Consider the following 55,185-nt stretch of genomic DNA (forward strand, 5'->3'; position numbering starts at 1 on the left):
GAGCGCACCACCTTCGGCCGCAAGATCGTCGACCACCAGGGCCTCGGCTTCCTGCTCGCCGACATGGCCGCCGCCGTGGACTCCGCCCGCGCCACCTACCTGGACGCGGCCCGCCGCCGCGACCTCGGCCGCCCGTTCAGCCGGCAGGCCAGCGTGGCCAAGCTGATCGCCACCGACGCCGCGATGAAGGTCACCACCGACGCGGTGCAGGTGCTCGGCGGCTACGGCTACACCCGGGACTTCCCGGTCGAGCGGTACATGCGCGAGGCGAAGATCATGCAGATCTTCGAGGGCACCAACCAGATCCAGCGCCTGGTGATCAGCCGCCAGTTCGCCCGCTGATCCCGCGCCCCTGACGGTTCGTCATTTCCCGTTCGGGGTCGTTGTGCAACGGCGCCGAACGCCACCCCGAACGCCACTCGGAAAGGGCTTTCCAGCATGCAGCTCACCGGTACCGCCGCCCTGGTCACGGGTGCCGCCTCCGGCCTCGGCGCGGCCACCGCCGCCCACCTGGCGGGCCTCGGCGCCCACGTCTACGGTCTGGACCTGCCCAAGGCAGTCGAGTCCGCCACCCCGCCCGAGGGCGTCACCCTGCTCGGCGCGGACGTCACCGAGGAACAGCCCGTACGCGACGCGCTGGCCCGGATCGCCTTCGACGGCCACCCGCTGCGCCTGACCGTCAACTGCGCGGGCATCGCCCCGTCCGCCCGGATCGTCGGCCGCCGCGGCCCGCACGACCTGGACCTGTTCCGCACCGTGCTGAACGTCAACCTGATCGGCACCTTCAACGTGATGCGGCTCGCCGCCGAGGCGATGTCCGCCCAGGAGCCCGACGAGGCAGGCCAGCGCGGACTGGTCGTCAACACCGCGTCCATCGCGGCCTTCGAGGGCCAGGTCGGCCAGATCGCCTACGCCGCCTCCAAGGCCGGCGTTGCCGGGATGACCATCACCGCCGCCCGCGACCTCGCCCAGTTCGGCATCCGCGTCGTCACCATCGCCCCCGGCATCGTCGACACCCCGATGATGGCGAGCTTCTCCGACGAGATCCGCGCCGGCCTCGCCGCCACCGTCACCTTCCCGCAGCGCCTCGCCCACCCCGAGGAGTACGCCCGCCTGGTGGCCATGGTCGCCGACCACGACTACCTCAACGGCGAGACCATCCGGATGGACGGCGCCCTGCGGATGTCCGCCCGCTGAGCACGCCTTCCCGCTGTGAGGCAGGGCCGCCCCCGGTGGGCGGCCCTGTTTCGTGGCGCTGTTTCGTGGCGCTGTTTCGTGGCGCTGTTTCGTGGCGCTGTTTCATGGCGCTGTTTCATGGCCCGCCTCCGCGTCCCTGTCCCGCCGTCCTGTTTCGCAGCCGATCGGACGAAACGGGTGAATTCCACCGGATGTCGTTGTCCTCGGTCGACGACGGGTGCAGGCTGTGCGCTGGGTACGAACTTCCGTCCGTGAAAGGGTGCGCAGCCGTGAACGATCCGCTTCAGGTCACGCCGTTGACGATCAGGCCGGCGAGTGCGTTCAGCTACGACCTCGGGACCCACGGGATGTTCACGGTGAACTTCAGCGTCCCGGGCGTGACGCCGAGCAGCGTGGTGATGGCGTCGATGACGGAGATCAACTCGAACGGCCAGCCCTTCGTCGGCGACGCGACCACGACCGTGCACAACGTCGCCCCCGGCAACGGCAACGTCCGGCTGCGGGGCGAGGTCGGCTGGAGCTCCGACCTCTCGGTGCGGGTGTACTTGCTCGTCAACTGACCACGTCGGCAGGCCCTCTGGCCGGTCCCGGCCTCGCCGACCGATCTCGACGCCGGGCCGATGCGTCACCAGTCCGCGACCTGGTAGTCCTTCAGGAAGACGCCGCTGAGCGGCTCGCCCGCCTCGCCCCGGACGATCGGGTCGTAGATCCGGGCCGCGCCGTCCACGATGTCGAGGGGGGTCCGGAAGCCGGCGCCCGCCATCCGGGACTTCTTGGGCGCCGGGTTCTCGTCAGTGATCCACCCGGTGTCGACCGCGCACATGTGGATGCCGCGCTGGGCGAGTTCGGCGGCGCTGGTGCGGGTGAGCATGTTCAGGGCGGCCTTGGCCATGTTGGTGTGCGGGTGTCCGGGCATCTTGTTGCGGACCGCGAACCGCCCTTCCACCGCCGTCACGTTGACGATGTACCGCGACGGGTGCGGGGACGCCTCCAGCAGCGGCAGCAGCCGGTCGCAGAGCAGGGCGGGGGCGAGCGCGTTGACCAGTTGGGTCTCCAGCACCTCCGCCGGATCGAGTCCGCCGAGCGTCGCCGACCAGGAGTTCTGCGGGGCACGGTCGGGCAGCAGACCCGCCTCGTCCACCGGGGCGAGGGACGGCAGCGCCGGAGCCGTCAACGCCGCCTCCCGCGTTGCCGGTTCAGCGGTACGTGCGGCGGTGGGCGCGACGATGGGTACCGCGTCGAGTTCGACGGCCGGCCAGGCGGTGGCGAGGACCGGCACCGGGCGGAAGCCGGGAGCGTGACCGACCTGCACCGGGACGGGGCCGTGCTCACCGGCGGCGAGCAGCGCGTACGCCTCCGGCGGGCGGCGGACGGTCTGCGCCGCGTTGTTCACCAGGATGTCCAACGACCGCCCCTCGGCCCGCAGTTGCTCGCACAGGCCGAGAACCTGTCGCGGGTCGCGCAGGTCGATGCCGACGATCCGCAGCCGGTTCAGCCAGCCGGCGCTGCCCTCGGCGGCGGCGAACCGGCGCAGCGTGTCGTGCGGGAAACGGCTGGTGACGGTCAGGTCTGCGCCGTCGCGGAGCATCATCAGCGCCAGCTGGAAGCCGATCTTGACGCGCGCACCGGTGAGCAGCACCCGCCGACCGGTCAGGTCCGTGCTGAGGACGCGTCGGGTGGTGTGGTCGGCGGCGCAGTCCGGACACAACCGGTGGTAGAACCCGTCGAGTTGGCGGTAGTTGCGCTTGCAGACGTAGCAGCGCCGGTTCCGCCGGAGCTCGCCGATCGGGGTGTGGCCGGTCGCACTGGCAAGTGGGGCGTCCTCACGGCGGCCGTCGCCGCCGGTAGCGGTGGCAGCGCTCAGTTCGGCATCGGCGAGGACGGCCTCGGCGCGACGCTCGCGCCGGCGGTGCTGGCGGCTGTCACGCACGAAGGACTCGGCGACGCGCTCGGCACGCAGCCGCAGCGGGTGGTCGACGGGCAGGGCACGCAGCCGTCCGACGGCGCGGTCGAGCGCGGCGAGTTCGGCCTCGACGGCGGCCCGGGTCTCATCCAGGCCCTGAGGCTCGCCCGGGCCGCGGGTCTCTTCCAGGCCGCGGGTCTCTTCCGGAGCCGGGGGCTCGTCCGGGCCGTGGGTGTCGGTCGGCTCGGGCGTGCTCATCGGGCTTCCTTCGGGGTGACGGCGCGTCAATGGGGTGGAGCCCGACCGGATTCGAACCGGCGTGTTCCGCCTGTGGAGGGCGGCGCGCCTGCCTCTGCGCTACGGGCCCGTGACCGGAGGCCTCACGGGGGCCGGATTCGAACCGGCGTTTACGCGCTGTTGACGCGCCGCGCCTGCCTCTGCGCTACGCCCGGGAGGTGAGAGGGATGCTACCGGTACGCACGGGGAGCTCGGCAAGCGCTTTCCGTGGGCCTGTCCCGACCAACAGGAAACCGCTTTCCGCATCCCCCCGCCCCGGCCGATGGTCGTTGGCCGACGAGGAGGCGCGGAGAGCGGTTACCGTTCGTCAGAGCCCCCGGGGGCCGGATTCGAACCGGCGTGATCCGCGATGCATTCACGGCGCGTCTGCCTCTGCGCTCACGCCCGGGAGGTGGAAGAGATGCTAGCGGCTCGGCTCATATCGTCGACTGGGTAATCGACATGCGGTCTGGCATCCGTCTTCTCGAACGTCGGTCAACGTCTCGGTGAAGGCTGAAGCCTCTGGCCCCGCACATGGTTCTCTGACTAAAGTCAGAGAATGGACAGGGTGCAGATCGACCAGGTGCGGCAGTTCAACCGCACCGTCACCGAACGTGTGGGCGTGCTCCACGACCACTACCTGGGCCGCGACCGGCCCATCGGTGAAGCCCGGCTGCTCTGGGAGATCGGCGAGGAGGGCCAGGACGTGCGCCAACTGCGCGAGCACCTCGCGCTCGACTCCGGGTACGTCAGCCGGCTGCTGCGCTCCCTGGAAGCCGACGGCCTGGTGACGGTGGAGCCGCAGCCCCGGGACAGGAGGGTGCGCACCGTCCGGCTCACCGATGCGGGCCGCGCTGAGCGCGCGGTGCTCGATGGCCGCAGCGACGAGCTGGCCAGCTCTCTCCTGGAGCCGCTCAACACGACCCAGCGCGCCCGGCTGACCGCCGCCATGGCCGAGGTCGAACGGTTGCTGACCGCTGCGACGGTCACGCTGGACGCGGTTGACCCGGACCACCCTGACGCCCAGCACTGCCTGCGGTCCTACTTCGCCGAGATTCAGGCACGCTTCGAGACCGGCTTCGACCCCGCGCGGAGCCTGCTGCCCGACGCGGGCGAACTCCGGCCACCGCGCGGCCTGTTCCTGGTTGCCCGGCTGCACGGAGAGCCCGTCGGCTGCGCCGGCCTGAAGCTGCCCCCCGGCGCCCCGGCCGAGATCAAACGCATGTGGGTCGCGCCCCGCACCCGGGGCCTCGGTCTCGGCCGCCGGTTCCTGACCGAGCTGGAGACTCAAGCCGCTCAGCAGGGCTGCGAGGTACTCCGCCTGGACACCAACAAGGCGCTCACCGCGGCGATCGGTCTCTACCACTCCAGCGGCTTCCAGGAGGTCGCTGCCTTCAACGACGAGCCGTACGCCCACCACTGGTTCGAGAAGCGGATCAGCACACCACCGTCCGAATGAGGGCCCAGGTGGACTGGCGGCTTGTCAGGCGGCTCTGGCCGGGTAGTCGGTCCATGACCGGATCGCCGAGTCGGGCGCGAAGTTCGTCTTTGGTTCCGCGCGGGTGTTGTGCCAACGGACGTGGGCGGCGATGGCGGCGTTCTGCTCATCGTGGCTGCGACGGTCGGTGCCGTTGAGTGCGAAGTAGCGCAGGGCCGCGAACTCGGACTCGATCCAGTTCAGCCAGGAGCCGTAGGTCGGCAGGAAGACCAGCTCGACGTCGTTGTCGGCCGCCCAGGTGCGGACCTTGGCGTGCTTGTGCGGGGAGAAGTTGTCCAGCACCACATACAACTTCTGCCCGGGCCGGCGTGCGCGCAGGGCCTTGAGGAGGCCGAGGAACTCGCGCCACCGCTGGCGCGGGTGAATGCGGTAGTACAGCTTGTCCGGTGGCCAGATCGAGCGCGGCGAGCATCTGCCGCACGCCGCCGTAGCGGTTGTAGGTGGCCCGCAGCCTGCGCGGACGCCTTACCCGCCCCCACGCCTTGCCCTTGCGGGGCATCGAGTTCAGCGGCCTGAACTCATCGACGCATATCACCCGCCCGTCGGCGGGCGGGGTGTCGTACAGCGCCAGGACACGGTGCATCTTGACGATGAACTCCGGGTCGGTGGACGCCTTCCAGGTGGTGGTGGTCTTCCAGGAGACCTTGCCGGCGCGCAGGATCCGGCGCACGGTCTCCCGGCTGATGGCCGCGGTCACCTACTGCTTGACGAGGTGGTCGGCGAGCTTGCTCAGGCTCCAGGTGGAGAACGCGGTGATCTTCCAGTCGGCGGGGGACGTCCGGGCGATCAGGCAGATATGCTCGCGCACCTCGTCACTGATCGTCTTGGGGCGTCCCCCGCTCCATTTTGGGTCAATCGCGTCCAGCCCCTGCTCGTTGAAGGCGTGGATGACATCGCGGACGTAGTCCTCGCCGACCCGCATCAGCACGGTGATGTCCTTGACCGTCTGACCCCTGGGCGGACATCAGCACCACGATCGCCCGACGAAGTTTCACCGGGTCCTTCGCCCTCCGGCTGATTCTCTGCAGCTTCCGGCCCTCCTCCATGCTCACCGGCCGGACGAACACACTCGGTCGACGCCCCACGACCACCTCCAAAATCAGATCTTGGGGACAGTCTGCTGGCCGATGGGCAACAGGTCGACTACCTGGTCAAGCCTGCGTGACGAGCCACTAGCGGCACGCACCGGGAGGTTGGCAAGCGCTTTCCGCGCCCGTTCCCCCGACCGAACGGGAAACCGCTTTCCACACCTCCCTCCCGATGGTTCGGCAGGGCACGCGGAAAGCGATTTCCGTCTCCAGCGGTTCCGTCCCACGGTTCCGTCCCGCGGTTCCGGCAGCCGAAGCGCTGACGCGGCCCGTCAGCCCTGGCGGAGCTCCGGGAAGTCGCTGTCCAGGTACTCGTTCGGGTTGCGGTCGCCGACGCGCTCCGCCTCGTGGGTGCGCAGTTCGACGCGGCGGATCTTGCCGGAGATGGTCTTCGGCAGGTCGGCGAACTCGAGGCGGCGGATCCGCTTGTAGGCGCTGAGCTTCTCGCGGGTGAACCCGAGGATGTCGCGGGCGAGTTCGGGGCTGGGGGTGCGGCCGTCGACCAGCACCACGTACGCCTTGGGGACGGCCAGGCGCAGCGGGTCGGGCGAGGGGACGACGGCGGCTTCGGCAACGGCGGGGTGCTCGATCAGGACGCTCTCCAGCTCGAACGGGGAGATCCGGTAGTCGCTGGCCTTGAAGACGTCGTCGGCGCGGCCGACGTAGGTGATCCAGCCGTCGGCATCCCGCGCGGCGACGTCGCCGGTGCGGTAGTGGCCGTCGCGCATGGCGTCGGCAGTGCGTTCGGGGTCGCCACGGTAGCCGCGCATCAGGCCGAGCGGACGGTGGGCCAGGTCGAGACTCAACTCGCCTTCCTCGGCGGGCTTTCCGTCGGGGTCGAGGAGGGTGACGCGGTAGCCGGGGAGCGGCCGTCCCATCGAGCCGGGCTTGACGGGCTGGCCGGGGGTGTTGCCGATCTGGCAGGTGGTCTCGGTCTGGCCGAAGCCGTCGCGGAGGGTCAATCCCCAGGCGGCGCGGACCTGTTCGATCACCTCGGGGTTCAACGGTTCGCCGGCGCCGACGAGTTCGCGCAGTTCGGTGCGGTGCGCGCCCAGGTCGGCCTGGATCAGCATCCGCCAGACGGTGGGCGGGGCGCACAGCGTGGTGACCCGGCAGCGGGCGATCACGTCCAGCAGCTGCTGGGCGTCGAACCGGCCGTAGTTGAAGACCAGGACGGTGGCCTCGGCGTTCCACGGCGCGAACAGGTTGCTCCAGGCGTGCTTGGCCCAGCCCGGCGAGGAGATGTTGAGGTGGACGTCGCCGGGGCGCAGTCCGATCCAGTACATGGTCGACAGGTGGCCGACCGGGTACGAGGCGTGGGTGTGCTCGACCAGCTTCGGCTTGGAGGTGGTGCCGGAGGTGAAGTACAGCAGCAGCGGGTCGTCGGCGAGGGTGATTCCCTCCGGGGTGAAATCCTCGGCTGCGGTGTCGACCCGGGCGTAGTCGTGCCAGCCCTCGGGGGTCTCGCCGGTGCCGCCGACGGCGATCCGCAGCGGGGCGCCGGGGAGGCCTGCGAAGCGGTCGGCGACCTCGGCGGCGGCGATCACCGCGCTCACCTCGCCGCGTTCCAGGCGGTCGGCGAGGTCCTCGGCGGACAGCAGCAGGGTGGCGGGGATCAGCACCACGCCGAGCTTGATCGCGCCGAGCATCACCTCCCACAGCTCGCTGACGTTGCCGAGCATCACCAGCACCCGGTCGCCGCGCCCGAGTCCGAGTTCGCGCAGGTGGTTGGCGACCTGGTCGGAGCGGCGGGCGAGCTGGTCGAAGGTGTGCACGCGCTCGCTGCCGTCGGCCTCGACGACCCACAGCGCGGGCTTGTCGTTGCCGCGGGCCATCGGGTCGAAGTGGTCCAGGGCCCAGTTGAACTCGCCCAACTCCGGCCATTGGAAGGTGCGGTACGCGGTGTCGTAGTCGGTGGCGTGCTGCCACAGCACCTCGCGGGCGGCGTGGAAGTTGGCCGCCGACGTGGCGCGGTCGAGCCGCGCCCCGGTCCCGGAGTCCGCGCCGGAGGCGGCGCCGTCGCCCGGCCGGGACGGCGGCTGCTCGTTGTTGTGGACGTTCTCGGCTGAGCCCATGGCCTGACCCCTCTGTGTTCAGTTACCGTCGCACCCAATATTTCCGCCGGCCCCGGGTCTGCGGTCCCCCCACCTGGAGAGGAGAGTTCGCTCGGATGGCGGATGGCTCCACTGGTCGTACCGTACGGGTCCTGGTGGTCGACGACCATCCAGTGGTCTGCGACGGCGTGTCCGCGCTGATTCGGCGGGCCGAGGACGTGTCCGTGGTCGGCTCGGCCCGGACGGCGCGCGAGGGCGTGGCACTGGCCGCGTCGCTGCGCCCGGACGTCGTGCTGCTGGATCTGCGGCTGCCGGACCTGCCGGGTTCCCGGACGGTGCCGCTGCTGCGGGCGGCCGCGCCGGATGCCCGGGTGGTGCTGTTCACCGCGTTCGAGGACCGGGACGCGCTGTCCGCGGCGCTGGCGGCGGGTGCGCACGGCTGCCTGCTGAAGGACGTCACGGACACCGATCTGGTCGCCCAGCTGCGGCTGGCCGCGGCGGGCGGGCGGGTGCTCGACCCGCGGCTGAACGGTTCGGCCCCGGCCCAGTTGCAGGCGCGGTTGTTCGGGTTGTCGCTCAGCCGGCGCGAGTACGAGGTGATCCGCTCGGCGGCGACCGGCCGCACCAACCCGGAGATCGCGGAGGAGCTCGGGCTGACCCGGAACACCGTCAAGACGTATCTGCAGACGGCGATGCAGAAGCTCGGGGCGCGCAACCGGGTGGAGGCGATCCGCCGGGCGCAGCAGGAGCAGTTGCTCTGACAGGGCGGGCGCGGACAGGCCGGCCGGTCAGGCCGGTCAGGCCGGGTGGTGCTGCGGACGGGTGGACGGCAGCGGGAACGGGTCTCCGGGGAGCGGAAGTTCGCCCCGCAGGGTGGTGCCGTCCTCGTCGCTGTGCAGGTGGAGGCTGCCGCCCAGGCGTTCGTACCGGGCGCGCAGGCCGGGCAGGCCGGCACCGGTGGCCGCGGTGTCGACCTGGTGGTCGGCGGCCACGTCCACGGAAAGCGATTTCCCACCAGTCCCCGGGAGCGGGTTCCCGGCGCGAACCGAAAGCGGGTTCCCGTCGCATGCGGAAAGCGATTTCCCGTCGTACCCGGAAAGCGGTTTCCCGTTGGGTTCGGGGCCCGGCCCGTCGTCGATGACGGCGAGGCCGAGGCGGTGCCGGTCGTGGGTGAGGGTGACCGCGACCGAGCCTGCCCGGGCGTGTTTCTCGACGTTGAGCAGCCCCTCGGCAACGGTGCGGCGCAGCAGGGCGGCGCGTTCGGGGTCCAGGCGCGGGACGGGTCCGATGGGGATGAAGGCGGCGGGAGTCCCGGTGCGTTGTTCGAAGCTGCGGAGCGTCTCGGCGAGGTCGGCGGCGAGGCGGTCGCCGCCGCACTCGCCGTCGTCGGCGGTGGGCCGGTCGCGGTGCAGGCGGGCGACGGCGGCACGCAAGGTCGCGGCGGCGTCGCCGAGTTCACGTTCGAGGCGGCGCAGGCGGTCGGCGATCTCGGGGTGGTGGGCGGTGTCGGCGCGCAGATCGCGGACGGAGCTGCCGAGGCCGAACAGCATGGCGCCGACGCCGTCGTGGAGTTCGGCGGCGATCCGGCGGCGTTCGCCGGTGACGGCGGTGTCGGCGAGGGTGGCGGCGCCGTCGGCGACGTCCACGGCGAGGGTGGCGAGGTGCGCGAGTCGGGTCAGGCCGTCGATGGCGCTGTCGCCGATCTGTCCGCTGCCGCGGATGGCGCCGTAGAGGACGCCGCGGGCGGGGCCGGTGCCGATCGGGAGGCCGACCATTCCGGTGACGGCTTCGCTGCCGACCTGCTGGTCGAAGTCATGGGTGATGCGGCTGGAGCGGTAGTAGTCGCTGACCGCGACGGAGCTGCCGACGGCCGCCACTCGGCCGCCGAGGCCGAGGCCGAGCGGGATCCGCAGGTCGTGCAGGGTGCTGTGGAGCGTGCCCGACCAGGCGCGCAGCACCAGATCGCGGCCTTCCACCAGCCCGCCGAGGCCGAGCTCGAACCCGTGCTCGGCCCGAGCCCGTTCCGCGATGGCCCGGAGCATGCGCCGGGTGTCCAGCATCCCTATCCGGTGGATCCGTGCACGCTCGATCCGGTCCAGCTCGGCGAGCGCGGCCAGCACCTCGGCCTCCCGTTCGCTCCCGCCACCGCCGTTCATGCGCGGCAGCGTACCGGGTCCACACATCGACGCCGATCCTCCGATCGCACGGTCCGATCACCGTCGTGCCCGGGGCTGCGTCCCGCGGGTCGCCACCACACCATCGATCGAACACCTGATCCGTACCGGTGCCGGTGCGGCGTGGCGGTTTGAGGCCCCTGCGTCGCGGAGCGATGCTGAGGGCATGGCCTGGGGGTTGCTGCTCCGAAGGGGAATGTGCGGACATGGCGACACGGGTACCGGGCCGTGCGGCCACTGCGACGGTGGACGGCGCCGGCTCGATCACGGGATGGTCGGCGGCGGCCGAGCGCATGTCGGGGTTCTCGGCGGACCGGGTGCTGGGCCGTTCCGCGTTCGCCCTGCTCGCCGGCGACCCGCCGATCGCCGTGCTGCGCGCGGTGGTTCGGCGTGAGCCGTTCACCGGGATGGTCCGGCTGATCCGCTCGGAGCGCGATCCGGTGGCGGTGGAGTTGGCGATCGTCCCGGTGCGGACGGCGGGCGGCGAGCCGACCTGGGTGGTGTCCGCGCAGCCGTTGCAGCCGCTGGGGGTCGATCCGCCGCCGATCACCGAGGTGCCCGAGCGGGAGACCCGTCCGGAGGATCTGGCCAGGCGCCGACTGGCGATGCTCGGCGCGGCCGGCCTGCGGATCGGATCGACCCTTGAAGTCCGGCGCACCGCACAGGAGTTGGCGGATGTCGGGACGGAGGACTTCGCGGACTTCGTCGGCGTTGACCTGCTGGAGCCGGTGTTCGGCGGCAGTCCGCCGTCCAACGCGGGCCTGGTGTTCTACCGGGTGGCGCAGCAGTCGGTACTACCCGGCTCTCCGGAGTCGGCGGTGGCGGTGGGGGCGCGTGACGTGATCCTCCCGGAGTCGCCGATGGCGCAGGTGCTGTCCTCGGGGCGACCGGTGCGGACGGACATGCGGGACCCGATCGTGCGCAGTTGGATCGAACAGGAGCCGCAGCGGCACGAGTCGACGGCGGAGTTCGGGATCCATTCGTTGCTGCTGGTGCCGTTGACGGCACGCGGGGTGACGCTGGGCGTGGCGATCTTCCTGCGGCACCGTTCGCCGGAGCCGTTCGACGACGACGATCTGGTGCTGGCCACGGAGCTGACGGCGCGGGCGGCGCTGTCTGTGGACAATGCCCGCCAGTACACCCAGCAGCGGGACACCGCGTTGGCCCTGCAGCGTTCGCTGCTGCCGGCCCGGACGCCCCGGCAGGCGGCGGTGGAGGTGGCGTTCCGCTACCTGCCGGTGAGCGGTCGGGACGGGGTGGGCGGCGACTGGTTCGACGTGATCGCGCTGTCGGGCGCCCGGGTGGCGCTGGTGGTGGGCGACGTGGTGGGGCACGGGGTGCCCGCGGCGGCGGCGATGGGACGGCTGCGGATGGCGGTGCGGACGCTGGCCGACATCGACATTCCGCCGGACGAACTCCTCACCCACCTGGACGACTTGGTGCTGCGGGTGGATCTGGAAGAGCTGCCGGACAGCACCATGACCTGGGCGGGCGGCAGCGTGGGCGCGACCTGCCTGTACGCGGTGTACGACCCGGTGACGCGAACGTGCACGATGGCCCGGGCGGGCCACCCGGGTCCGGCGCTGGTCGGCCCGGACGGCGCGGTGACGTTCCCCGAGCTGCCGCCGGGCCCGCCGCTGGGCCTTGGCGGACTGCCGTTCGAGGCGGAGGAGTTCGCGATCCCGGAGGGCAGCGTGCTGGCGCTGTACACGGACGGCCTGCTGCGGGCCTCGGAGTTGCGCGGCGACCCGACACTCGGCCTGGACGGACTGGCCTCGGCACTCGCCGAGCCCGCGAACTCCTTGGAGGAGCTGTGCGACCGGGTGCTGTCCGCATCGCTGGGCCCGGACGCGCCAAGCGACGACGTGGCGCTGCTGCTGGCCCGCACCCGGGCGCTGCACGAACAGGACGTGGCAGACTGGGAGTTGCGGCGCGACCCGGCTGAGGTGGCCCGGGCCCGCAAGCTGGCCGCGGCGGCGCTCGCCGAGTGGGGGCTCGAAGAGGCGGCGTTCGTCACCGAGTTGGTGGTCAGTGAGCTGGTCACCAACGCGGTCCGTTACGGACAGCCGCCGATCGGCCTGCGGTTGATCCGGGACCGCGGCACGCTGATCTGCGAGGTGTCGGACGGCAGCAGCACGGCCCCGCATCTGCGCCGGGCGCGCACCTTCGACGAAGGCGGCCGGGGTCTGCTGCTGGTGGCGCAGCTCTGCCGGAACTGGGGCACCCGGCACACGCCGCGCGGCAAGACCATCTGGGCGGAACAGCAGCTCTGAGTCCCCGGCAGGATCCCCCCGGATTCAGCCTGTCAGCGCGGCCCGGACGGCCTCGCGCAGCCGTCCGTCGTGCCGGTCGAGCAGCCCGGCGGCGGTGGCGGCGTCCACGTCGGCGAGCAGCAGCAGGATGGCGTCCTTCACCTTTCCGCCGGTGGCGTCGAGCGCGGTGGCGACGTCGGCGGGTTCGGCGTCGGTGGCGAGGGCGACGATGCGGCGGCTGCGGTCGCGGAGTTTCTCGTTGGTCGCGCGGAGGTCGACCATCAGGTTTCCGTAGGTCTTGCCGAGTCGGATCATGGTGATCGTCGAGATCATGTTGAGCACCAGCTTCTGGGCGGTGCCGGCCTTCAACCGGGTGGAGCCGGTGAGCAGTTCGGGGCCGGTGACGATCTCGATGCCGTGCTCGGCGGCGGCGGCGAGCGCGGAGCCGCGGTTGCCGGACACCCCGATGGTGAGGGCGCCCAGGGCGCGGGCGTGCTCGACGGCGGCGACGGCGTAGGGGGTGCGGCCGGACGCGGAGATGCCGACCACGGTGTCGTCGGCGGTGAGGTGGAGGGCGTCGAGGTCGGCGCCGGCGGCGGAGCGGTCGTCCTCGGCGTTCTCGACGGCGGCGGTGAAGGCGGCGGAGCCGCCGGCGATCAGTGCGACGACCTGGCCGGGCGCGGTGTTGAAGGTGGGCGGGCACTCGGCGGCGTCGAGGACGCCGAGTCGGCCGGCGGTTCCGGCGCCGGCGTGGATCAACCGGCCGCCGCGGCCCATCCGTTCGGCGATCGCGTCGACGGCGGCGGCGATCGCGGGCAGTGCGGCGGCGACGGCGTCCGGGACGGTGCGGTCCTCGGCGTTCATGAGCCGGGCGATCTCCAGGGTCGGCAGCAGGTCGATGCCCGCGTGCTCGGGCCGCCGGGTCTCGGTGGCCAGTCCGGCGAGCGCGGCCAGGTCCGCGGCCGGCTCGGCGGCACCGGGCCGGTTCGGGGCCTCGGTGGACGAGAGGGGCAGGTCACTGGGGTGCGGGGTGCCGTTCACAGCGCCCGAGCCTAACCGTGCGCCCGCTGCCGAACAATCGCTCTCCGTCCCCCGGTTGCCACATCCCGTCGAAGCTTTGCCGGTCCGTCCGGTGGCACGGCGCACCGGGTCTGGCACACTCCCGGCATGGACATTCGGGGGGATGGATCCACTGGCGCCTCGACGCCCGTCGGACTGTCGCGGCTCGCGTGGCAGCCGGTGCTGGCCGTCGCAGCGGGTGTCGCGGCGCTCCAGGCGGTGCTGCTCGGGCAGTACGGCTTCCACCGTGACGAGCTCTACTTCCTGGCCGCCGGGCGCCACTTGGCCTGGGGCTATGTCGATCAGCCGCCGCTGACACCGCTGTTGGCCCGGTGGTCGACGGCGCTGTTCGGCGAGAGCCCGGCGGGGCTGCGGGTGGTCGCGGTGCTGCTGGGCGCCGCGACGATCGTCCTGACCGCCCTGGCCGCAAGGGAGTTGGGGGCGCGGCGGGGCGGTCAGGTGTTGGCGGCGGCGGGTGCGGCGGTGTCGGCGATGGTGCTGGCGCTGGGTCACATGCTGTCCACGGCGAGCTTCGACCTGTTCGCGTGGACGGGTATCGGGGTGCTGGTGCTGCGGCTGCTGCGCACCGGTGACCGCCGCTGGTGGGTGGCGATCGGCGCGGCGGTGGGTGTCGCACTGCTGAACAAGGATCTGGTGCTGCTGCTGGCGGCGGCGCTGCTGCCGGCCGTCTGGTTCACGGGCAACCGGCAGGTGCTGCGCGGGCGTTGGCTGCCGGCGGGTGCACTGTTGGCGGTGCTGGTTGCCGCGCCGAACCTGTACTGGCAGGCCCGGCACGGTTGGCCGCAGCTGACGGTGGCGTCGGGCATCAGCGGCCAGGACGGCCTGGCCGACCGGCTGACCTTCGTGCCGATGCAACTGCTGTACCTGTCACCGGTCCTGGTGCCGGTGTGGCTCGGCGGCCTGCGCCGGCTGCGGCAGGAGCCGGAGCTGCGCTGGGCGCGGCCGTTGGCGTACGGCTACCTGGGGCTGTGCGCGCTGGTGCTGCTGCTCGGCGGCAAGCCGTACTACGCGTTGCCGCCGCTGCTGCTGGTCATGGCGGCCGGGTGCCAGCCGGTGGTGGACCGGATGTGGCCGGCGGCCCGCAGCCGGGCGCGGCTGGTCGGAGTGCTGGTACTGGCGGTGGCACTGAACGCGGTGATCACGCTGCCGGTGCTGCCCGCGCGTCAACTCCCGCTCGTGGCCTGGGTGTACAAGGAGTCGGCGGAGCAGGTCGGCTGGCCGGAGCTGGCCGCGGCGGCGGGTGCCGGTTGGGCGTTGGTCCCGGCCGAGCAGCGCGGCCGCGCCGTGGTGTTCGCCGCCGACTACGGCGAGGCGGGCGCGTTGGCCCGGTTCGGCGGCGACTACGGCCTGCCCGCGCCGTATTCGGGCCACATGTCGTTCGCCGACTGGGGTCCGCCGCCGGATTCCTCGACCGGACCGGTGCTGCTGATCCACCCCGCACCGTACCCGCAGGTCGAGCGGGCCTTCACCGGCTGCCGCGAGGTCGCCCGGGTCGACAACGGCCGCGGCCTGGCCAACGAGGAGCAGCACGCCCCGGTCCTGCTGTGCGACGGACCGGTCCGGCCGTGGTCGCAACTCTGGCCGCAGCTCCGGCACTTCTACTGACCTATGCGGGCGGGGCGGTCCGCAGCACGCTGTCGGTGACGCCGCCCGGGCATTCGCGGCGGCGCCCCCAGCCCGCCAGTTCGGCGCCCGCGCGGTAGGCCGAGTTCAGGAAGTCGAGCGCGGTCGCCCACGGGTCGTCGGCGGTCCGGACGTCCGCGTACTTCAGGAGAGCGAGGTGGCTGCCCCGGTTCACGGTCCAGGAGGCGGCCGCCGGGTGCAGGGGGCGGGTGGCGAGGTCGGTGGGTTCGGGCGCGGTGTAGCAGTAGAAGGCGGGTTCGGGGACGTTGTCGTCGCCGAACCAGAAGCCGGAGCTGATGACTTCGCGGGAGTAGGCCTCCCGGGTGACGGGGTCGGCGGCGGGCTGGTCGATCTCGCGGTCGGAGAAGCGGGTGACGGCGAGGTCGAAGGTGTGCCAGAAGTGGTGCACGGGGCTGGTCTTGCCGGAGTAGCCGCTGGCGTACTCCTCCAGCAGCAGGGCGACCTGGCTGAGGATGTGCCAGTAGGTGGTGACGGCGGCCGGGTCGTAGCTGCGGTGTTCGTCGTCGTCGGCGAACGGGCGGTGGCTGTCGGGCAGGTCGTACGGGTAGGGGTGTTCGGGGACGATGTCGATGTCGAGGTGGATGAGGGCCCGCAGGGTGTCGCGGTAGAAGTCGCCGACGGAGCGGCCGATCAGCGGGAAGGAGTCCTCGCGGCCGCCGAGGGTGCGGAGGTACAGGCGGTGGTCGGTGAAGTCGAAGTCGATGGTGAAGGCGTCGCCGCCGCGGGTGGGGCCGGTGGGGCGGGTGGTGATGCCGCGTCCGGTCAGGTGGTAGGGGACGTTCCACCAGTGGTTGCGGCGGGGGCTGCCGGCCAGCCGGATCTTGCCGATGACCTGCGCGAATCGGTGCAGGGTCTCCTTGGTGTCCCGCCAGGACTCCAGGGGCAGGGGCGGGAAGAGTTCCATGGTGCGCTCCGGCTGGGGGTGGGTCGCGACGGGTGTTGCGTCCCATCCTCGCGGGGCGGGCCGCGCCGTCCGGGTGCGACGCGCCCGGGCGGCGGGGAGACTGCTCCACCCGGGTGCCGCGGTCAGTCCCGTCCGCTGCCGCTGCCGCCGGTCAGCTGGTAGCGGTGCGGCGCCATCGCGGTGTCGTGCCCGGGCAGCGCGGCCATCACTGCGGCGTGCGCCTGCTCGGGGGTGAGCGCCCGACCGCCGGTGTCGACCGTTGCCGTCAACTCACCGCCCTGCCAGTGCACTTCGACGTCCTTGGCGTCGAGCGCGGCGCGCAGCAGGTCGGCGACGGCGTCCAGGTCGATCCAGTTGGCGCCGATCTGCTGCCAGCGGGCCTTGTCGCGGCAGCCGACGGGGAGGCCGGTGAGGGCGGCGAGTTCGCCGTCGGGGCCGAGGCGGACGGTGCGCCGGCCGGCCAGGTCGAGCAGGCGGAGCAGGGCGTGCGCGAAGAGTTCGGTCTCGTCGCGGTCGAGGACGTCGGGGTGGGTGTGCAGGGTGAATTCGAGGCAGCCGGCGGTACGCCAGATGTTGAGCATCAGCCGGGTGGGGGTGGGTTCGGCGGGGTACCAGGCGAGGTCGGGGTCGGTGGGCGGGTCGGGCCTGGTGGCGGCGACGCTGTCGGGGACGGTGGCGCTGAGGTCGTTGACGACGACGTGGCGGGCGAACCGGGCGCCGCGGCGGCGGGCGACGTCCTCGATCAGCTGCCAGATGCGTTCGGCGTCGAAGGTGGCGTGCCAGTAGCCGGACAGCGCCTGGGCCTGGGTGCGGCCGATCAGGGTGTCGAGGTCGGGGCAGTCGGTGTCGACGGCGAGCAGGGCGTCCTGGGCGAGGGTGCCGATGTGCTCGGCGAGGCCGGGGCGGTGGCGGTTCGCGGACAGGGCGGCCATCACCACTGTGCCGCGGGCGGCGCGGTGCGCGGCCAGGGCTGCGTAACATGCCAGCAGGACGGCCGAGTTGGAGGCGCCGCTACGCCGGGCGGCGCGGACCAGGGCGGCGGCCCCCGCGGTGGAGCGGACGCCGAGCGTGGGCAGCTGGGTGTCGTTGGGGCCGATCCGGTCGTCGGCGAACACGGCGGACGGCTGGTCGGCGAGGATGTGTTCCCAGTGCCGGAGCGCGGCGCGGGTGCGGCGCTGCCCGGAGCTGGACCGTTCCTGCTCGGCGACCTCGATCGGGGTGGGCGCGGCCGGCGGGGGCAGGGTGCCGCCGGCCGCCAGGGTCAGCCACTCCTGGTACAGCAACCCGGTGGCGACGCCGTCGAGTTGGGCGTGGCAGATGACCACGGCGAGCAGCACCGGGAGGTCGTGGCGGGTGAGCAGGGCGAACCGCAGCGGAAAGTCCTCGGCCAGGTCGAAGGCCTGGCGGCGGCCGTCCCAGCAGTAGCGTTCGGCGCACTCGGCCGGGTCCTCTTCCTCCCCGAGTGCGATCACCCGGACGGTGAACTCGCCTGCCGATCTGACGCGTTGGCGCTCGGGCTGGCGATCGGCAGGGCCGGGGAAGACGGTCCGCAGGGCGGCGTGGCGTTCGGCGAGGGTGCGCAGCGCAAAGAGACAGCCCGCCAGGTCGGCGGCGGCGGGGACGGTCCAGGTGGCCTGCTTGTTCATGTGCGAGGGTTCGTCGTGGCGCAGGCAGCGGATCATGTTGTCCTGACCGAGCGTGAGCGGGCCCTCGGCCTCGGCGACTTCGACTCCGAACTGCACCACGACGTCTTGCTGTTGGGACACGCGCGTCAGTCTCCGTTCAGGGCGGTTCTGATGGCCTCGGGCCAGTCGACGGGGCGGGAGCCGTGGGTGTGCAGCAGGGCCAGGGCGATCCGGTCGAGGCCGAAGGCGGTGCAGGCGGTGTGGCCGGGCGCGCCGTCGGCGGTGAAGGCGAAGGCCTCGCCGAAGTGGTCCTTGTGGATGTTGGCGGAGGCGATCGCCTGCACCAGTCCGTCGGCCACCGGGACCCGCAGTTCGAACTTCAACTCCTGGGCGCGCTGCGCCGCTTGGTAGAGGCGCCGGCCGCCGCCGAAGAACGGGTCGTCGGCCAGGTCGATCGACGGCTTGAGGCCGAGCGTCTCCAGCCAGTCGGCGACCCGCTGCAGCCAGTGTTCGCGCCAGTGGAGGCAGTGGGCGGGAGGGCCGGCGGTGACGAGTTCGGCCATCCGGAAGGTGCGCAGCCGGCCGGGTTCGGCGGTGGCTTCCTGCCGGAAGCACTGCGCTTCGACGCTGAACCGGGCGGGGTGGCGGAGGTCCTGGCCGGTGAGGGTGGCGTACACGGGGTAGCAGGCGGCGGGCAGCAGGACCAGGTCGGACACCGTCTGCCGGTCGTGCCAGGGCCCGGATTCGGCGATCAGCGGGGCGAGTCGACGCCAGTCGGCGGCGCTGCCGGCGTAGCTGTGCACGGTGCCGAGCAGTTGCGGGAAGGAGGCGACGTACCCGGCCCGTTCGATGGTGGCGCGGGAGATCACGGGTGGCACGACCAGCCGCTCGAACGGTTCGTCGGCGGCGAGCCGGGCGATCGCCTCGCGCAGCGCGCCGAGCAGCTTCTCATAGGCGGCGGGCTGGAGTTGGACGCCGGCGGCGGCGGTGGGCAGCGGGGTGGCGTCGTCGGGGTGGCGGGTCATGGTCTGCCTTCGAGGTCGGGCCGACGGGTGGCGGGGGTGCGATGGGCGCCGGAGCCGTCGACGCGATGGAGGTGGTGGGGGTCGAAGCCGTCGACGCGATGGAGGTGGTGGAGGTCGAAGCCGCCGACGCGACGGATGCCGAACTCCACGGCGAGGTCGGCCGGGTAGGAGAGCAGCCGCGGCCGGACCGGTCGGCTGCCGGTGCGGGCGGCGGCGGCCCGGTGGCCGGGCGGTGCGGGCAGGTCGTGGACGGTGCAGGGCCCGAGCGGCCCGTCGATCCGGTACGGGCCAGGGCCGCCGACCGGCCCGGCGTGGGTGCGCAGCCCGTCGACGAGGCGACCGCCGTGGGCCTTGGTGTACGCCTCCTTGCGGGTCCATCGGCGGGTGAACTCCGCGGCCCCGCCGCCGGTTTCGGATGCCGGGTAGTAGCGCCGGGCAAGTCGGGCGGCCGCATGGCCGCTGGGGACGGGTTCCAGGTCCACGCCGATCTCGCCGTCCCCGTCCGCACGTTGCTGGACGGCGAACAGCGCCCACCGGCCTGCGGTGCTCAGGTTGACGCTCAACTCGCCTTCCAGGCCGACGGGTTCGGGGCGTCCGTGCGGGCCGCGCCGCCACCGGACGAGCTCCGGCGGGACGCCCGCGGCAGCGGCGGTCAGCAGGCGGGCGGCGGCGTGCGCGGCAAGGTAGCGGCGCCGACCCGGCCCGTCGGGGGTGCGGGCGGCCCGGGTGCGTTCGTCCGGGTCGATCAACTCCCCGAGAGCGGCGGCCTGTTCTTCGGTGATGTCGGTGGCGATCAGCCAGATCTCGGTCATCCGGCGGGCTCCTCGGGCGTCCAGCAGGCCAGGTCGAGCCTGCCGGTCTCCGGCTCCCGGTCGGCGAGCGCGAGCGGACGTCCGGCGAGCCGGGGATCGGCGAGTGCGTCGGCGAGGGCGGCCCAGCCCCCGGTGTACGGGTTGCCCGGTCGGGCCCGCCGGGTCTCCGCACCGCCGGGCGCGGGGACGTCGACCAACCCGGGGCCGAGCACCAGCAGCGCCCGCACGGGCAGCTCCGCTTCGAACTCCGCTACCGCTTGCATTACTTGACCGGCAGTCACATCGGCGCGACTGTCGAGCAGTTGGAGCGCCCGGCCTCCCCCGCCGGACTCCCAGAGCAGCGCGGAGGCGGAGTGCCGGTCGGGCAACCGGGCCGGGCGGTGCGGCCGGTGGTGCAGGTCGGCCTGTTCGACGGCGATCAGCAGGGCCCGCCGCGCGCCGCCGGTGCGGGCGTAGGCGTCGGCGATGCCGAGCGCACTGAAGGTGCCGCCGACTCCCTCGTCGCAGATGGCGAAGGACAGCGGCTCGCCCGGGCACACGCCGGCGAGCTGGATCGCCACCGACTGCCCGGGGCGGACGTCGGGCGTGGCGTACACCAGCGCCAGCAAATCGACCGGGCGGGCCGGATCCACCAGCTGGCGCACGGCGAGTTCGGCGAGCGCGGCGTAGGACTGGCCGCGGGCTCCGGCCAGCGCGTCCTCGTCCAGAGCCACCCCGTAGGGGCGGGAGAGGTCGGCGGTGAAGGTGCGCAGGTCGGGGTCGGCGGCGAGCGGGGAGCCACCGGTCAGGTCGAAGGCGCGGGCGGCGGTCAGGCGCAGCGGGGAGGCGGTGCGCGGCAGGGTGGTGGCGGGCAGCGGTCCGCGGACGCGCACGCTCAGTCCTCGGCGATGACGTGTCCGGCGACGAAGCCGGCCAGGGTGCCGACCGACCGGAGGTCGTCCTGGTCGATGCCTTCGACGTCGATCTGCACGTCGAGATGGTCCTCCAGCTCCAGGATGAGTTCCAGGGTGGCGGCCGAGGTGAGGCCGACCTCGTCGAACAGGCAGGCGTTCTCGGTGACTTCGGGCAGGTCGCGCTTGAGGACGCGGGGCAGCAGCAGCAGGATCCCGTCGAGTGCGCGGCTGCGCAGCTCGGCGTCGACGGCGTCGTCGGCCGGATCCTGCACGAGGGCGGAGGAGTCGGTGGCGGAGTCGGTCATGGCGATTCCCTGTCGGCGGGGCCCGGAGGTGCGGGCCGGGTGCGGCGCTCACGCGGCGGCCGGTGGCGCGGCTCCTTCGCCCGGGCGTGCCGGACCAGGGGGCGGTGGCGCCCCCCGGTTCGGAGCGGGCCTCAGTGCTGGAGCACCATGGCGGCGAAGGTCGCGCCGAGTCCGGACGCGGCGACCAGGTAGCGGTCGCCGCGGCGGAGCAGGCCGCGGCCGGTGGCGGTGTGGTGGTTGAGCAGGATGTCGGCGGCGAAGCTGTGCCCCACCGCCGGGACGTTGTCCAGCACCACCCGGTCGGGCGGGTACCCGATCCGGCGGCAGATCCGTTGCCAGGAGATCCGGTTGACGTTGTGCGGGAGCAGCAGCCGAATCGACTCCCAGCTTTCGCCGGCTTCGTTCAGCGCGGCTTCCATCACCGCGATCACCAGGTCCGGGTAGCTGCGCTGGTAACGCGCCATCAGCTCCGGATCGTCGGCGAGTCGCCCGTCGAACTCGCCGCGCTGGTCGACCGCGTAGGACAGCACGCGGTCGCGTTCGCCTTCGGCCCGTACCAGAGCGGCCGCCGCCCCTTCGCCGAAGAGGGCGGCGTCCGGGACGATGCGGGCGTCCCGGGTGAAGGTCTTCTCGCCCGCCAGGATCAACGCCAGCGCCTCGGGGTCGGGGTCTGCCGCCAGCAGCCGACCGGCCACGTCGAGCGCCAACAGCGAGCCGGCGCACGCGTGGTGGGTGATGGTGAAGGCACGGGCGTGCGTCAGCCCCAGACGGCCGAGCGCGTCGTGCAGCGGATTGTGCGGGTAGGGGGCCGCGATCGGCAGGCTGCGCGCGTGCAGCACGTACTTCACGCGGTGTTCGTTGCCGGACAGCTGGGCCAGGGCCTTCGCTGCGGCGGTGAGCAGATCGGTCAGGTCTCCGTCGCGGTCCACCCTGACCTGGTCGAGGCCGTGGAACCGGCGGAAGAGCCCGATCTGACGATCCGTCAGTCCGAGGCGTTCTCCGACCAGTTCGATCGGTTCGGCGACGGGCGGAAGGTGGACGGCGACTGCTTCCAGAGCGGTCACGCGGGCTAGTATTCCCACGCCTCACCGGCCCGCACAAGGGATCTCCGGCGTTTCCTTCCCGACTCCCCCTTGTGGTCTGTACCACTTCTCCGTCGTTGGCACACGACGCACGCAAGTCTGTTCGCCCGGCCCGGCGATTCCGGCCGCACGCCGCGCAGTCGAATGCGCCGCCCACCCCTCTCGAGAGGATTCCCCCATGCCCGCACCCACCTCCCCCGGGGGCGCGTTGCGCCTGTTGATCGTGGCGCCGCCGCTCGCCGGGCACCTGCTGCCGGCCCGGGCCCTGGCCCTGGCCTGGGCCGCGCGCGGGCACCGAGTCGCCTGGGTGGGGCCGGAGTCCGCGCTGCGGCCGGTGCTCGGGCCGGACGCCGTGGTGCATCCCACCGGCGCCCGGCTGTTCCGGGAGCAGGCGGTGGGCGGGGCGGCGGCCGTACGTTCGCTCTGGGACGGCTTCGTGGTGCCGCACACCAGATTCACGCTGGGCGCGGTGCGACGGGCGGTCGAGCAGTGGCGGCCGGACGTGGTGCTGGTCGACCAACACAGTCCGGCGGGCGCGCTGGCCGCGCACGGCGCGGGCGTGCGATGGGCGTCCTTCGCGCCGTCCTCGCTGGAGATCGGCGATCCGCCGTTCGGCGACCGCGAGTTGGCGTCCTGGCGGGACGAGGTGCTGCACGGCCTGTGGGAGCGGGCCGGCCTGCCCGCCGCCGAGTTCACCGACCCGCGCTTCTCCCCCGGCCTGGTGATCGCCCCGACCTGCCGGGAGCTGGCCGGGCTCGACCGGGTGCCCGCCGAGTACGCCCTGGTCGGGCCACTGCTCGCGGACCGGCCCGAACCGCCGTTCCCCTGGGACCGGTTGACGCCGGGACGTCGCCGGGTGCTGGTCACCATGGGCACGCTGTCGGCCGAGGTGGCGGGCGATTTCCTGCACCGGGCGGCCGCCGCGCTAACCGAACTCCCGGACGTGCAGGCCGTGGTGGCGGGCCCGCCGGACGCCGGTCTGCCGCCGGGCGCGGTGGCCTGCGACCGCGTTCCGGTACTGGAACTGCTTGAGCGCGGGGCGGTGGACGCCGTACTGTGCCACGGCGGGATGAACACCGCGGTCGAATCCCTCGCCCACGGGCGGCCGTTGGTGGTCGCCCCGATCCGCCACGACCAGCCGGTGACGGCCGGTCGGCTGGCCGCGCTCGGCGCGGCCGTCCGGGTCGACTTCGCCATCGCCACCTCCGGAGAGCTGCGCGCGGCGCTGCGCTCCGTTCTCGACGACCCCTCGTTCCGCACCACCGCCCAGCTGCTCGGACGTCAACTCCTGGCGGGCGGCGGCACAGTGGCGGCCGTCGAACGGCTGGAGCGGTTCGCCCGCGCACCGCGCTGAGCACCGGATCCGCCCACCTGGTCCAGACCATTGTCGGCGGGCGGGGCCGGGCCCTAGGGTCTGCTCCGGCATCCGCCGCCCCTCCCCGGGAGCACCTCCCCGCCGCTTCCGAACCCGCCGCTTCCGAACCCACTGCATCCGAACCCACTGCATCCGAACCCACCGCTTCCGAACCCACTGCATCCGAACCCACCGACCAGCACAGGAGTCCGGGTTGATCGTGACCAAGGGGCTGCGCAAGTCCTTCCGGCCCCGCCGCGGCGCCGCCACCGTCGACGCGGTGCGCGGCATCGACCTCGACGTCGCGGAGGGCCGGATCTACGGCCTCCTCGGCCCGAACGGCGCCGGCAAGACCACCACGCTGCGCATGCTCGCCACCCTGCTGCCGCCCGACGGCGGCACGGCCACCGTGGCCGGCGCCGACCTGCGAACCGACCCCGGCGAGGTCCGCCGCCGGATCGGCTACGTCGCCCAGGGCGGCGGCACCACCGACCACGCCACCGCCCGTGAGGAACTCGTCCTGCAGGCCCGGATGCACGGCATCCGCAAGGCCGAGGCACTGCGACGCGCCGACCAGGGCCTGGCCGCCTTCGACCTCACCGAGTTCGGCGACCGCCCGTGCCGGACCTACTCCGGCGGCCAGCGCCGCCGCCTCGACCTCGCACTGGGCGTGGTCCACCGCCCCAAGGTGCTGTTCCTGGACGAGCCCACCGTCGGACTCGACCCGCGCAGCCGCGCCCAGGTCTGGGCGGAGGTCCGCCGTCTGCGCGATCAGGGCATGACGGTGCTGATCACCACCCACTACCTGGACGAGGCCGATGCCCTGTGCGACCGGATCGGCATCGTCGACCACGGCGGCATCGTCACCGAGGGCACCCCCGAGCAGCTCAAGCAGCAGATCTCCGGCGACGCCGTCACCATCGGCCTCCCCGATGCCGGGGCCACCGCCCGGGCCGCGCACGTCCTCGCCGAACTCCCCTGCGTCCGACGCCTGGAGGCGCTGCCCGAGGAGGACGGGCTGCGCCTGCACGTGGACTCCGCGGACACCGCGATCCCGCAGCTGCTGCGCGCGCTGGCCGCCGCCGGCCTGGAACCGGACCACGTCCAGCTGCAACGCCCCAGCCTGGACGACGTGTTCCTCGCCCTCACCGGCCGCTCGCCGGTCCACAGCTGACACCGCACCGGCCCCCGCCGCCGCCCCGACGTCCCCGAGGTCCCCGTGAAGCTCGCCCGCGACACCTGGCTGGTCTACCAGCGCCAACTGCTCCTGATGGCCCGCTCACCGGCGTGGCTGGCCGTCGGACTGCTCCAACCCCTGTGCTACCTCCTGCTGTTCGCCCCGCTGCTGACCTCCGCCCTGGCCGCCTCCGGCGCGCACAGCACCGCCGACGCCTACCGGATCTACGTACCCGGCCTGCTGTCGGCGCTGGCCGTGATGGGCGGCCTGTTCACCGGCTTCACCCTGCTCGGCGAACTGCACGCCGGCATCATCGAACGCTCCCGGGTCACGCCCGTCAGCCGGGTCGCCCTGCTGCTCGGCCGCGCCCTGCGGGAGACCACCGCGCTGCTCGTCCAGTCCCTGCTGATCGCCGTCCTGGCCATCCCGTTCGGGCTGACCGTCGGCTTCACCGATCTGCTGCTCGCCATGGCGCTGCTCGCCCTGATGGCCCTGATGGCCTCCTCGGTCTCCTACGGCCTCGCCCTGCTGGTGCCCACCGACGCCGCCCTCGGCCCCGTCGTCAACACCATCGCCCAACCCCTGGCCCTGCTCTCCGGCACCCTGCTGCCGATCGCCCTCGCCCCGGCCTGGCTGCGCACCGCCGCCTCCTGGAACCCCTGCTACTGGGGCGTCGAGGGCATGCGCGCCCTGTTCGCCGGCCACCTGGACGCGCCCGAGGTCTGGCGCGGACTGCTGCTGACCGGCCTGATGACGGTGCTCGCGGTGGCCTGGGCGGCCCGTCTGTTCGCCCGCCGGATCCGCTGACACCTCCTGGAAAGCAGCACTGATCGGGGCCCGGCGAGGTGTGCCGGGCCCCGATCAGCGCTGCCGCGTCAGGTCTGCTGCACCGTCCGCTCCGTCACGAACCGGGCCAGCCGCCGCACGCCCTCCACGACCTGGTCCGGCGTCAGGTAGGAGCAGGACAGCCGCAACTGGTGCTCGCCGCCCCCGCCGGGGTGGAAGCCGTCCATCGGGGTCCACAGCACGCCGTACTCGCGGGCGCAGGCGTCCAGGGCCCGGGCATCGGCCCGGAACGGGACGGTGACGACCGCGAAGAAGCCGCCCTCCGGGGTGTTCCAGGAGATGCCGGGGAGCGGACGGAAAGCGGTTTCCAGTTCGGTCAGCAGGACATCCATGTTGTGCGCGTAGAACTGCCGGGCGGGCTCGTTGGCCTCCCGCAGGCGCAGTCCGCCGGCCAGCAGCATGCCGCCGATCACGGCCTGACTGAGCGCCGAGGTGTTGACGGTGGTCATGCTCTTGAGCTTGGCGAGTTCGTCGGCGAGCAGGCCGAGCCGCCCGTCCGGTGCGGCCACCTGCTGGTCGGCGAGCACGTAGCCGACCCGGGCGCCGGGGAAGCAGGTCTTGGCGAACGATCCGAGGTAGACCACGTTGCGCCGGTCGCCGTCCAGCGCCTTGAGCGTCGGCCGGACGGGCCCGTTGCGGCCGAAGAAGCCGTACGGGTTGTCCTCGATCAACAGGACGCCGGTGGACTCGGCGACGTCCAGCAGCCGTCGGCGGGCGCTCTCGTCCAGGCTGGCGCCGCTCGGATTGGCGAAGTCGGGGACGACGTAGCAGGCCCGGGGGTGCTTCCCGGCGGCCCGCAGCTCGTGGACGGCCGCGGCCAGGGCCTCCGGGTCGAGGCCGCCGTCCGGGCCGGCCTCGGGCACCGGACGGACCGTCAGGTCGAGCAGCCGGGCGGCGCCGGTCACGCCGACGTAGCACGGCGAGGAGACCAGCAGGACGTCGTCCGGGCCCGCGCACAGAGCCCGCAGCACCAGCAGCATGCCCTCCTGCGCGCCGACGGTGACCACCAGCGCCTCGGGGTCGGCCGTGATGCCCTCGTCGGCCTCCAGCGCCCGGGCGATCAGCGGCCCGATCAGGCCCTTGGTCCGCCCGTACTGGAACACCTCCTGGCGTACCTGGCTATCCGTCAGTCCGCGCTCCTCGCGCAGGTGCCGCAGGTACCTGTCCAGGTGGCCGGCGATGTCCGCGGGGTCGAAGAACTCCTCGTGCGGGCGGCCCGGCGCGAACGAGATCGCCTCGGGGTAGCGCCCGGTGACCTCGTTGAGGAACGTCATCGCGTCCAGCAGCGGGTCCGACAGCGAGCCGTGCAGCTCGTCCAGCCGCAGCACCCCGCTCACCGGCCGACCTCCGCCGGCGCCGTGTGCAACATGGGTTCCGCGGGTGCCGCGTAGGCCGTCCTCAGCTGGTCCGCGGCGAACAGTTGGGCCGCCCGGCCGTCGTCCAGCACGCCAGGCATGGCGAAGAACCCGTGCGGCATGCCCGGGTAGCGGCGCAGCGTGACGGGGACCCCGGCGGCCTGCAGCGCGGCGGCGTACTGCTCGCCCTCCTCGCGCAGCGGGTCGTACTCGGCGGTGATCACGGTGGCGGGCGGCAGGCCCCGGTGGTCGTGGGCGCGCAGCGGGCTGGCGAGGGGGTGGGCGGCATCGGCCGGGTCGGCGAGGTAGTGCGACCAGTACCAGGCCACCGAGTGGCGGTTGAACAGCGCCGGATCCTCACCGTGCATCGGGTCCTCACCATGCACGGGATCCTCACCGCGTGTCGGCCGCCCTCCACGCACCGAACCCCCTCCGTCAACGGCCGTTGACGAATCGCCTGCTGCGGGAACCCGGTGATCGGTATTCGGGTAGACCAGCAGCTGATGCACGATCGCAGGTCCGCCGCGTTCGCGGGCGAGCAGGGTGAGGGCGGCCGCGAGGTTGCCGCCGGCGCTGTCGCCGCCGACGGCGATCCGGGCCGGGTCGAGGCCGAGCCGTCGCGCGTTCCGGGCGATCCAGTCGAGTGCGGCGTAGCAGTCGTGGACGGCGGCCGGGAAGCGGTGCTCGGGGGCGTGCCGGTAGCCGACGGCGAGGACGTCGGCGCGGGTGCCGTTGGCGAGCGCGCGGCAGATCGGGTCGCCGGTGTCCAGCGAGCCGAGCGCCCAGCCGCCGCCGTACAGGTACAGCAGCGCGGGGCCGGGGCGGTCGGTCCCGGCCGGTGGGTGGTAGTGCCGCAGGGTGAGCGGGCCGCCGGGGCCGGCGATGGTGAACTCGTCGACGGCGAGGACGGGTTCACCGGTGCCTGAGGCGGCGCGCAGGTCGGCGAGGTCGGCAGCGCGGGCCCGGTCCAGGGTGAGGGTGTACAGCGGCGGGGTGCCGGCCGCGGCGCGGCGGGCGCGCCACGCTCGGGCCTGCGGGTGGAGTGGCATCAGTGCGGTCCTCCGGGGGCGACGGCCTCCAGGTAGATCGACTCGTCCTTCCGGAAGGCGGTATCGAGGTCGGCCACGTCGGGACGTACGCCGATCTGGAACTCCCGTCGCTCGATAACGAATTCGTGGTAGCCGGCGCGGTCGAGGACGTGCCGCAGCTCGGCCTCGTCGTAGATCCACCGGTGTCCGAAATGGTAGAAGATCTGGTTCAGCATGAACGCGCGGCGCTCCGGCATCGGCGGGCCGACCCGCATGGTGCGCAGGCGGCGGCGGTGGCGGCGGAAGAACTGCTCGCTCCCGTCGAGGTATCCGTCGATGTAGCGCGCCAGGTCGGGGGTGGTGAGGCGGAGCACGCCGCCGGGGCGCAGGATGCGGCGGACTTCGGCGAGCCAGTGCACAGCGGTGCCGAGCGGGACGTGTTCGATCAGGTGCTCGGCGTACACCCAGTCCACGCTGCGGTCGGCGAACGGGAGCGGCCGGCCGATGTCGAGCTGGGTGAACAGGCCGGTGCCGTCGATCCGGTAGACCGGCCCGGGGCGGGTGGCTTCGTGGTCGGTGTGCAGGCCGACCAGGTCGGTGCCGAGGCCGTGCGGGTGCCGGGTGCGGAACGCGGCGAACTCGATGCCGGTGACGCCGAGCTCCTGGAAGTCTCCGTGCGTGTGAGGCACTTCGGGGCGGACGGTGTCGATCGAGGCGCACCGGGCGAGGTTCTCGGTGAACGCGTCGGTGCGGGCTTCGAGCCCTGCGGGGTCCTCCCAGTCCCAGTCCGTGAACAGCTCGCCGACAGCTGTTCCCCCGACGGCTGCGGCTGCGGCTGGCCCGGCTCCGGCGACATCGGCTCCTGCTCGTGCGACTGCGGCTGCGCCTGCGACCGCGACCGGTTCGGCTGCCGCAGGCTCGACTGCAACGGGCCCAGCTGCGGCGGGCCCAGGCCTGGCGGGCTCGGGGCTGGCGGGCTCGGGGCTGGCGGGCTCGGGTTCTGCGATGGTCGCCACGGGGTCCTTTCCTGCTGGCGTACGGGGGTGCGAGGGGGTCCGACAGCACCTGCTTGTCGGTGTCTTGTCATGAGCCCCTGTATATAAGGAGAACGATGCGCGTTCAGAGCGGCGCGGCGACGGCCGGCGGCCAGGGCGCGAGCGCGTCGCGGTCGAGGGCGGCGAGCGTGGGTCGACCGGCCAGCACCATGGTGTCGAGCAGCTCCTCGCGGAGCAGGTCGAGCACCGCCCTGACGCCGTCCGCGCCGCCGTGGGCCAGGCCCCACAGCACGGGGCGGCCGACCAGTGCGGCGCGGGCGCCGAGCGCGAGGGCCGTCGCCAGGTCGGAGCCGTGCCGCAGGCCGCCGTCCACCAGCACGGGGTACTCGACGGGGACGGCGTCCACGATCTCCGGCAGGACGGCCAACGCGGGCGGGACGCCGTCGAGTTGGCGGCCGCCATGGTTGGAGACGATCAGCGCGTCCACGCCGTGCTCGACGGCGAGCCTGGCGTCCTCGGCGGTGAGGACGCCCTTGAGCACCAGCGGCAGGCGGGTGCGCGCCCGCAGCCAGGCCAGGTCGGCCCAGCTGACGGTGGGATCGAACTGCTGCCGGGAGTGTTCCTCGATGCCGGAGCGACCGGCGGCCGAGTGCCCAGCGCTCCTGGTCAGTCGGGGATCCAGGTTGGCGGCGGTGAGGTCGGCCGGCAGCGCGAAGGCGTTGCGCAGGTCACGCAGCCGGCGGCCGACCTTGGGCGCGTCCACGGTGAGCACCAGGGCCCGGTAGTCGGCCTGCTCGGCGCGCCGCACCAGCGTGGTGAGCGCTTCGCGGTCGCGCAGCCAGTACAGCTGGAGCCAGCGCGGCGCGCCGGGTGCGGCGGCGGCGATCCGCTCCAGCGTGCGGCTGGCGAAGATGCTGACGATCAGCAGCGCGCCGGCCTCGGCGGTGGCCCGGGCGGTGGCGCACTCCCCGTCGGGGTGGGCGAGTTGGTGGTAGGCCATCGGCGCGACCCCGAACGGGGCGGCCAGTCGGGCGCCGAGCAACTCGGTGCCGCAGTCGGGCGCCGAGACGTCCACCAGGACGCGCGGGCGCAGCACGTGGTGGCGCCAGGCGTCGAGGTTGGCCCGGCGAGTCCACTCGACTCCGGCGCCGCCTTCGAAGAAGTCCCAGATCGCCGCAGGCAGCAGGCCCTTCGCCAGCGCGCCGTGCTCCGCCAGAGTGAGCGGAACCATCGTCTCCGAACCTCCTGATGATCCGTCAACCGGTGCGAAAACGAGGGACAGCGTAGGGGCCCGGTCGCCACTGGTATAGACCTTGACCCTTGATGCGCTCCCGTGCAAAGGTCGGCACCGACGGGGGATCCACACTGAAGCATCACAACTTCCGACCCATGCTTCCCATTCGAGCGCGTGGAGTTGCGTTGACGTTGATCCCAACCCCGGTGCGCGGCCGCACGGTTGCCGCGGACTGGGTGGACGAGCAGTTACTCGCCGGACCGGACGGCGAACCGTGCCTGCGCTTCGGCGCTCCGGTGAGCAGGGGGACGCTGCGGGCCCTGGTGGCCGAGCGGCAGCGGCAGTTGGTCGCGGCCGGCCTCGGCGAGCAGGGCACGGTGGCGCTGCGCATGCCGCCTTCCGCGGAGTTCGTCGCGGTGCTGTTGGCCGCGTGGCGGGCCGGAGCTCGGGCCGTGTTGCTCGACCACCGTCTCACCGCCGCCGAGGTGGACCGTGCCGTGAACCGGCTGCGCCCCCGGGTGCTGGTCGAACTCACCGACGGGCGTTTGCGGTTCAGGTCGCTCCCGGCTTCCCCGCCGGACCCGGACGCGGGCGCCGAACCCGCCACGTCCCACCATCACGCGCTGATCCAGCTCAGTTCGGGCTCGACCGGCCCGTCGAAGGTGATCGGGCGGACGGCGGGCGACCTGCTGCGCGAACTCGACTGCTACGCCCGGCTGCCGGAGTTCCCGGCCCGGGGCGAGCGCACCGTGCTGCTGTCCTCGACGGTGCACGTGCTCGGCCTGGTCGGCGGGCTGCTGCACGCCCTGCACGCGGGCGTCGAACTGGTGGTGCCGCAGCGGATGACCCCCACGGGCATCCTCACTGCGGTCGCCGACGGCGCCGCCCCGACCACCGTGATCGGCGTGCCGTTCCACGCGGAGCTGCTGTCCGCGGTGGCCGCGCCGCCCCGACTCCCGCAGCTGCGCCGGATGGTCGTGGCCGGCGAGCTGATCCGTCCCGGGCTTCCAGCCGCGTTCCGCGAACGCTACGGTGTGCCGCTGGGCACCATGTACGGGATGACCGAGACCGGGGTCATCGCCACCGATCTGACGGGCCGCCACCATCCGGCCCTGCAACCCGTACACGGTATGGAACTGTCGCTGAACGCGGGCGAGTTGCACATCGCCCGTACGCACTCCCCGTACCTGGGCCCGACCGACCCGACCCGCTGGTCGGACGGCCTGCTGCACACCAGGGACGCCGCACTGCTCGACGCCGGCACCGGACGGGTGACGGTGCTGGGGCGGCGCGACTCACAGATTTCCATCGGCGGCCTCAAGGTCGACCTGAACGAGGTCGAGCAGACCCTGACCGGGCTTCCCGGCGTGGTCGAGGCCGTGGTGGTGTTCGCCGACGGCGCGATCGAGGCGTATGCCGCGACCGCCGACGGCGCTTCCCGCGCACCGTCCGAACGGGACGGCGCGGCCGGGCAGTTGCGCGAACTGCTCGGCAGGGAACTGGCGGGCTACAAGCTGCCCCGCCGCCTGCACCTGATGCCGCAGCTCCCCCGGACCGCCACCGGGAAGCTGCTGCGGGACGTCGCCGCCCTGCGCCGACAGGTCGACGCCGCCCGCTGATCCGCCCCACCTTCCCCCCTTCCGCCGCAGTGCGCCCGGCCGGGTGGACGGCTCCAGACACCGTCCGCCCGTCCGTCGGCGCGCCCTGCCCTGAACCTCTGGACACGGAAGCCCCCGGACACCGCGACCCCCGCACGAAAGCTCTGGTGCGCCGGAGCCCCGTTGCCCCGCCCGCCCGTCCGTCCAAAGACACCCCATGCCCCGAACCCCGGCACCCCGACGCGTTGGAGAGAGCAAGTCCATGCAGGAACAGATCCGCTCGTTCGTCCTGGCCACCCTGGCGGCGATGAACTACGACGTCTCGCAGGTCACTTCGGAGACCGACCTCGGCCCGGCCGGTCTCGACCTGGAGTCGCTCGCCCTGGCCGACCTGGCCGTGCAGGTCGAGGAGGAGTACGGCATCCGCTTCGAGCTGGACGACATGGAGTCCACCGCGCTGATGACCATCGACGAGTTCAGCGCCGAGGTCGCCGACCGGATCGCCAAGTCCTCGGTGGGCACCGCCTGATGGGTACCACCGACTCCGCGGTGCGGTTCGGCCGGGCCGAGGCGATCGCGATGCTCGCCCGCTACGGCGACCGCTCCCCCGACCAGGTCGACGAACACCTGGGCTCGCTCGAACTGACCTGGCTGATCGCCGAGGCCGAACAGACCTACGGCGTCCAACTCGACCTCGACGACCACCGGTTGGACGCGATCCGGACGGTGGACGACGCGGTCGCCGCACTCGGCGCCCAGATCGCCGAGCAGCTCGGCACCCCACTCTCCGCACTCGCCGCGCCGCCCGCCGCCACCGCACCGACCGCCGCCGCCGCCGCCAACGCCGCACCGCCCGCCCCCGCACCGGTCGGCGCCCGTCCGGAAGCGGGAGTCGCCGCGCCATGACCGCGACCGCTCTCCGGAACGGTCCGCCGCGGCGCACCGTCCTGGTCGGCGGCATCGGTGTCCGCTCGGCCTTCGGCCCGGGCCTCGCGGCGCTGCGGGACGGCGTGACGGCCGGCCGGCCCGCGTTCGTCCCGGTGGACCGCTTCGACACCGCCGGCCACCGCACCGACCGGGCCGCCGTCGCACCCGGGTCGCCGCGCCTGGCCGACCAGTTGGTGGACGTGCTCGCCGAGGCGGGCGCGCTGTCCGGTTCTCCCGAGGACGCCCCCGAGGACCTGCTGCTCGCCCTGCACGGCGATCGGCGGGCCGGACCGGTCGCCGCCGAGGTCGCCGAACGCACCGGGCTGCGGCCCCGGGTGTACACCGGCGCGTGCGTGGCGGCCGCCACGGCCGTCGCCGACGCCGCCGCGCTGATCGCCGCCGGCCGCCGCGAACGCGTGCTGGTCGCCGCCGGCTACCTGGTCGAGCCGGACACCTTCGCGGTGTTCGACGCGGGCCGGGCGCTGGCCGGGGACGGCGCCGTCCGCCCGTTCAGCCTGGGCCGGCAGGGCATGCTGCTCGGCGACGCCGTGGTGGCCGTGGTCCTGGAGTCGGTGCCGTCGCTGCGCCGACGCGGCGGGCTGAACCCGCTGGCCAGGATCGCCGGTTGGGCCCGCACCGGCGACGCCCACCACGTCTGCCGGCCGCACCCGGACGGCACCGGCCTGGCCCGGGCGGTGCACCACGCCCTCGCCCGGGCGGGCGCCGGGCCCGAGGCGATCGGCTACGTCAACGCCAACGGCGCGGGCTCGAAGCTCGGCGACCTCGCCGAGGCCGCCGCCCTGCGGACCGTGTTCCCGTCCGGCACGCCGCCGGTCAGCTCCACCAAGTCCGTGCACGGCCACGCCCTGGAGGCCTCCGCACTGCTCGAACTCGCCGTCACCGTCGGCGTGTTGCAGTCCGGGACGCTGCCCGTCAACGCCGGGTGGCAACACCCGGACCCGGGCTGTCCGCTCGACCTGGTCCTCGACCGTCCCCGCCCGGCCGTCCCCGGCCTGGCCCTCACCCTGAACTCCGCGTTCGGCGGCGCGAACACCGCACTCCTGGTGGCCGCCGCATGACCGCCGCCACCGCCGAGGGCACGCCGCTGCCCGCCCTGGTGGAGCCTGCCGTCCCCGCGCCGCTCGGCCCCCGGGAGCTGACCGGCCCGCTGCGGGTGCTGGCGTCCGCCGCCTGGCCCGAGCGTCCGGACGACCGGCTCCCGGCCATCGCCGGGTTCGTGGAGTCCGCCTTCAATCCGCTGGTGGCCGAGACCGCCGACCGCTGCCTGCGCCGCCACTACGGGCCGCCGCCCGCGCTCGACCCGCCGCGCACCGCCCTGCTGCTGGCCAGCCCGACCGGCGACACCGGCACGGCGGACGCCCTCGCCGGGGCCACCGCCACCGGCCGGCGCGTCCCGCCCCTGCTGTTCTTCCAGTCCAACCCGAACGCCGTCCTCGGCCACCTCGCCGCCCGCTGGCAGCTCGACGGCCCGGTCGTGGCGCTCGGCCCCGGCTTCGACAGCGACACCGAACTCCACGACCGGGCCCGCCTGTTGATCGAGGACGGCGACGCCGATCAGGTGCTGCTGATCACCGCCGTCCAGGGCCCGCCCGACCACGCCACCGCCGTCCTGCTCGCCCCCTGACGCACCCGGGGTTCGAGCCCGCCGACGTCCCGCACCACGAGAAGAACGGGATCCATGAGCCTCCGCACCCTGCGCGCCGTGCTGTCCGAGGACAGTTCCGTCGGCGCCGGCAACGTCCTGACCACCCGGGTCGAACAGGGACTCGGTCTCGACTCGCCGACCCTGACCTTCGACACCCCCGTCGACGGCCACCCCGCCAACACCGCCCTGACGCTCCGTCAACTCGACCTGGCGGTACGGAAGCGGGCGGCCGCCCTGCACGCGCTCGGGGTGCGCCGACGCGATCCGGTGGCGGTGCAGGCCTCCGCGGCGGCCGACCAGGTGCTGGCCTTCCTCGCGCTGACCCGGCTCGGCGCCGTCCCGGCCCTGCTCAACCCGGCGCTGGACGTGGACACTTCGGCCCGCTACCTGCGCCGGCTGAACGCGGTCGGGCTGCTCGCGGACGCCGAGCACGCCAAGGCCCTGGCGGGCCTCGACCTGGGCACCGCCCTGCTCGCCGACACCGCCGAACTCGCCGACGGCGACCCGCGGTCCGCGCCCGCGCCGTACCGGCACTGGCCCACCGACCCGGTCGCCGTCACCCACTCCTCGGGGACCACCGGCCTGCCCAAGGCCGTGCTGCACTCGCACCAGAGCCTGTACGCGGCGATCCGCCACCGGCTGCTGCTGCCCCGCCCGCAGGGCATCGACCGGGTGCTGAGCGCGCTGCCCGCCGCCCACGCGGCCACCCTGATCGCGGTCAACCTGGCGCTCGGCTTCGACGCCCAACTCCACCTGCTGTCGGGCCAGTCGGGCCCGATGGTGCTGGACGCCGTCGAACGCTGGCAGCCGCTCGGCGTGTACGGCTTCGCCACCACCTGGGCCGACCTGGCCCGGCACGACCTGGCCGCGCGCGACCTGTCCTCGGTCGGCCTGTGGTGGAACACCGGCGACTGCGCGCACGAGACCCACATCCGCCGCCTGGTCGCCCAGGGTTCGCGCGAGACCGCCACCCGGCAGGGCCGGGTCCGCACCGCCGGCTCGGTGTTCATCGACGGCCTCGGCTCCTCCGAGATGGGCCACTCGCACTTCTTCATCACCCACACCGCCGACTCCGACCGCTACGGCCGCTGCGTGGGCCGCCCGCACGCGTTCGTCGACTGCGCGATCCTCGACCCGGACGGCAACGAGCTCGGCCCGGGCCGGGTCGGCGAACTCGGCACCCGCTCCCCCACCCTCGCGGTCGGCTACTGGAACGACTCCGTCACCACCCACCGCACCCGGCTGCGCGACTACTTCCTCACCGGCGACCTGATGTACCGCGACGAGGACGGCTACTACTACCACGTCGACCGCGCCGTCGACACCGTCGACCTCGGCGAGGGCCGCCTCCTGCACACCGCCGCCGTCGAGGAACGCGTCCTGGTCGCCTGCCCGGACGTGCTCGACTGCACGGTGGTGGCGTTCCGCGACGGCGACCGGGTCGTCACGGACGTCCTGCTGCAACTCGCCCCGTCCACCGGCGTCGGCGACGACCCGGCCGACGACCGCACCGCCCGGGTGCTGGCCGCGCTGGAGCCGCACGTCGCCGACACCGTGCGCGCGGTGCTCGCCGTGCCGGACGAGCAGATCCCGCTCGGCCCGACCGGCAAGGTCCGCAAGGGCCTGCTGCGGCAGCAGCACCTGGCCGCGGCGGGCGCCCGGTGAACGCGCCCGCCGCGCAGATCACCGGCATCGGCTGGGTGACGCCGCTGGGCCGCGGCGTCCCGGAGGTGTTCCGCGCCGTCGCCGAGGGGCGCTCCGGGCTGACCGCCCCGGCCGCGGACCACCCGGCGGCGGGCTGGCTGCGGGCCGCCGGCATCGCCCCGCCCGTGCCCGCCGGCGAGGTGCTGCCGCCCACCGAGACCCGCTGCGCCGACCGCTTCCTGCTGCTGGCCCTGGCCGCCGCGAACGACGCCCTGGACGACGCCGAACTGACGATCCGCCAGGACTGCGATCCGGAGCGGGCCGCAGTGGTGCTGGCCACCGGCGGTGGCGGGCTGGAGAGTTACGAGCAGCAGGCCGCGGGGCGGCGCGAGCGCGGCCGGGCCGCCGTCAGCCCATACCTGCTGCCGGGCATGCTGTCCAACATGCCGGCGGCCCGGATCGCCATCACGCACGGCATCCGCGGCTACAGCTCGACCGTGATCACCGCCTGCGCGGCCGGCGCGCAGGCCCTCGCCGAGGGCCTGCGACTGATCCGGGGCGGCGAGGCGGACGTGGTGGTGTGCGGCGGCGCGGAGGCCCCGCTGCACCCGACCATCGCCGCCGCGTTCGACAACTCGCGCGCCCTCGCCGCCGGTTGGGACGACCCGACGCAGGCATCCCGGCCGTTCGACGCCCGCCGCAACGGGTTCGTACTGGGCGAGGGCAGCGCCGTCCTGGTGCTGGAACGCGCCGAGCACGCGGCCGCCCGCGGCGCCTCGGCGTACGCGGAGCTGTCCGGCTGGGGTGCGGCCACCGACGCCCACCACCCGACCATGCCGCGCCCCGACGGGGCCGGCGCGGCCAGTGCGATGCGCGCTGCGCTGCGCTCGGCGGGGCTGGACGCGTCGGCGGTGGACTACGTCAACGCCCATGGCACGGGCACCAGGTTGGGCGACCGGGCGGAAGCCCTGGCGCTGCGCGAGGTGTTCGGCGCGGCCGGCCCGCTGGTCAGCTCCACCAAGGGCGCGACGGGCCATCTGCTGGGCGCGGCCGGGGCGGTGGAGGCGGCGGTGTCCGCACTGGCCGTCGCCGAAGGCCTGCTGCCGCCCACCCTGAACCTCGAACAGCCCGACACGGACTGCGAGTTGCGGCACGTCCGCAGCTCTGCGGTACGCCGTCCGGTGCGTCACACCCTGTCCAACTCGTTCGCGTTCGGCGGGCACAACCTGAGCCTGGTGTTCGGCCCGCCGAGCATCGCGGCCAAGCAACTCGGCGTCTCGGCCGGGCACTTCGGAGGGGACTCATGACCGTGGCGGGCATCGCCTATCTCGAACTGTACGCGGAGGACGCCCACAAGTACGCCGAGCAACTGCGCGACGACTGGGGCTTCACGCTGAGCAGCCCGGCCCGCGACTCGCCCGGAACGGTGCAGGTGTTGGCCCATCAGGGCTCGATCCGGCTGCTGGTGACCTCGGCGGCAGACGCCGAGCACCAGGTGACGGAGTGGGTGCGGCGGCACGGCGACGGCGTGGCCGTGATCGCGCTGCGGCACACCGACGGGGTGGCGGCGGCGGTGGCGGCCGAGCGGGCGCTGAACGCGGGCGGCGGCTGCCTGGACGGGGCGGGCACGGTCTCCGGGTTCGGCGACCTGGCGGTGCGCTTCGCCGACGCGCAGGATCTCCTTCCGGACGGTGAACTCCCGGGCCCGGGAGGACTGTTGTCGCTGGACCACGTGGCGATCGTGGTGCCGGGCGGGCAGTTGGACGCCTCGGTGGAGTGGGCGGTGCGCGGCCTGGGCTTCCGGGAGATCTTCCGCGAGTACATCGAGGTCGGCGCGCAGGCGATGGACTCCCGGGTGGTGCAGAGCCCGTGCGGCTCCGTCACGTTCACCCTGCTGGAGCCGGACACTTCGCGGTCGGCCGGTCAGATCGACGGCTTCCTGGAGGCGCACGGCGGTGCGGGCGTCCAGCACGTGGCCTTCAGCACGGCCTCGATCACCGCGTCGGTACGGGAGTTGAGCGACCGCGGGGTGGCCTTCCTGAGCACACCGGGCGCCTACTACCGGGCGCTGGAGGCGCGGCTCGGCCCGACCGGCATCCCGGTGGCCGACCTGCGCGACACCAACGTGCTGGTGGACCGCGACCACGGCGGCGAGCTGTTCCAGATCTTCGCGCGCTCCACCCACCCGCGCCGCACCTTCTTCCTGGAGCTGGTGGAGCGGCGCGGCGCCGGCTCGTTCGGCACCGCCAACATCAAGGCCCTGTACGAGGCGGTGGAGCGCGAGCGCGCCGTCACCGCGGACCACTGACCGAAGGAGATCCCTCACGTGGCCACCACCACCGAGCCGTTCGAGCTGTCGGAGGAGGAGTCGGCGCTGCTGCCGACCGCCGAGGAGGTGCTGGAGTACGCGGAGCGCGGCTGGTACCTGTCGCGGCGGCTGTTCAGCGACCAGGAGCTGGACGTGCTGCAGGCCGCCACCGAGCGCTACTACGCGGGCGAGCGGGACCGTGAACTGCCCGTCCGTCCGCCGCACTTGGCGTCGTGGACGCCGGCCGACGGGCCGGTGCAGCGGCACAACGACTACGTGCACTACGAGCACGCGGAGATCGGCCGCATCCTGCGCAAGCCGCTGCTGGGCGCGGTCGCGGCGCGCCTGGCGCAGGCCGAGGAGATCCGGGTGTTCCAGGCGACGCTGATCTACAAGCCGCCGGTGCCGGGCGAGCCGAGCAACGTGGTGCCGTGGCACTTCGACAAGCACTACTGGCAGACGTCCACCTCGCAGCGGATGCTGACGGCGTTCCTGCCGTTCCACCACTGCACGGAGGAGATGGGCACCATCACCATGGTGGACGGCAGCCACCGCTGGGAGGAGCGCCCGGGCGGCGACGACTCGACTCGGCACTTCGCCGCCCGCGACCGCGCCGAGCTCGACCGACTCCTCCACGAGAACGCCGAGTTCAACGGCACCGAGGTGCGCACGGTGCCGGTGGAGATCCCGCGCGGGCACGTCTCCTTCCACCACTGCCGGACCTATCACGGCTCCGGCCCGAACCGGTCCGCCCAGCCGCGCCGGGCGGTCTCGCTGCACCTTCAGGACGGTTCGAACCGCTACCGCTCGTTCCTGAAGTCGGACGGCTCGCCGGTGGTGTACAACCACGACGCGGTGGTGCGGCGCACGGCGGACGGCCGCCCGGACTACGCGGACCCGGAGTTCTGCCCGGTGCTGTGGCGGTCGGGCCGGTGAGCCTGCCGCACCTGGCCGACCGGGCCGGACGGTACCGGGCGATGCGGCTGATCCGCTCGTTCGAGGAGCTGGCGCTGGAGTGGGTGCGTTCGGGCCTGATCGTCGGCGGCACCCATCCGTACATCGGCCAGGAGGCGGTGGCGGTCGGCGTGTGCGCGGCGCTGACGGCGGACGACCAGTTGACGTCGACCCACCGGGGCCACGGACACGTGCTTGCCAAGGGCGCCGACCCGGGCCGGCTGCTGGCCGAACTGGCGGGCCGGGTCGACGGGTTGAACCGGGGCCGGGGCGGGTCGATGCACGCTGCGGACTTCTCGCTGGGCATCCTCGGCGCGAACGGCATCGTCGGCGCGGGCGCGCCGATCGCGGTCGGCGCGGCCTGGGCGGCGCAGCGGCAGGGCCGGCCCCGGGTGGTGGCCTCGTTCTTCGGTGACGGCGCGCTCAACCAGGGGGTGCTGCTGGAGGCGTTGAACCTGGCGTCGATCTGGCGGGCCCCGGTGCTGTTCGTGTGCGAGAACAACGGCTACGCGACGACGCTGCCGGCCGGTACGGCGGTGGGCGGTTCGGCGTGCGGCCGGGCGGAGGCGTTCGGCATTCCGGCGGAGACGGTGGACGGCATGGACGTGGAGGCGGTCCGGGCGGCGGCGCAGCGGCTGGCGGAGCGGGCACGGGCGGGCGGCGGCCCGGGATTCCTGGAGTGCCTGACGTACCGTTTCGAGGCGCACCACACCATGGAGCGCCGGTTCCGGCTCTCCTACCGCGCCCCGCAGGAGGTGGCGGCCTGGCGCGAGCGCGATCCGCTCGTCTCCGCCGCCGCGGCCCTGCCGCCTGCCGAGGTCGCCTCGATCGACGCCGATATCTCACAACTTCTTTCCTTGGCCGCCGAGTTCGCGCTAGCTTCTGCGGAACCGGATCCGGCGACGGCCGACGATCGCCTGTACGCGAGCGGGCTGCGGCCCCGGTCGGGAGCGGCACTGTGACCCTGCTGTCGTACGCGAAGGCGATGAACCGGTCGCTGGCGGACGCATTGGCGGCCGACCCGACGGTGTGCGTGTTCGGCGAGGACGTGGGCGCGGGCCTGGCCGGGTTGACGCTGGGCCTGCAGCAGCGCTTCGGCGCCGAGCGGGTGGTGGACACGCCGTTGTCGGAGCAGGCGTTCACCTCGGCGGGCATCGGCGCGGCACTGGCCGGGATGCGCCCGGTGATCGAGTTGCAGATCCCGTCGCTGCTGTTCCTGGTCTTCGAACAACTCGCCAATCAGGCCCACAAGTTCTCGCTGATGACGGGCGGCCAGGCGCGGGTCCCGCTGACCGTGGTGGTGCCGGGTTCGGGCTCCCGCAGCGGCTGGGCGGGCCAGCACTCGGACCATCCGTACGGCCTGTTCGCGCACGTCGGCATCAAGACGCTCGTCCCGGCGACGCCCACCGACGCGTACGGGCTGCTGAGTTCGGCGATCGCGGACGACGACCCGGTGGTGCTGTTCGCCCCTGCGGGCGCCCTCGGCGTCCGCGAGGACGTGACGACGCCGTTGGCGCCGGTGCCGCTGGGCGTGGCCCGGACGCATCGGCCGGGCACCGACGTGACGGTGCTCGCCGTCGGGCATCTGGTGCATCAAGCCCTCGCAGTGGCCGAGGAGTTGGCGGACGAGGTGTCGGTGGAGGTGCTCGATCCGCGCACCCTGTACCCGCTGGACCGGGCCGCGCTGCTCGCCTCCCTGGAGCGCACCGGGCGGCTGGTGGTGCTGGACGACTCCAACCGCTTCGCCGGGTTCGCCGCCGAGGCGCTGGCGATCGCCGGCGAGGAAGGCCGACTGCTCGCCCCGCCGCGCCGGGTGACCCGACCGGACGGCGCGGTGCTGCCGTTCGCCCTCGGCCTGGACCGCGCCCTCCAGCCGGACGCCGCCCAACTCCGGGACGCGATCCGTGCCGTCATGAAATGACCGGCGACCGTCCGGCCGACAGCTTTCCCGGGACAGCCCCGCGCAGCCCTTGCCGCACCACGCCCCACCCTCACCACATCACCCGAGGAGAGCAGCCATGAGCGACCGCTACCACTGGGACCGCAGCCACCCCGGCCTGACCGCCCTGCGCGAGTCGATCGAGGAGGTCCGCCGCGAGGTGGTCTCCCACCCGATGTACCTCTCGCTGGACAGCCTGGAGAAGGTGCAGACCTTCCAGCAGACCCACGTGTTCGCCGTCTGGGACTTCATGTCCCTGCTCAAGTGCCTTCAGCGGAAGCTCACTTGCGTGACCCTGCCGTGGCTGCCGGACGGTCCGACGGCGAGTCGCCGGCTGATCAACGAGATCGTGCTGGTCGAGGAGAGCGACGAGCTCGGCGAGGGCTACATCAGCCACTTCGAGCTGTACCTGGACGGCATGGCGAGAGCGGGCGCCGACACGGGCCCGGTCGAGGCCTTCCTGGCGGCGATCCGTTCCGGCCGGTCGGTGGCGGAGGCCGCGAAGCTGGCCGACATCCCGCAGGCGGCGGCCGAGTTCACGGCCGTCACGTTCGGGATCATCGAGGACGCGCCGGTGCACTGCCAGGCCGCGGCGTTCGCGTTCGGCCGGGAGGACCTGATCCCGGAGATGTTCGAGCAGGTGGTCCGGATCGACGATTCGGCGGGGCGGCTCGGCGTCTTCAAGGATTACCTGGCCCGGCACATCGAGGTGGACGGCGAGCAGCACACCCCGATGGCGATGCAGATGCTGATCGACCTGTGCGGCGACGACACCGGGCGCTGGGAGGAGTGCGCGGCGACGGTCCGCACCGCGCTGCGGGCCAGGGTCGCGCTGTGGGACGCGATCACCGCCTCGCTGTGACCGACGGGCCCGGCCCCGGCGCGGACACCTCCGCGCCGGGGCCGGGCCCGGAAAGCCGTGGTGCGGCAGGTCAGTTCTGGCCGAGCCACATGTCGGGGCCGAACACCTCGTAGTGGATGTCGGCGGCCGACACGCCGGCCTCCAGCAGCTGGGTGCGCACGGCGCGCATGAACGGCAGCGGGCCGCACAGGTAGGCGACGGCGTCGGCGGGCACGGCCAGGCCGGTCAGGTCGACCCGGCCGGTGCGCTCGGCGGGCCGCTCGCCCTCGGGGCGCTCGTACCAGACGTGGGCCTCGGCGTTCGGGAGCTTCTCCGCCAGGCGGGCGAGATCCTCGCGGAAGGCGTGGGCGGACTCCTGCTGGTCGCCGTGCACGGCGATCACCTTGCGGGTGGCGCCGGTCTCGGCGAGGTGCTCCAGCATGCCGATGATCGGGGTGCAGCCGATGCCGGCGGAGGCCAGCACCAGCGGGCGGTCCTCGTCGACCAGCTGCACATCGCCGAACGGGGCGCTGACCAGCAGGGTGTCGCCCTGGTCGACGTGCTGGTGCAGGTGGGTGGAGACCTCACCGGCCGGATCGCCGGCGACCCGCTTGACGGTGATCTGCAGGCCGCCGTCGGGCCGGCCGGACAGGCTGTACTGGCGGATCTGCCTCGCGCCGTCCGGGAGTTCGACCTGTACCGAGACGTACTGGCCGGGCTTGTGCGCCGGGACGGGGCCGCCGTCGGCCGGGTGCAGCAGGAAGGTCGCCACGTCGGCGGTCTCGGCGGTGCGGGAGACCACGGTGTAGGGGCGGCGCTCGCCGTGGGTGCCGCTCTCCTCGTACAGGCGGGCCTCAAGGGCGATCAGCGCGTTGGCCATCAGCCAGTACACCTCTTCCCAGGCCTCGGCGACCTCGGGGGTGACGGCCTCGCCGAGCACCTCGACGATGGCGGCGAACAGGTTGTCGTGCACCACCTGGTACTGCGGGCCGGTGACGCCCAGCGAGGCGTGCTTGTGGGCGATGCGGGCGAGCATGGCGTCCGGTCGCTGGTCGGGGTTGTTCACCAGGGCGGTCGCGAAGGCGGCTATCGAGCCGGCCAGCGCCGACTTCTGGCTGCCGTCGGCCTGGTTGCCCCGGTTGAACAGGTCGCGCAGCAGCTCGGGGTGAGCAGTGAAGAGCCGGTTGTAGAACGAGCCGGTGATCTCCTCGATGGCCGCCCCGACCACGGGCAGGGTGGCACGCACGGTCTGCGCGGACTTCTCGGACAGCATCCGAAGCTCCAAACTCGCATCTGAGATGCGCATTTTAAGGTGTGGGAATACCTGCGGAATACCTTGTGGTGACTGCTCGACCACGGACTGCCGGGTACCGACGACCTGCGAATGGAAAGCGCTTTCCGAGCACGCCGGGACGAGCCCGGACGATCCCGATCCGCACCCCGCCCGAACCGGGCCGGACTAACCGCACCCCGCCCGAACCGGGCCGGACTAACCGCACCCCGCCCGAACCGGGCCGGACTAACCGCACCCCGCCCGAACCGGGCCGGACTAACCGCACCCCGCCCGAACCGGGCCGGGCTATCCGCGCCCGGGCAGTCCGAGCAGGACCGGGCCGGTCGGCGGACCGACCAGGTCGGCCACCGTCAGCGGGTCGAGCGTCGCGAAGAACGCTTCCTGCGCCTTGCGCAGCGCCCCGCGCAGTCGACAGGAGTGTCGCAGCGGACACGGCGGCTCATCCTCGCAGCCGACCACGTCCCCGGCGCCCTCCAGTTCCCGGACGATCCGGCCGAGCGATCCGGTGCGGCCGGCGGCAGTCAGGGCAAGCCCCCCACCGCGCCCGCGCCGGGCCTCGACCACGCCCAGGTGCTGGAGACGACTGACCACCTTCGCCGCGTGGTTGTAGGGGACGTCGACCGCCTCGGCCACCTCGCGGGTGGTCGGGGTCTGGTCCTCGTCCAGCACCGCCAGCCGCATTGCGATGCGCAGTGCGATGTCGGTGCTCTTGGTCAGCCTCACGGCGCTGACTCTATCCAATTCAGCATCTTGGATACCAATTAGCCGAATGTCTGCTGCGTCACGTTCCGCCGCCCGCGCCGAGGGCCGCCTCGAAGGCCGCTCCGACGCCCGGATCCACACCCGGTTCCACACCTGGTTCCACACCCGACTCCACGCCCGCCCCGCACGGCCCGGCGACAGTTTCACCACGGCCTGCCCGGCCCGTCGGCGGTGATCCCGGTCACCACTGTGCGCCGTACCCGCCGGCGGCCCGGGTCCACCCGTAGGCTCGGCACCTCCCGCTCGACGATCTTCCCCGCATTCCCTGTGCTCCTCCGTGTTCCCTGCACTCCCCTGCGTTCCCCCGTGTTCCCCACTCCCCCGCGACGGAGGCCCCCGGTGACGGCACGTCAACTCCTCGATCTACTGGTCGACCCCGGTAGCTTCGCCTCCTGGGACGAGCCGATCACCACCGAGCCGGCCGACCCCGACTACCGGGACGCCCTGGCCAGGGCCCGCGCCCGCACCGGGCTGGACGAGGCCGTGCTCACCGGCCGCGCTCTGCTGGACGGCCGCCCGCTGGCGCTGATCGCCTGCGAGTTCGGCTTCCTGGGCGGCTCGATCGGCGTCGCCACCGCCGAGCGGATCACCCGGGCCGTGGAGCGCGCCACCGCCGAGCGCCTCCCCCTGCTCGCCCTGCCGGTCTCCGGCGGGACCCGCATGCAGGAGGGCTCCGCCGCGTTCCTGTGCATGGTCCGGGTCACCGCCGCGGTCCACGCCCACCGGGCCGCCGGCCTGCCGTACCTGACCTACCTGCGCAACCCCACCATGGGCGGCGTGTTCGCCTCCTGGGGCACCCTCGGCCACCTGGTCCTCGCCGAACCGGGCGCCCGCCTGGGCTTCCTCGGCCCGCGCGTCTACGAGGAACTGCGCGGCGAGCCGCTGCCGCCCGCCGTCCAGCTCGCCGAGACGCTCGCCGCCAACGGCCGCCTGGACGCCATCGTGCCGCCCGACCGCCTGCGCCCGTTCCTCTCCCGCGCGCTCACCGTCCTCACCGCCCGGCCGCCCGAGGCGGGTTCGCCGCCACCGGCCGTCCTCGACGTTGCCCCCGCTGCCGAGGACGCCTGGGAGTCGGTGCTCCGCAGCCGCCGGCCGGACCGGCTCTCCGCGCTCGAACTCCTCTCCCACACCGCCGAGTTGCTCCTCCCACTGGACGGCGACAGCGCCCTCGTCCGGGCCCTCGCGCTGATCGACGGACGCCCGGTGATGGTGGTCGCCCAGCAACGCTCCGGCCTCGACAGTCCCGAACTGCCGTTCACGGCCGCCGACCTGCGGGCGGTTCGGCAACAGGCAGAGCTGGCCGAAGAGTTGGGCATGCCGCTGCTCACCGTGGTCGACACGGTCGGCGCCGAGCTCTCCGTCGAGGCCGAACTCGACGGTGTGGCACTGGAGATCGCGCACTGCCTGACCACCTTGGTCGGCCTGCGCACCCCCGTCCTCGCCGTCCTGCTCGGCCAGGGCAGCGGCGGCGGCGCGCTCGCCCTGCTGCCCGCCGATCGCGTCATCGCCGCCCAGCACGCCTGGCTCGCCCCGCTGCCGCCCGAGGGCGCCTCCGCCATCGTCCACCGGGACGGCGAGCACGCCGCTCAGCTCGCCCGCGCCCAGGGCATCACCGCTACCGCGCTCGCCGCCACCGGCCTGGTCGACCAGGTCGTCCCCGAGACCGACGACCCCGCCGACCTGCGCGCCGATCTCGCCGCCGCGATCACCCACGCCCTCGCCGAACTCGCCCGCCTCCCCGCCGCCGACCGCCTCACCGCCCGCCGCACCCGCAACCGCCGCCTCGGCGGCCCGCCCACCACCGGCTGACCACGCGTCCCACGCCCTCCGGGAGTCCGAGGCACCTGTCACCACCCCTGCATCTCCGCACGCTCGCCGGTTCGAGGGATTGGCCGCGGCGTTCCGCGACGGACGGTCCGCAATGGGAATCCCCCGTCCGAAGAGGCGCCCGCTCCCAGCCGGACGTCCTCGGAAGGGAGATCAGTCATGCGTCGTCGTCTCACGGGAATCGGTCTGCTGGCCGCCGCCGGCGTGCTCACCCTCTCGACGCCCGCCCAGGCGGCCACCGGCCTCCTGGTGGTGAACGGCGCGGCCCACCACAACCCGCCGCGCGGCTGCTACAGCACCACGTCCCCCGTGACCGTCGAGAACTTCACCGACTCGGCGGTGCTGGTGCACGCCCCGGCGAACTGCCAGGGCCCGGTGACGGCGGAGGTGGATCCCGGGAAGTCCGCGAAGACCGTCGGGGTGAGCTACTTCGTCCTCTGAGGCCGCGTCCCACCGCGCCGGAGGGGGCCGGCCGGTGGCACGCCCGGTGCCCCACTCGGCGCAATTCGCTGCAACTCGGCGCAAGTCAGCACAGTTCGGTGCAACTCAGTGCAACTCGGCGCAGCCGACCGGTAGTTCACCGGGATTCGGAGGGCGGGCCGATCCGGTGTCAGGTCGGGTTGCGCAGCCAGTCGGCGAGGACGGTGAAGTCCCCTTCGGTCAGGCCGACTTCGGGGTCGATGCGGCGGAGGAGCGCGGGGCCGGGGTGGTGCTGGGCGACCCACTCGCGGTCGTGTTCGGCGATCTCGTCGTCGACCCAGGCGAACGGAGTGCCGGCGGCATGGGCGACCAGGGCGGGGGTCTTCCAGTGGACGCCGGGCGCCGGGTCGGATGCGTCGAGGGGCGGGTCCGGCAGGACGGGCAGCGGGGGGAGGCCGAGCAGCGGGGCGAGGCACGCATTGGCGTCGTCGAACCAGGTGGTGGCCCAGATCAACCGACAGGGCAGCGCGGCGAGTTGCGGGCCCAGGGCGGGGTTCACCCGGGTCAGCAGCGGGTTCGACCCGCCGGTGAGCTCACGGATGCGACGTTCCGTCAGGTGGGTGCGGTGCCGTGCCGGGTCGCCGCCGAACGGGATCAGTGGGCCGTCGACGTCGAGGTAGAGCAGAGGCAGCGGGGGCAGCGGGGGCGGCGGAGACTCCATCGGGGTCGATGATGCCCGAGGCGGAGGCTCCGCCGCACCTGTCATATCGCCAGCAGCGCCTCGACCAGCCAGTCGGCGGTGTCGGGCAACCAGTCCGCCGGCGCGTTGCCGAGCAGGTGGTTGCCGTACGGCACGTGCAGCACCTCGGCGTGCGGGAGGTCGGCGGCGAGCGCCTCCGCGTTGGTCATACCGGGGATCCGGTCGTCGCCGCCCTCGACCAGCAGCAGCGGGCCGCGCAGCTGCGGCGCGAGCGCGGCCAAGTCCAGGCGGTCGGCGAAGTCGCGGGCGGCGTCCGGGCCGCCGCACCGCAGGCCGAGGGTGGCGGTGACGAACGGGACGAACCTGTCCCACTCCAGCCGGTACGGGCCGCTGACCAGCACCGCCGCCCGCACCCGCCGGTCATGGGCGGCGACCGCCGCGGCGAGGTACCCGCCCAGGCTGAGGCCGACCACGGCGATCCGCCCGAGGTCGAGGCCCCACCCGTCGGCGGCGGGGTCGACCTCGGCGAGCGCGTCCAGGGCCCGGGCGACGGCTTCCCGGTGGCCGGTCGCGTCCAGCACCGTCCCGGCGCCCATCACACCCTGGCCGGGCCCGTCGATCGCCAGGACGGCGACGCCACGGGCGAGCATCGCGTCCGCGACGGCGTGGAACTCCTCCTTCGCGGAGTCCATCCCGGGGATCACCACCGCAACGGGAAAGCGCTTGCCGTTCGCCTCCGCGTCCGCGTGTCCGCCCACCTGCGGGCCCGCGTCCGCCGGTGTCCGCAGCCAACCCGCGAAGCCGTCGCCGGACAGGCGGCGCGCCTGCGGTTCGAGCAGGGCCAGCGACTGCTCCATCGACCGGTCCGCATCCCTCGCCAGCTCGGCGGCCCGCGCCCGGTCGGGGTCGGGGATCAGGCCCGCGAGGTGGAACCACCGGGCGGCCAGCCGGTGGCGCTCGCCGGCTGTCCGGGTCCGACCGCGGCCCGCGGCCCGCTCGGCGGCGGCGCGGTGCCGGAGTGCGGCCGCGCGGCAGGCCTCGGGCCACTGCAGCAGGGACTCCAGGGATGCGGTGACCCGGTCGTACTCGTAGAGGTCGACGCCCGCGCCGTTGGCCCTCGGGCGGGTCTTGGCGACGAAGCCGGCGGCCATGCCGGGGGCGGAGAGGAAGGAGAGGTCGGTCATCGGTGTGCGGTCCTCCGGGACACAGTCGTCAGCCGAACTGACAGATCGACAAATCAACATCGAAACGCGGGCAGGTCCGGGGACGGCAACGGCGCAGCGCTCCGCTCCCCCTCAAGCTCAAGCTCAAGCTCAAGCTCAAGCTCAACACCACGATCATCATCAACACATTGATGACTGTCAACGCCAATACGGTGGGCAGGCCTTGTAGCATCGCCGCATGGGAATGCCTGCCAGTGACCGCCTCGGCATCGATCTGCACCTCGCCGACCAGGAACTGCTGGCCGCGAAGCGCATCGCGGTCGAGCCCGCCGGGCTGACGGTGCCCCAGTACGCGGCGCTGTTCGTGCTCGCCGAGAACGCGGGCATCAGCGGTGCCGCACTCGCCCGGGCCTGTCAGGTCACGCCGCAGGCGATGGCCGTGCTGCTCCGCCACCTGACCGATCGCGGCCTGGTGGAGCGCGCCCCGCACCGCTGGCACCGCAACATCCTGGAGACCCGCCTCACCGACCGCGGCCGCGCCGCCCTGGAACTCGCCGACGACCGCTCCAGCGCCGTCGAGCAGGCCCTGCACGCCGAGTTCACCCCCGCCGAACGCGACCACCTCCGCCAACTCCTGGCCCGCGCCACCAGCGCGCTCCGCCGCGCCGCGGACGCCCTCGACTGACCGGCTCGCGGCACCGCCACCGGTCCGGTGCGAACGGAACGAGCGGCATTCCACGACCGGCTGGGCGCAGCGCGCGCCGACATCCGAGCAGGCCGACCGCAACCTCGCGAACTTCGCCCCGCCGAGCCGTCACCGCCGCCGCTCCTCTCCCCGCTCCCCTCCCCGTTCCCCCTCCCCTCGAAGGCCCGGCCCCACCGAGGTGCTCACGGGCGCCGGTGACTTCGGTGCGCGCAACTCGTTGAACGGGTCGTGCCAGTACCAGGGCAGTCCGGACCACCGCCCCACCCGCTCACCGACGTCCGGCCCGCGGAGCGGGCCGCTCTCGGCGGGCTGACCCGCGCCTTCCCGCCCGAGCTGATCGACCAGGTGCTGCTCGACTGCGGGCGGGTCGAGCAGCGCAGTCGACTGCTGCCGGCCCGCGTGGTGGTCTATTTCGTGCTGGCGATGGGCATGTTCGCCGAGCGCGGCTACCCGGAGGTCGCCCGGCTGCTGGTCAACGACCTGGAGCGGGAGCGTTGGTGGCCGCACGGCAGGCAGGTGCCGACCGCCGCCGCGATCGGCCGGGCCCGGCTGCGGCTCGGGCCGGAGCCGCTGCGCCGCCTGTTCCAGCAGACGTGTCCGCCGCCGGCCGCCTCCACCACCGCCGACGCCTGGTACCGCGGCCGCCGGCTGGTCGCGCTGGACGGCACGATCCTGGACGTCCCGGACACGCCGCCGAACGCCGCGCACTTCGGCCGGTCGCTCGGCGCCGCCGCCCGGACCGCGCCGCGAACTCCCGCCCGCGCCGGCCGATCCACGCTCCAGGAGCCGGTCAGCTACCCGCAGGCCCGGGTCAGCGCCCTGATCGAGTGCGGCACCAATAGGGCGCTCGCGGCCGATGTCGGTCCGCTCTCGACCCATGAGCGGGCCCTCGCCGAGGCGATCTACCCGACGTTGACCCGCGACATGCTGGTCCTCGCCGACCGAGGCACGACCGACCCGGCGACCTGGCAGGCCGCCCGCGCGGGCGGCGCCGACCTGCTCTGGCAGGTGCCGGGTCATCTCCGACTCCCGCTCACCGCACGGCTGGAGGACGGCTCCCACCTGACCGGTCCGGCCACGGCCTCCGATCCGACCGGTCCGGCGGCCCCGACCGTTCCGATCGTCCCGACCGATCGGGGGCGTGAACGCGTCTGCCCGGCACAGGTCCGGGTCATCGACTACACGCTCGACACCGATCGCCTGGGCGCCCCGCCCCACCGTCTGCTGACCAGCATCCTCGACCCGGCCGCCGCCCCGGCGGCCGATCTCGCCGCCCGCTACGCCCAGCAGTCCCGCAGCGGGGCGGCGCTCGACCACCTGACGCCTCCTCATCCGGCGCGCACCCTGCGTTCCCGCCACCCCGACGGCATCGAGCAGGAGATCTTCGCCCTGCTGCTCCTGCACCGCGCCTTCCCCGCCTCACCCGGCGCGGTGCCCACCGCCCCGGTGCCGCCCGCGGTCCAGCTGGTGTCCGAGCCTCGCTGAGGGCTTCCGCACGCCCCGGTGTGGCCAATGTCGCACCGTGGATCTCCGCAGCTCGTGGGGGGTGTGGCGGCCGGCTGCGGGTAGGCTGCGGCTGCCCGTCCCCCGAGCTGTGAGGAGTTTGCGCGTGTCTGCGATCACCGTGGTGGGGGTCGGTGCGGACGGCTGGCCGGGGCTGTCCCGGGCCGCCCGGGAGGCGTTGACCGCGGCGGAGGCCGTACTGGGCGGGCCGCGGCAGTTGGCGCTGCTGCCGGTCGAGGTGACGGCGGATCGGGTGCCGTGGCCGTCGCCGTTGCGGCCGTCGGTGCCGGGCCTGGTGGCCCGTTTCGCGGGGCGGCGGTTGGTGGTGCTGGCGAGCGGCGATCCGATGTTCTACGGGATCGGCCGGACGCTGATCGAGTGCGGTGTGCCGGCCGGGTCGCTGCGGGTACTGCCGCATCCGTCGTCGGTGTCGCTGGCGTGCGCCCGGCTGGGCTGGCCGGTGGAGGAGACCGAGGTGGTGACGCTGGTCGGCCGCGCCCCCGAGGCGCTGCACGCGGCGCTCTACCACGGCCGCCGAATACTTGTCCTGAGCAAGGACGCCTCGACGCCGGCCCTGGTCGCGAAGCTGCTGACGGACCGCGGATTCGGGCCGAGCCGGATGCAGGTGCTGGAGCAACTCGGCGGCCCCACCGAGGCGTTGTACGAGGGCGTGGCGGACGGCTGGTCGCTGCCGCCGGGTGATCCGCTGAACGTGCTGGCGATCGACTGCGCGGCCGCCGACCCGAACGCGCCGCGCCAGCAGCTGACTTCCGGACTGCGCGACGAACTCTTCGAATCCGATGGTCAGTTGACGAAGCGTCATATTCGTGCGGCGACGCTCGCGGCGCTCGGCCCGGCCCCGGGCGAACTGCTCTGGGACATCGGCGGCGGCTCGGGTTCGATCGGCATCGAATGGCTGCGGGCGCACCGCAGTTGCCGGGCCGTCAGCGTGGAGCGCGACCCGGTGCGCGCCGAGCGGATCGTCCGCAACGCGGCAGCGCTGGGGGTGCCGCGGTTGCAGGTGGTGCAGGGCGCGGCGCCGGCGGCGCTGGCCGAACTCCCCGTCCCGGAAGCGGTGTTCGTCGGCGGTGGGCTGACCGTGCCCGGTGTGCTGGAGGCCTGCTGGGCGGCGTTGCGCCCGGGTGGGCGGCTGGTGGCGAACACGGTGACGCTGGAGTCGGAGGCCCTGCTCACGCAGTGGTACCGGCGCTGCGGCGGGGAGTTGGTGAAGCTGAGCGTCGCGCACGCGGTGCCGGTGGGCGGGTTCACGGGGTGGCGGCAGGCGATGCCGGTCACTCAGTGGAGCGTCGTCAAGGGCGGCGACGCCGGGGTGTCCGGCGCGGCCGAGGAAGTCGGAGGAGCAGCGAAGTGACGGTCTTTTTCATCGGTGCGGGGCCGGGTGCGGCCGATCTGATCACGGTGCGCGGCCAGCGCACGCTGGCGCGTTGCGGGGTGTGCCTGTACGCGGGGAGCCTGGTGCCGCAGGAGTTGCTGGCCGACTGCCCGCCGGGGGCGCGACTGGTGGACACCGCGAACCTGGACCTGGACCAGATCATCGCGGAGATCGTCCGGGCGCACCGCGAGGGCCAGGACGTGGCGCGGCTGCACTCGGGCGACCCGTCGGTGTTCTCGGCGATGGCCGAGCAGATGCGTCGCCTGGACGCGGCGGACATCCCGTACGAGGTGGTGCCGGGCGTTCCGGCGTTCGCGGCGGCCGCGGCGGCCCTGAAGCGCGAGTTGACCGTCCCGACGGTCGGCCAGACAGTGATCCTGACCCGGGTGGCCCGGCAGGCGACGCCGATGCCGCCAGGCGAGGAGCTGGCCGTCCTCGGCCGGAGCGGCGCCCTGCTGGTCCTGCACCTGGCGGCCCGCTACGTGGACAGCGTGGTGGAGGAACTCCTCCCGCACTACGGGCCGGACTGCCCGGCCGCGGTGGTGGCGATGGCCAGCCGTCCGGACGAGTTGGTGCTGCGCGGCACCCTCGGCGACATCGCCGTCCAGGTGAAGGCCGCGGGCGTCATCCGCACGGCCGTCATCATCGTCGGCCGCACCCTGGCCGCGACCGAGTTCCGCGACAGTCACCTGTACTCCACCACCCGCAGCCGGTAAGCGCTTTCCCGCCCCTCCGCGCGGACACGAACGCACGGAGGGGCGGAGCGCAGCACGGAGCGAAGGGCAAGCACCGCTGTCCGCCCCCTCCGCCCCGCCGACGCCCCATGACGCCCCATGACGCCCCGCCGCCGCCCCCGCCGGCGACCGAGCCGCACTCAGTCGAGCGAGGCGACGAACGCCTTCGCGCGGCGGGTGATCTCGGCCCAGTCGCCGGCGGCGACGGTCTGCGGGGGGACGACGTCGGTGCCGGCGCAGACGGCGAGGGCGCCGTGGTCGAGGAAGGCCCTGGCGTTGGTGGCGTTGACGCCGCCGGAGGCGACCAGGGGGATGCCGGGGTAGGGGCCGTGCAGGTCCTTGAAGTAACCGGGGCCGAAGGCCTTCGCGGGGAAGATCTTCACGGCGGCGGCGCCGAGGTCGAGCGCATCGGCGACCTCGCTGGGCGTCAACGCGCCCATCACGACCGGGATCCCGGCCTCGCGGGCGACGGCGGCGACGGCGGGGCGCAGGCCGGGGGTGACCAGGAACCCGGCCCCGGCGTCGACGCCTTGGCGGGCCTGCTCGGCGGTGAGGACGGTCCCGACGCCGATCCGGCAGCCGGCCTTCGCGGCGGCGGCGACGTGGCGGGTCACGTCCGGTGTGGTGAAGGTGAGTTCGGTCCAGGCGATGCCGCCTTCGGCGAGCGCTTCGCACAGCGCGACCGCATCCGGGATCTCCGGTGCCCGCACCACGGCTATCACGGGCTGCGCGGTCAACGCCGCGCGCAGGTCGGTCACTTCGGTTCCCATGCTCCCCAACTCCTGTTTCCTGAAAGACGTCTGCCAATGCCTGTCCGACGGCTCATCGGTCCACCGCCCGCACCAGCCCGTCCGCGTCGCGCCGCAGGGCCCGTCCCGCCAGGTCGCCGGTCGGTTTGCCGTCGGTGAGGGCGGCGACGCCGCCGACCAGGACGTGGGCGATGCCGGCGGCGGGGCGGCGGGGGTGGTCGAAGGTGGCGGTGTCGCGGACGGTCTCCGGGTCGAAGAGGACCAGGTCGGCGTGGTGGCCGGGGCGGATCAGTCCGCGCCGGTCGAGGCGCAGCCGGCGGGCGGGGCGGCCGGTCATCCGGGCGATCGACTGTTCCAGGGTGAGGACGCCCAAGTCCCGGCTGTAGTGGGCGAGGTAGCGCGGGAAGGTGCCCCAGGCGCGGGGGTGGGGGCGGGCGCCGACGAGCAGGCCGTCGCTGCCGACGGTGTGCGCGGGGTGGCGCATGATCGCGCGGACGTTCTCCTCGTGGCCGACGTGCTGGAGGATGGTGGTGCCCAACTGGTCGGCGAGCAGCAGGCCGAAGAACGTCTCGGTGCCGGTGCGGCCCTGTTCGGCGGCGAGTTCGGAGACGGTGCGGCCGACGACGCCGGCGAGCGCGGTGTTGCGGACGCCGGAGATCTGGATGGTGTCCCAGTCGGTGACCACGCCGTGGCAGCCGTCGCTGCCGCGTTCTTCGACGTCGACGCGGATGCGTTCGCGTGCGGCGGGGTCGGCGAGTCGGGCGAGGGTGGCCTCGGGACCGCCCTCGGTGGCCCAACTGGGCAGCAGGGCGGCCAGGGTGGTGGATCCGGGCAGGTACGGATAGCTGTCGAGGGTGACGTCGATGCCGTCCGCGAGGGCGCTGTCGACCAGGGCGAGGAACTCCCCTGCGCGGCCTTCGTTGACGCCGAAGTTCATCGTGGCGTGGGTGAGGTGCAGCGGGCAGCCGGACCGCCGGGATATCTCCACCATCTCCGCGTAGCCTTCCAGCGCGCCTGCGCCGTAGGAGCGTTGGTGCGGGGCGTGGTAGCCGCCGCGGGCGGCGACGATCCGGCAGAGCTCGACGAGTTCGGCGGTGTCGGCGTACATGCCGGGCGTGTAGGTGAGGCCGGTGGACATGCCGACCGCGCCGTCGGCCAGCGCCTGGTCCAACAGGGCACGCATCCGGTCGAGTTCGGCTTCGGTGGGGCGGCGGTTGTCCCAGCCCATGGCGAGCATCCGGATGGTGCCGTGCGGGGCCAGGTAGCAGGCGTTGACGCCGATGCCCCGGTCGAGGCGGTCGAGGTACTGGCCGACGGTGCGCCAGTTCCAGTCGAAGCCGTCGGGGTCGCCGTTCCAGCCGGCGAGTTGGCGGCGCAGCGCGGAGAGGGTGGCGTCGTCGGCGGGCGCGTAGGAGAGGCCGTCCTGGCCGAGGACGTCGAGGGTGACGCCCTGGGTGAGGCGGGAGGGGTGGTCGGGTTCGACGAGCAGGCTCAGGTCGGAGTGGGCGTGCAGGTCGATGAAGCCGGGGGCGAGGACGAGGCCGTCGGCGTCGATGGTGCTGCGGGCGGTGAGGCCGGGGCCGATCTCGTCGATGCGGCCGTCGGTGACGGTGACGTCGGCGCGGCGGCGGTCGGCGCCGGTCCCGTCGACGACGGTGGCGCCGCGCAGCAGGAGGTCGGGCATCAGAAGTACGTCCTCACCAGGTCGACGACGCGCGGGTGTTGGGCGTCGGCGCGGTCGACGACGGGGATGAGGTTCCATTTGTCGAAGGCGGTGCAGGGGTGGGAGAGGCCGAGGCGGACGACGGCGCCGATCGGGGCGCTCTCGCCGGCGCCGCGCAGGAAGGTGTGCTGGTCGTTCAGGGCGGTGACCTCGGCGCCGGTCAACTCTCCGGCTCCTCGGACGAGTTGCGGTTCGGGCAGGCCTTCGTCGAACGGCAGGTCGCGCTTCCCGGCGTCCAGCAGGGCGAGTTGGGGCTCGGGGTGGGAGACGACACGGGCCCAGCCGTGCATGGCGGAGCGCAGGGGGGTGGCTCCGGTGGTGCGGGCGAGGGGGGAGATGCCGCGGTAGAAGCCGTCGTCGTGGGCGAGGTAGGCGCCGGCCCGGACGACGACCTTGGTACCGGGGAACTCCTCGGCGAGGGGCGTGAGTTCTTCGGCGACGGCGTCGAAGTAGGCGCTGCCGCCGGCGGTGACCACAGGGGTCGGGGTGAGGTAGTCGGGGGCGAGGCGGCGGTGCAGTTCGGCGAGGTCGCG

53 protein-coding genes and 3 tRNA genes (2 of these 56 running past the window's edge) are annotated in these 55,185 nt (G+C 73.4%); 29 read left to right on the plus strand and 27 right to left on the minus strand.

Annotated features, from left to right (window positions below; all coding sequences use genetic code 11):
- The 3 genes from ACI1MP_RS04650 to ACI1MP_RS04660 all read left to right on the plus strand — a co-directional run.
- Positions 1–342 carry the end of an acyl-CoA dehydrogenase family protein gene (locus ACI1MP_RS04650; protein ID WP_380332549.1) on the plus strand. Its footprint begins 798 nt before the window's first position, so 342 of the gene's 1,140 nt are visible here — the last part of the coding sequence; its start codon lies beyond the left edge, outside the window; it ends in the stop codon at positions 340–342.
- 96 nt (positions 343–438) lie between these two features.
- Positions 439–1,197, plus strand: a complete 759-nt coding sequence (locus ACI1MP_RS04655) for an SDR family NAD(P)-dependent oxidoreductase (protein WP_100584754.1) — start codon at positions 439–441, stop codon at positions 1,195–1,197.
- Positions 1,198–1,466: 269 nt separating this feature from the next.
- Positions 1,467–1,757, plus strand: coding sequence for a hypothetical protein (locus ACI1MP_RS04660; protein WP_380332554.1), 291 nt, complete (start codon positions 1,467–1,469; stop codon positions 1,755–1,757).
- A gap of 65 nt (positions 1,758–1,822) precedes the next feature.
- Here ACI1MP_RS04660 and ACI1MP_RS04665 read toward each other — a convergent pair whose 3' ends face one another.
- The 4 genes from ACI1MP_RS04665 to ACI1MP_RS04680 form a co-directional block, all read right to left on the minus strand.
- Positions 1,823–3,358 (minus strand): SDR family oxidoreductase, encoded by a 1,536-nt coding sequence (locus ACI1MP_RS04665; RefSeq protein WP_404867785.1) that lies wholly within the window; start codon positions 3,356–3,358, stop codon positions 1,823–1,825.
- A 36-nt stretch (positions 3,359–3,394) separates the two neighbouring features.
- Positions 3,395–3,467: transfer RNA gene (locus ACI1MP_RS04670), tRNA-Trp, on the minus strand.
- Between the two features lie 12 nt (positions 3,468–3,479).
- Positions 3,480–3,553 (minus strand) — tRNA-Val (locus ACI1MP_RS04675).
- 158 nt (positions 3,554–3,711) lie between these two features.
- A tRNA-Ala gene (locus tag ACI1MP_RS04680) sits at positions 3,712–3,786 on the minus strand.
- 149 nt (positions 3,787–3,935) lie between these two features.
- Here ACI1MP_RS04680 and ACI1MP_RS04685 point away from each other — a divergent pair.
- On the plus strand, positions 3,936–4,835 hold the full coding sequence (locus tag ACI1MP_RS04685; RefSeq protein ID WP_404867786.1) for a GNAT family N-acetyltransferase: 900 nt from the start codon (positions 3,936–3,938) through the stop codon (positions 4,833–4,835).
- A gap of 24 nt (positions 4,836–4,859) precedes the next feature.
- Here the strand turns inward: ACI1MP_RS04685 and ACI1MP_RS04690 are convergent, their stop codons facing one another.
- The 3 genes from ACI1MP_RS04690 to ACI1MP_RS04700 all read right to left on the minus strand — a co-directional run bounded on the left by ACI1MP_RS04690 (position 4,860) and on the right by ACI1MP_RS04700 (position 8,037).
- Positions 4,860–5,159, minus strand: a complete 300-nt coding sequence (locus ACI1MP_RS04690; RefSeq protein WP_404867787.1) for a transposase — start codon at positions 5,157–5,159, stop codon at positions 4,860–4,862.
- Positions 5,160–5,571: 412 nt separating this feature from the next.
- Positions 5,572–5,796: a helix-turn-helix domain-containing protein gene (locus tag ACI1MP_RS04695; protein WP_404870765.1), complete on the minus strand. Its 225-nt coding sequence runs from the start codon at positions 5,794–5,796 to the stop codon at positions 5,572–5,574.
- A 438-nt stretch (positions 5,797–6,234) separates the two neighbouring features.
- Positions 6,235–8,037: an AMP-binding protein gene (locus ACI1MP_RS04700; protein WP_404867788.1), complete on the minus strand. Its 1,803-nt coding sequence runs from the start codon at positions 8,035–8,037 to the stop codon at positions 6,235–6,237.
- 95 nt (positions 8,038–8,132) lie between these two features.
- Between ACI1MP_RS04700 and ACI1MP_RS04705 the strand changes: the two genes are divergently transcribed.
- Positions 8,133–8,777 (plus strand): response regulator transcription factor, encoded by a 645-nt coding sequence (locus ACI1MP_RS04705; RefSeq protein ID WP_100584758.1) that lies wholly within the window; start codon positions 8,133–8,135, stop codon positions 8,775–8,777.
- A 36-nt stretch (positions 8,778–8,813) separates the two neighbouring features.
- On the opposite strand, the gene ACI1MP_RS04710 is transcribed toward ACI1MP_RS04705, so the two are convergent.
- Entirely contained in the window at positions 8,814–10,172 is a 1,359-nt protein-coding gene (locus ACI1MP_RS04710) for an ATP-binding protein (protein ID WP_404867789.1), read from the minus strand.
- Positions 10,173–10,396: 224 nt separating this feature from the next.
- Here ACI1MP_RS04710 and ACI1MP_RS04715 point away from each other — a divergent pair, with 224 nt between their 5' ends.
- Positions 10,397–12,463 carry a SpoIIE family protein phosphatase gene (locus tag ACI1MP_RS04715; RefSeq protein WP_404867790.1) on the plus strand — a complete coding sequence of 689 codons (2,067 nt, stop codon included), beginning with the start codon at positions 10,397–10,399 and terminating at the stop codon, positions 12,461–12,463.
- Positions 12,464–12,487: 24 nt separating this feature from the next.
- On the opposite strand, the gene murQ is transcribed toward ACI1MP_RS04715, so the two are convergent.
- Positions 12,488–13,396 (minus strand): N-acetylmuramic acid 6-phosphate etherase, encoded by a 909-nt coding sequence (gene murQ, locus ACI1MP_RS04720; RefSeq protein WP_404870766.1) that lies wholly within the window; start codon positions 13,394–13,396, stop codon positions 12,488–12,490.
- Between the two features lie 213 nt (positions 13,397–13,609).
- On the opposite strand from murQ, the gene ACI1MP_RS04725 reads away from it, so the two are divergent.
- Positions 13,610–15,127 (plus strand): ArnT family glycosyltransferase, encoded by a 1,518-nt coding sequence (locus ACI1MP_RS04725; protein WP_404867791.1) that lies wholly within the window; start codon positions 13,610–13,612, stop codon positions 15,125–15,127.
- A 1-nt stretch (position 15,128) separates the two neighbouring features.
- On the opposite strand, the gene ACI1MP_RS04730 is transcribed toward ACI1MP_RS04725, so the two are convergent.
- The 7 genes from ACI1MP_RS04730 to ACI1MP_RS04760 form a co-directional block, all read right to left on the minus strand.
- Positions 15,129–16,070, minus strand: a complete 942-nt coding sequence (locus ACI1MP_RS04730; RefSeq protein ID WP_189272130.1) for a DUF5996 family protein — start codon at positions 16,068–16,070, stop codon at positions 15,129–15,131.
- Positions 16,071–16,192: 122 nt separating this feature from the next.
- Complete coding sequence (locus tag ACI1MP_RS04735) at positions 16,193–17,836, minus strand: condensation domain-containing protein (RefSeq protein ID WP_404867792.1); 1,644 nt, start codon at positions 17,834–17,836, stop codon at positions 16,193–16,195.
- Positions 17,837–17,841: 5 nt separating this feature from the next.
- Positions 17,842–18,720: a hypothetical protein gene (locus ACI1MP_RS04740; RefSeq protein ID WP_404867793.1), complete on the minus strand. Its 879-nt coding sequence runs from the start codon at positions 18,718–18,720 to the stop codon at positions 17,842–17,844.
- Positions 18,717–19,532, minus strand: coding sequence for a 4'-phosphopantetheinyl transferase family protein (locus tag ACI1MP_RS04745; RefSeq protein ID WP_404867794.1), 816 nt, complete (start codon positions 19,530–19,532; stop codon positions 18,717–18,719). Before ACI1MP_RS04745 ends, ACI1MP_RS04740 begins: the two co-directional genes overlap by 4 nt.
- Positions 19,529–20,404 (minus strand): hypothetical protein, encoded by an 876-nt coding sequence (locus ACI1MP_RS04750; RefSeq protein WP_404867795.1) that lies wholly within the window; start codon positions 20,402–20,404, stop codon positions 19,529–19,531. The genes ACI1MP_RS04745 and ACI1MP_RS04750 overlap by 4 nt, the downstream gene beginning before the upstream one ends.
- Positions 20,405–20,406: 2 nt before the next feature.
- On the minus strand, positions 20,407–20,730 hold the full coding sequence (locus ACI1MP_RS04755) for an acyl carrier protein (RefSeq protein ID WP_404867796.1): 324 nt from the start codon (positions 20,728–20,730) through the stop codon (positions 20,407–20,409).
- Between the two features lie 131 nt (positions 20,731–20,861).
- Positions 20,862–21,794, minus strand: coding sequence for a 3-oxoacyl-[acyl-carrier-protein] synthase III C-terminal domain-containing protein (locus ACI1MP_RS04760; protein WP_404867797.1), 933 nt, complete (start codon positions 21,792–21,794; stop codon positions 20,862–20,864).
- A gap of 196 nt (positions 21,795–21,990) precedes the next feature.
- Between ACI1MP_RS04760 and ACI1MP_RS04765 the strand changes: the two genes are divergently transcribed.
- The 3 genes from ACI1MP_RS04765 to ACI1MP_RS04775 all read left to right on the plus strand — a co-directional run bounded on the left by ACI1MP_RS04765 (position 21,991) and on the right by ACI1MP_RS04775 (position 25,150).
- Positions 21,991–23,166 (plus strand): glycosyltransferase, encoded by a 1,176-nt coding sequence (locus tag ACI1MP_RS04765; protein ID WP_404867798.1) that lies wholly within the window; start codon positions 21,991–21,993, stop codon positions 23,164–23,166.
- A gap of 220 nt (positions 23,167–23,386) precedes the next feature.
- The gene (locus ACI1MP_RS04770; protein ID WP_380332849.1) at positions 23,387–24,340 is read left to right on the plus strand and encodes an ATP-binding cassette domain-containing protein; all 954 of its coding nucleotides are present in this window, start codon (positions 23,387–23,389) and stop codon (positions 24,338–24,340) included.
- Positions 24,341–24,385: 45 nt separating this feature from the next.
- A complete protein-coding gene (locus tag ACI1MP_RS04775; RefSeq protein WP_043911405.1) occupies positions 24,386–25,150 on the plus strand; it encodes an ABC transporter permease in 765 nt (254 codons plus the stop codon).
- Positions 25,151–25,218: 68 nt separating this feature from the next.
- On the opposite strand, the gene ACI1MP_RS04780 is transcribed toward ACI1MP_RS04775, so the two are convergent.
- The 4 genes from ACI1MP_RS04780 to ACI1MP_RS04795 form a co-directional block, all read right to left on the minus strand.
- Entirely contained in the window at positions 25,219–26,526 is a 1,308-nt protein-coding gene (locus ACI1MP_RS04780; protein ID WP_404867799.1) for a PLP-dependent aminotransferase family protein, read from the minus strand.
- On the minus strand, positions 26,523–27,593 hold the full coding sequence (locus ACI1MP_RS04785) for an alpha/beta hydrolase (protein WP_404867800.1): 1,071 nt from the start codon (positions 27,591–27,593) through the stop codon (positions 26,523–26,525). The genes ACI1MP_RS04780 and ACI1MP_RS04785 overlap by 4 nt, the downstream gene beginning before the upstream one ends.
- Positions 27,593–28,588: a class I SAM-dependent methyltransferase gene (locus tag ACI1MP_RS04790; RefSeq protein WP_404867801.1), complete on the minus strand. Its 996-nt coding sequence runs from the start codon at positions 28,586–28,588 to the stop codon at positions 27,593–27,595. Before ACI1MP_RS04790 ends, ACI1MP_RS04785 begins: the two co-directional genes overlap by 1 nt.
- A gap of 103 nt (positions 28,589–28,691) precedes the next feature.
- Entirely contained in the window at positions 28,692–29,798 is a 1,107-nt protein-coding gene (locus ACI1MP_RS04795) for an alpha-hydroxy acid oxidase (protein ID WP_404867802.1), read from the minus strand.
- 188 nt (positions 29,799–29,986) lie between these two features.
- On the opposite strand from ACI1MP_RS04795, the gene ACI1MP_RS04800 reads away from it, so the two are divergent.
- From ACI1MP_RS04800 to ACI1MP_RS04855, 12 genes are all read left to right on the plus strand, one after another.
- Positions 29,987–31,420 carry a class I adenylate-forming enzyme family protein gene (locus ACI1MP_RS04800; RefSeq protein ID WP_404867803.1) on the plus strand — a complete coding sequence of 478 codons (1,434 nt, stop codon included), beginning with the start codon at positions 29,987–29,989 and terminating at the stop codon, positions 31,418–31,420.
- 241 nt (positions 31,421–31,661) lie between these two features.
- Complete coding sequence (locus ACI1MP_RS04805) at positions 31,662–31,928, plus strand: acyl carrier protein (protein WP_100584773.1); 267 nt, start codon at positions 31,662–31,664, stop codon at positions 31,926–31,928.
- Positions 31,928–32,305 carry an acyl carrier protein gene (locus tag ACI1MP_RS04810; RefSeq protein ID WP_404867804.1) on the plus strand — a complete coding sequence of 126 codons (378 nt, stop codon included), beginning with the start codon at positions 31,928–31,930 and terminating at the stop codon, positions 32,303–32,305. Before ACI1MP_RS04805 ends, ACI1MP_RS04810 begins: the two co-directional genes overlap by 1 nt.
- Positions 32,302–33,405 (plus strand): beta-ketoacyl synthase N-terminal-like domain-containing protein, encoded by a 1,104-nt coding sequence (locus ACI1MP_RS04815; RefSeq protein ID WP_404867805.1) that lies wholly within the window; start codon positions 32,302–32,304, stop codon positions 33,403–33,405. The genes ACI1MP_RS04810 and ACI1MP_RS04815 overlap by 4 nt, the downstream gene beginning before the upstream one ends.
- The gene (locus ACI1MP_RS04820) at positions 33,402–33,971 is read left to right on the plus strand and encodes a hypothetical protein (protein ID WP_404867806.1); all 570 of its coding nucleotides are present in this window, start codon (positions 33,402–33,404) and stop codon (positions 33,969–33,971) included. Before ACI1MP_RS04815 ends, ACI1MP_RS04820 begins: the two co-directional genes overlap by 4 nt.
- 54 nt (positions 33,972–34,025) lie before the next feature.
- Positions 34,026–35,657 carry a class I adenylate-forming enzyme family protein gene (locus ACI1MP_RS04825; protein ID WP_380332622.1) on the plus strand — a complete coding sequence of 544 codons (1,632 nt, stop codon included), beginning with the start codon at positions 34,026–34,028 and terminating at the stop codon, positions 35,655–35,657.
- Positions 35,654–36,943 carry a beta-ketoacyl-[acyl-carrier-protein] synthase family protein gene (locus ACI1MP_RS04830; protein ID WP_404867807.1) on the plus strand — a complete coding sequence of 430 codons (1,290 nt, stop codon included), beginning with the start codon at positions 35,654–35,656 and terminating at the stop codon, positions 36,941–36,943. Before ACI1MP_RS04825 ends, ACI1MP_RS04830 begins: the two co-directional genes overlap by 4 nt.
- Entirely contained in the window at positions 36,940–37,944 is a 1,005-nt protein-coding gene (locus tag ACI1MP_RS04835) for a 4-hydroxyphenylpyruvate dioxygenase family protein (protein ID WP_404867808.1), read from the plus strand. The genes ACI1MP_RS04830 and ACI1MP_RS04835 overlap by 4 nt, the downstream gene beginning before the upstream one ends.
- A gap of 18 nt (positions 37,945–37,962) precedes the next feature.
- On the plus strand, positions 37,963–38,880 hold the full coding sequence (locus ACI1MP_RS04840; RefSeq protein ID WP_380332631.1) for a phytanoyl-CoA dioxygenase family protein: 918 nt from the start codon (positions 37,963–37,965) through the stop codon (positions 38,878–38,880).
- Entirely contained in the window at positions 38,877–39,860 is a 984-nt protein-coding gene (locus ACI1MP_RS04845; RefSeq protein ID WP_404867809.1) for a thiamine pyrophosphate-dependent dehydrogenase E1 component subunit alpha, read from the plus strand. Before ACI1MP_RS04840 ends, ACI1MP_RS04845 begins: the two co-directional genes overlap by 4 nt.
- Positions 39,857–40,819, plus strand: coding sequence for an alpha-ketoacid dehydrogenase subunit beta (locus tag ACI1MP_RS04850; RefSeq protein ID WP_380332634.1), 963 nt, complete (start codon positions 39,857–39,859; stop codon positions 40,817–40,819). Before ACI1MP_RS04845 ends, ACI1MP_RS04850 begins: the two co-directional genes overlap by 4 nt.
- A 97-nt stretch (positions 40,820–40,916) precedes the next feature.
- The gene (locus ACI1MP_RS04855) at positions 40,917–41,699 is read left to right on the plus strand and encodes a DUF3050 domain-containing protein (RefSeq protein ID WP_404867810.1); all 783 of its coding nucleotides are present in this window, start codon (positions 40,917–40,919) and stop codon (positions 41,697–41,699) included.
- 70 nt (positions 41,700–41,769) lie between these two features.
- On the opposite strand, the gene ACI1MP_RS04860 is transcribed toward ACI1MP_RS04855, so the two are convergent.
- Both ACI1MP_RS04860 and ACI1MP_RS04865 read right to left on the minus strand, forming a co-directional pair.
- Positions 41,770–42,951, minus strand: coding sequence for a globin domain-containing protein (locus ACI1MP_RS04860; RefSeq protein WP_404867811.1), 1,182 nt, complete (start codon positions 42,949–42,951; stop codon positions 41,770–41,772).
- A 306-nt stretch (positions 42,952–43,257) separates the two neighbouring features.
- Complete coding sequence (locus ACI1MP_RS04865; RefSeq protein ID WP_404867812.1) at positions 43,258–43,695, minus strand: RrF2 family transcriptional regulator; 438 nt, start codon at positions 43,693–43,695, stop codon at positions 43,258–43,260.
- Positions 43,696–43,741: 46 nt separating this feature from the next.
- On the opposite strand from ACI1MP_RS04865, the gene ACI1MP_RS04870 reads away from it, so the two are divergent.
- The 3 genes from ACI1MP_RS04870 to ACI1MP_RS04880 all read left to right on the plus strand — a co-directional run bounded on the left by ACI1MP_RS04870 (position 43,742) and on the right by ACI1MP_RS04880 (position 46,002).
- Positions 43,742–43,909, plus strand: a complete 168-nt coding sequence (locus ACI1MP_RS04870) for a hypothetical protein (protein WP_404867813.1) — start codon at positions 43,742–43,744, stop codon at positions 43,907–43,909.
- Positions 43,910–44,073: 164 nt separating this feature from the next.
- Positions 44,074–45,543 carry a carboxyl transferase domain-containing protein gene (locus ACI1MP_RS04875; RefSeq protein WP_404867814.1) on the plus strand — a complete coding sequence of 490 codons (1,470 nt, stop codon included), beginning with the start codon at positions 44,074–44,076 and terminating at the stop codon, positions 45,541–45,543.
- A gap of 177 nt (positions 45,544–45,720) precedes the next feature.
- Positions 45,721–46,002: a hypothetical protein gene (locus tag ACI1MP_RS04880; RefSeq protein ID WP_404867815.1), complete on the plus strand. Its 282-nt coding sequence runs from the start codon at positions 45,721–45,723 to the stop codon at positions 46,000–46,002.
- 169 nt (positions 46,003–46,171) lie between these two features.
- Here the strand turns inward: ACI1MP_RS04880 and ACI1MP_RS04885 are convergent, their stop codons facing one another.
- Positions 46,172–46,702 carry a hypothetical protein gene (locus tag ACI1MP_RS04885; protein ID WP_404867816.1) on the minus strand — a complete coding sequence of 177 codons (531 nt, stop codon included), beginning with the start codon at positions 46,700–46,702 and terminating at the stop codon, positions 46,172–46,174.
- Between the two features lie 41 nt (positions 46,703–46,743).
- A complete protein-coding gene (locus tag ACI1MP_RS04890) occupies positions 46,744–47,865 on the minus strand; it encodes an alpha/beta hydrolase family protein (RefSeq protein WP_404867817.1) in 1,122 nt (373 codons plus the stop codon).
- 217 nt (positions 47,866–48,082) lie between these two features.
- On the opposite strand from ACI1MP_RS04890, the gene ACI1MP_RS04895 reads away from it, so the two are divergent.
- The 4 genes from ACI1MP_RS04895 to cobM all read left to right on the plus strand — a co-directional run bounded on the left by ACI1MP_RS04895 (position 48,083) and on the right by cobM (position 52,162).
- On the plus strand, positions 48,083–48,529 hold the full coding sequence (locus ACI1MP_RS04895) for a MarR family winged helix-turn-helix transcriptional regulator (RefSeq protein WP_404867818.1): 447 nt from the start codon (positions 48,083–48,085) through the stop codon (positions 48,527–48,529).
- A 249-nt stretch (positions 48,530–48,778) separates the two neighbouring features.
- A complete protein-coding gene (locus ACI1MP_RS04900) occupies positions 48,779–50,035 on the plus strand; it encodes an IS4 family transposase (protein ID WP_404867819.1) in 1,257 nt (418 codons plus the stop codon).
- Between the two features lie 124 nt (positions 50,036–50,159).
- Entirely contained in the window at positions 50,160–51,425 is a 1,266-nt protein-coding gene (cbiE, locus tag ACI1MP_RS04905) for a precorrin-6y C5,15-methyltransferase (decarboxylating) subunit CbiE (protein ID WP_404867820.1), read from the plus strand.
- Complete coding sequence (cobM, locus tag ACI1MP_RS04910; protein ID WP_100584790.1) at positions 51,422–52,162, plus strand: precorrin-4 C(11)-methyltransferase; 741 nt, start codon at positions 51,422–51,424, stop codon at positions 52,160–52,162. Before cbiE ends, cobM begins: the two co-directional genes overlap by 4 nt.
- Before the next feature lie 158 nt (positions 52,163–52,320).
- Here the strand turns inward: cobM and ACI1MP_RS04915 are convergent, their stop codons facing one another.
- The 3 genes in view from ACI1MP_RS04915 to ACI1MP_RS04925 are tightly spaced (at most 52 nt apart) and all read right to left on the minus strand, a layout consistent with a single transcriptional unit that may run on beyond the window.
- Positions 52,321–52,950, minus strand: coding sequence for a bifunctional 4-hydroxy-2-oxoglutarate aldolase/2-dehydro-3-deoxy-phosphogluconate aldolase (locus tag ACI1MP_RS04915; RefSeq protein WP_380332665.1), 630 nt, complete (start codon positions 52,948–52,950; stop codon positions 52,321–52,323).
- A 52-nt stretch (positions 52,951–53,002) separates the two neighbouring features.
- Positions 53,003–54,613, minus strand: a complete 1,611-nt coding sequence (locus ACI1MP_RS04920; protein ID WP_380332668.1) for an amidohydrolase family protein — start codon at positions 54,611–54,613, stop codon at positions 53,003–53,005.
- Positions 54,613–55,185, minus strand: the end of a protein-coding gene (locus ACI1MP_RS04925) for an alanine racemase (RefSeq protein WP_380332671.1). Its footprint extends 762 nt past the window's final position; 573 of the gene's 1,335 nt are visible here — the last part of the coding sequence; its start codon lies off the right edge, out of view; the stop codon is at positions 54,613–54,615. The genes ACI1MP_RS04920 and ACI1MP_RS04925 overlap by 1 nt, the downstream gene beginning before the upstream one ends.

This window comes from Kitasatospora griseola, assembly GCF_044999035.1.
Classification (GTDB): Bacteria; Actinomycetota; Actinomycetes; order Streptomycetales; family Streptomycetaceae; genus Kitasatospora; species Kitasatospora griseola.

What these genes read in the sequence shown, in the direction of transcription:
- ACI1MP_RS04795 (WP_404867802.1), bottom strand. Translation starts at nt 29,798, where the DNA reads ATGGTTCCGCTCACTCTGGCGGAGCACGGCGCGCTGGCGAAGGGCCTG.
- ACI1MP_RS04870 (WP_404867813.1), top strand. Translation starts at nt 43,742, where the DNA reads ATGTCTGCTGCGTCACGTTCCGCCGCCCGCGCCGAGGGCCGCCTCGAA.
- ACI1MP_RS04810 (WP_404867804.1), top strand. Translation starts at nt 31,928, where the DNA reads ATGGGTACCACCGACTCCGCGGTGCGGTTCGGCCGGGCCGAGGCGATC.
- ACI1MP_RS04695 (WP_404870765.1), bottom strand. Translation starts at nt 5,796, where the DNA reads ATGCGGGTCGGCGAGGACTACGTCCGCGATGTCATCCACGCCTTCAAC.
- ACI1MP_RS04895 (WP_404867818.1), top strand. Translation starts at nt 48,083, where the DNA reads ATGGGAATGCCTGCCAGTGACCGCCTCGGCATCGATCTGCACCTCGCC.
- ACI1MP_RS04765 (WP_404867798.1), top strand. Translation starts at nt 21,991, where the DNA reads ATGCCCGCACCCACCTCCCCCGGGGGCGCGTTGCGCCTGTTGATCGTG.
- ACI1MP_RS04835 (WP_404867808.1), top strand. Translation starts at nt 36,940, where the DNA reads ATGACCGTGGCGGGCATCGCCTATCTCGAACTGTACGCGGAGGACGCC.
- ACI1MP_RS04705 (WP_100584758.1), top strand. Translation starts at nt 8,133, where the DNA reads ATGGCGGATGGCTCCACTGGTCGTACCGTACGGGTCCTGGTGGTCGAC.
- ACI1MP_RS04740 (WP_404867793.1), bottom strand. Translation starts at nt 18,720, where the DNA reads ATGACCCGCCACCCCGACGACGCCACCCCGCTGCCCACCGCCGCCGCC.
- ACI1MP_RS04880 (WP_404867815.1), top strand. Translation starts at nt 45,721, where the DNA reads ATGCGTCGTCGTCTCACGGGAATCGGTCTGCTGGCCGCCGCCGGCGTG.
- ACI1MP_RS04685 (WP_404867786.1), top strand. Translation starts at nt 3,936, where the DNA reads ATGGACAGGGTGCAGATCGACCAGGTGCGGCAGTTCAACCGCACCGTC.
- ACI1MP_RS04725 (WP_404867791.1), top strand. Translation starts at nt 13,610, where the DNA reads ATGGACATTCGGGGGGATGGATCCACTGGCGCCTCGACGCCCGTCGGA.
- ACI1MP_RS04825 (WP_380332622.1), top strand. Translation starts at nt 34,026, where the DNA reads ATGAGCCTCCGCACCCTGCGCGCCGTGCTGTCCGAGGACAGTTCCGTC.
- ACI1MP_RS04915 (WP_380332665.1), bottom strand. Translation starts at nt 52,950, where the DNA reads ATGGGAACCGAAGTGACCGACCTGCGCGCGGCGTTGACCGCGCAGCCC.
- ACI1MP_RS04745 (WP_404867794.1), bottom strand. Translation starts at nt 19,532, where the DNA reads ATGACCGAGATCTGGCTGATCGCCACCGACATCACCGAAGAACAGGCC.
- ACI1MP_RS04715 (WP_404867790.1), top strand. Translation starts at nt 10,397, where the DNA reads ATGGCGACACGGGTACCGGGCCGTGCGGCCACTGCGACGGTGGACGGC.
- ACI1MP_RS04860 (WP_404867811.1), bottom strand. Translation starts at nt 42,951, where the DNA reads ATGCTGTCCGAGAAGTCCGCGCAGACCGTGCGTGCCACCCTGCCCGTG.
- ACI1MP_RS04815 (WP_404867805.1), top strand. Translation starts at nt 32,302, where the DNA reads ATGACCGCGACCGCTCTCCGGAACGGTCCGCCGCGGCGCACCGTCCTG.
- ACI1MP_RS04785 (WP_404867800.1), bottom strand. Translation starts at nt 27,593, where the DNA reads ATGCCACTCCACCCGCAGGCCCGAGCGTGGCGCGCCCGCCGCGCCGCG.
- ACI1MP_RS04920 (WP_380332668.1), bottom strand. Translation starts at nt 54,613, where the DNA reads ATGCCCGACCTCCTGCTGCGCGGCGCCACCGTCGTCGACGGGACCGGC.
- ACI1MP_RS04885 (WP_404867816.1), bottom strand. Translation starts at nt 46,702, where the DNA reads ATGGAGTCTCCGCCGCCCCCGCTGCCCCCGCTGCCTCTGCTCTACCTC.
- ACI1MP_RS04730 (WP_189272130.1), bottom strand. Translation starts at nt 16,070, where the DNA reads ATGGAACTCTTCCCGCCCCTGCCCCTGGAGTCCTGGCGGGACACCAAG.
- ACI1MP_RS04890 (WP_404867817.1), bottom strand. Translation starts at nt 47,865, where the DNA reads ATGACCGACCTCTCCTTCCTCTCCGCCCCCGGCATGGCCGCCGGCTTC.
- ACI1MP_RS04700 (WP_404867788.1), bottom strand. Translation starts at nt 8,037, where the DNA reads ATGGGCTCAGCCGAGAACGTCCACAACAACGAGCAGCCGCCGTCCCGG.
- ACI1MP_RS04820 (WP_404867806.1), top strand. Translation starts at nt 33,402, where the DNA reads ATGACCGCCGCCACCGCCGAGGGCACGCCGCTGCCCGCCCTGGTGGAG.
- ACI1MP_RS04855 (WP_404867810.1), top strand. Translation starts at nt 40,917, where the DNA reads ATGAGCGACCGCTACCACTGGGACCGCAGCCACCCCGGCCTGACCGCC.
- ACI1MP_RS04665 (WP_404867785.1), bottom strand. Translation starts at nt 3,358, where the DNA reads ATGAGCACGCCCGAGCCGACCGACACCCACGGCCCGGACGAGCCCCCG.
- ACI1MP_RS04805 (WP_100584773.1), top strand. Translation starts at nt 31,662, where the DNA reads ATGCAGGAACAGATCCGCTCGTTCGTCCTGGCCACCCTGGCGGCGATG.
- ACI1MP_RS04755 (WP_404867796.1), bottom strand. Translation starts at nt 20,730, where the DNA reads ATGACCGACTCCGCCACCGACTCCTCCGCCCTCGTGCAGGATCCGGCC.
- ACI1MP_RS04655 (WP_100584754.1), top strand. Translation starts at nt 439, where the DNA reads ATGCAGCTCACCGGTACCGCCGCCCTGGTCACGGGTGCCGCCTCCGGC.
- ACI1MP_RS04710 (WP_404867789.1), bottom strand. Translation starts at nt 10,172, where the DNA reads ATGAACGGCGGTGGCGGGAGCGAACGGGAGGCCGAGGTGCTGGCCGCG.